Raw genomic sequence first — 42,220 nt, 5'->3', positions numbered from 1 at the left:
GGTATGGTGGGCACAAGTGCAAGAAAGTGGAATTAAGCCATTGAAAGAGTTCGCACGAAAACTGAGGCCTTATCTTCACGGTATTATTGGATCGGCAAGTTATCCGCTCAACACCTGCACATTGGAAGGGATAAACAACAAAATAAAGTTAATCAAGCGAATGGGGTATGGGTATCGAGATACAGACTACTTCTTCTTGAAGATAAAAGCGGCTTTCCCCGGAAAGCCGCGATGAACCTAAAAAAAGCCAGCATTTCGATGCTGGCTTTTTTAATGAAGTTAAGCTGAGAAAGAAACGAGAGGGTTAGTCTGGATTCTGCTCAAGAAACTCTTCGACTTTACGAACCATATTCTTAGAACCAACAAAGAAAGGTACACGTTGGTGTAGCTCAGTTGGTTTGATGTCCATGATACGTTGTACACCATCAGAAGCGATGCCGCCTGCTTGCTCCATGATGAAGGCAATAGGGTTGCACTCATAAAGCAAACGCAGTTTACCTTGAGGGTGGCTCTCTGTACTTGGGTATAAGTAGATGCCGCCTTTTAGTAGATTGCGGTGGAAATCTGATACAAGAGAACCAATGTAGCGTGACGTGTAAGGGCGGTTATCACTTGGCTCGCTCTCTTGACAGTACTTGATGTACTTCTTCACACCTGTTGGGAAGCGAATGTAGTTACCTTCGTTGATCGAGTAGATCTTACCTTCGTTTGGAATCATCATGTTTTCATGAGATAGACAGAAAGTACCCAGAGATGGGTCGTAGGTGAAACCATTTACGCCAGCACCCGTTGTGTAAACCAGCATGGTTGAAGAACCGTAAATCACGTAACCGGCAGCTACCTGTTTGTGACCTGGTTGTAGGAAGTCTTCTTGAGTCGGTGGTGTTCCGATTGGAGACACACGGCGGTAGATAGAGAAAATCGTACCAACCGATACGTTTACATCGATATTTGAAGAGCCATCTAGTGGATCCATCAGTACGACGTATTTTGCGTTTTTGTTGAGCTCTTTATTGAAGGCAACGGCTTCGTCTTCTTCTTCACTTGCTACACCACAAACTTGGTCACGAGCTTCTAGAGCCGCTTTAAATTTGTCGTTCGCATAAAGGTCTAGCTTCTGCTGCTCTTCACCTTGAACGTTGTCTGTACCAACAGCGCCAGTAATGTCGACAAGACCTGCTTTGTTGATTTCACGGTTAACAATTTTTGCAGCAAGACGAATTGATGACAAAAGGGATGATAGATCACCACTTGCATGGGGGAAGTCACTCTGTTTCTCAACAATGAACTCACCAAGGGTGCGCATCTCAGACATGTTATTTCCTTAAACTTCTCTGAATATTAGGGGGGATTTGAGCACCATAGAATTTGCCTCTTAAGTGGGCTTTATTCATCTAGACGCTTACCTAAATTCTAAGGCTTAGATCTTTTTAATGGTAATGAACTAAGCGACACAGATCTCACTTACTATGTCGACTCAATTTGTTTTGCATTGCCGCTCGCTTTTAATCTTCATTTAATGATAATGAGTACAAGCCGTTTTAATTAGGCACTGTTTATATTAGCCAAGCGTTTGGAAGCAATTTATGCATATTCATATCTTAGGAATTTGTGGCACCTTCATGGGCGGTGCTGCGGTATTGGCTCGTCAATTAGGTCACAAGGTTACCGGTAGTGACGCGAATGTTTATCCTCCAATGAGTACTTTGTTGGAGTCGCAAGGGATTGAAATTATTGAAGGGTTCGACCCAAGCCAACTAGAGCCTAGGCCTGACCTGGTGGTTATCGGAAATGCGATGAGCCGCGGTAACCCATGTGTTGAGTATGTCTTGGATAACAACCTTAGATACACATCTGGCCCACAATGGCTGCAAGAGTTCTTGCTGCACGACCGCTGGGTTCTTGCGGTGTCCGGTACTCACGGTAAAACCACGACATCCAGCATGCTAGCTTGGATCTTGGAAGATTGCGGTTATGCTCCCGGCTTTTTAGTTGGTGGGGTATTGGGTAACTTTGGTATATCTGCTCGCTTGGGTGAAAGCATGTTCTTCGTCGTAGAAGCTGACGAATACGACAGTGCTTTTTTCGACAAACGCTCTAAGTTCGTTCATTACCACCCAAGAACCTTGGTAATGAATAACCTTGAGTTCGATCATGCCGACATTTTTGACGATCTTGAAGCGATCAAACGTCAATTCCACTATTTAGTGCGAACTGTGCCAGGCAATGGTCGTATTTTCTCACCTAAGCAAGATACCGCTATTCAAGATGTTCTATCACGTGGCTGCTGGAGTGAGACAGAATCGAGTGGCGAAGCTGGCGATTGGGATGCCAAAAAGCGAGTTAAAGATGGCTCTCAATTTGAAGTTTACTTCCAAGGTGAGTGTGTTGGTACGGTAGATTGGGACCTGGTTGGTGATCACAACGTCAACAATGCTCTTATGGCGATTGCTGCGGCAAGGCATGTGGGTGTGACGCCAGATTTAGCGTGCGAATCGTTAGCGAAATTCATCAATACTAAACGTCGTCTAGAGTTTAAAGGCGAGGTTGCTGGTGTGTCTGTTTATGATGATTTTGCCCATCACCCAACGGCGATTGAACTTACGCTCGGTGGTTTACGTAATAAGGTCGACTCGAAAAAAATCATTGCCGTTTTAGAGCCTCGTTCCGCCACCATGAAGCGTGGTGTGCATAAAGAAACCTTGGCTGATTCGCTCAAACAAGCGGATTCCACCTACTTATTCCAACCGGACAACATTGATTGGTCGGTACAGGATGTCGCAGATGCTTGTCATCAGCCTGCACATGTTAGTGATGATATGGATGTATTTGTTGCTAAAATTGTCTCAGAGGCGCAAGCGGGCGACCAAATTCTGGTAATGAGTAATGGTGGCTTTGGTGGTATTCACCAGAAATTGTTGGATGCGTTAGCCCTTAAAGGTTAATCCAATCCACGACCTTATAATTTGAAGTAACTGAGAACATGACAAAACACGATAAAGCGATAACTCTTGCCTTCACTGGCGCATCTGGTGCGCCTTACGGATTGCGCTTGCTTGAATGCTTGTTGGCAGCAGACTATCAAGTCTGCCTGCTAATTTCGTCGGCAGCACGAGTGGTGTTGGCTACAGAGCATGAGCTCAAGTTACCTGCTGGGCCGGATGCGGCAAAGCAAGCCTTGGTTAAGCACTTGGGCTGCGATCCAGAAAAGCTAGTGGTGTGCGGTAAAGATGACTGGTTCTCTCCAGTTGCATCAGGATCTGCAGCGCCGAAGCAGATGGTGGTTTGCCCATGTTCTGCGGGCAGTTTGGCATCCATTGCTCATGGGTTATCGGACAACCTGATTGAGCGCGCAGCAGATGTGGTGATGAAAGAGCGAGGTCAGCTGTTATTGGTGGTTCGTGAAACGCCATTCTCAACGCTACATCTAGAGAACATGCACAAGCTATCGACGATGGGGGTAACCATCATGCCAGCCGCTCCAGGTTTTTATCACCAACCTAAGTCAATAGAAGACTTGGTCGATTTTATGGTGGCGCGCATTCTGGACCATCTAGGTATTGACCAAGGTTTAGTGCCTAGATGGGGCTACGATCAACGTAATTGATCCAAACTTGATAGCTTATTGTTAAAAATCGAATTACAATTCCGGACACTCATCGGGGAGCAAACCATTCAAATTATGAATGCGAGCTGAGATCAAGCAGGTGCTTGGGACCCGTAAACCTGAACCAGATAATGCTGGCGTAGGAATTGAGTTAGGAACAACCTCTATCGTTCTCCTCCCTCAAACCTGTGCCGCTCAGACCATGGAGAGCGTCCAGTGAAATTCACATTAACTACCCTTGCTGTTACTACAGCTATCTCTTTTTCTGCCTTTGCTGCAGACGATACGTTAACCGTATACACCTATGACTCTTTTGCTGCGGATTGGGGCCCTCGTCCTGCCGTAGAGAAAGCATTTGAAGAAAAGTGTGGCTGTGATGTGAATTTTGTCGCGCTCGAAGATGGCGTATCTATTCTTAACCGTTTACGTCTTGAGGGTGGCAACAGCAAAGCTGACATTGTTCTGGGCTTAGACAACAACCTGATGGCTGAAGCGAAAGCAACAGGCTTACTGGCTGAGCACAATGTTGATACATCATCGGTAACACTGCCAAATGGCTGGGACGATAATACCTTTGTACCTTATGACTTTGGTTACTTCGCTTTTGTCTACAACACAGAGAAGCTAGCAAACCCACCGAAAAGTCTGAAAGAGTTGGTTGAGCAACGTGAAGACCTGAAGGTTATCTACCAAGATCCACGTACATCAACACCTGGCCAAGGCATGATGCTTTGGATGAAATCGGTGTACGGTGATGAAGCGACAGCGGCGTGGAAGAAGCTAGCTCAGAAAACGGTGACGGTAACTAAAGGCTGGTCTGAAGCTTACTCTATGTTCCTAGAGGGTGAATCTGATCTAGTATTGTCTTATACCACTTCTCCGGCTTACCACATCATTGCAGAGAACGATTCTAAGTACGCAGCTGCGAACTTTGAAGAGGGGCATTACACTCAAGTGGAAGTAGCTGCAAAGGTCAAAGGCAGTAAGAATGAAAAGCTTGCTGATGAGTTTATGGCGTTTATCCTAAGTGATGAATTCCAATCGGCGATGCCAACAGGTAACTGGATGTACCCTGTGACAGATGTTGAGCTACCTAAAGGTTTCGAACAACTGACGGTACCTCAGCAAGCGTTAAGCTTTAGCTCTGAAGAGATCGCCGAGAAGCGTAAGCCTTGGATTCGTGAATGGCAGAGTGCACTTACTTTTTAATTTACTTTTAAAAGAATGAACGACCTGTATTTAAAGCCATTCTTTATGTTTGGAATGGACTTTTTACGGTAACAATCAATTTATGATAAAGAAAACGCCTAAGGTCGGTATTTGGGTCGCGATACTCATTACCGCCTTCGTGGTTTCAGCAGTAGGGGCATTGCTTAGCAATGCCCCTTCTCTTGATATCAGCCAAGTATGGTCCGATCCCTACTATTGGCATGTAACGAAGTTCAGTTTTTATCAAGCGACACTCTCAACGGTGCTGAGTGTTGGCTTTGCTATACCTATTGCACACGCTTTGTGCCGCAGACAGTTCTTTGGACGAGCGCTACTGTTAAGGCTCTTTGCGTCGACCTTGGTTCTGCCTGTGTTAGTCGGCGTCTTTGGCTTACTGGCTATTTACGGCAACAGTGGTTGGTTAGCTAAGTTCGTGGCGAACTTCGACATTGAGTTACCATTTTCGATTTATGGCCTGAATGGTATTTTGTTGGCACACGTCTTCTTCAATCTGCCTTATTCCTGTCGCTTACTTCTGCAAGCGTTAGATACCGTGCCTGCTGAGCAGCACAAGTTATGCGCACATTTAGGCATGAGTCATTGGAACAAATTCAGGTGGGTAGAATGGCCTCGCTTAAGGCAACAGTTACCTCATGTATGTGGCTTAGTCTTCATGCTGTGCTTTACCAGTTTTGCTACCGTGATGGCGCTAGGCGGTGGCCCTAAATCAACCACTATCGAGCTCGCAATTTATCAGGCGATTAAGTTCGACTTTGATCTGCAAGCGGGGGCTTTGCTGGCGATATGGCAAATGCTGTTATGTGGCGTGTTAGCGGTGAGTATTCAGCGCCTGTCTAAGCCTATCTCAGTGACCGCGAGTCAGCTGTCGGAAGAAAAGTATTTGGTTAAGGACAGCTGGTGGTCAAAAGCTTGGGATAGCTTTTGGATCATCATGGTCTCAATACTCGTATTACCGCCACTGTTGATGGTGCTTGTTAGTGGTATTAACGCTCAGTCATTGGCTGTACTGAGCAGTGAGCCGTTTTGGGCGGCGTTGATGACTTCGGTGAAAGTCGCTTTATTGGCGAGTGTTATTGCAGTCGGCATAGGTATCGCGATATTGCTTACCAGTCGTGCATGGCGCTTGCAAAACAAGACGATCAGAGCCGATAAAATCGAGCTGATCGGCACTATTATCTTGGTGACGCCGGGGTTAGTGATCAGCACAGGTATCTTCTTACTGCTACGTTCATTTACCGATGTGTTCAGCTTGGCGTTCTTTATTGTTATTGCCGTAAATAGTCTAATGGCGCTGCCTTATGTGATTAAGACACTTGCCCAACCTATGTTGCATCTGTCTCAGCAATATCAATATGTGTGTGCCAGTTTGGGTATGACTGGCTTTACTCGATTTAGGTTAGTGGAGTGGCGTGCATTGCGTCAACCGATGGCGCAGGCTTTCTCTATTAGCATTATGTTGGCGATGGGCGATCTCAGCGCGATTGCCTTGTTTGGTAGCCAAGATTTCAGAACCTTGCCTTTATATCTATTCCAATTGTTAGGTAGCTATCAAATGGAAGCTGCGGCAGTGGTGTCAGTGAGTCTGCTGTTGCTGAGTGTTGGCAGCTTTAGCCTGATTGAATTTTTATTTACTCGAAGCTCAAAGCTAAAGAGTTAAGGGACCGATGATGTTAGTGATGAAAGATGTGGATTACCACTATCACCAAGAGTTGTTTAGTTTTGATTTCCAAGCAGAGCAGGGCGATATTGTTGCCCTGATGGGGCCGAGTGGCGCGGGTAAATCAACCCTGCTTGCTTTAGTTGCGGGCTTTATTGAGCCGACATCCGGAGAGATCTCGGTAGCTGGGCAATCGCTGATTGGTAAAGAAGCACATCAGCGCCCATTGGCAATGCTGTTTCAAGAGCATAACCTGTTTGCTCATCTCACGGTGCGTGAAAACATTGGCTTAGGGTTACACCCAGGCTTAAAGCTTACTGCAACCCAAAAGCAAGCGGTAGAGCAAGCGGCTGCCCAAGTTGGCGTCGCTGAGTATTTGGATAGGTTACCTGAACAGTTATCTGGTGGTCAGCGTCAGCGTGTCGCATTAGCACGTTGTTTCGTTCAACCTCACGATATTTGGTTACTTGATGAGCCTTTTTCGGCGCTGGATCCGTTACTGCGAGAAGAGATGCTTTGCTTAGTGAAGCGGTTAGCAGCAGAGCGCAATATTACTGTTTTGATGGTGACGCACCATTTAGGTGATGCACGTAGTATTGCGAATAAGTTTGTGTTCGTCGCGTTGGGTAAGGTGTTAGTCGAGGACTCGATAGAAATGCTGGCGGTTGACCACCCGCAGTCAGAGTTGAGCTCATTTGTAAGAGCTGGCGAGTAGTACTTAATTACCAGCAGAATCAAAAAAAGACCTAGCGCGTGCTAGGTCTTTTTTTGGTAACTGATAAAGCGATGACGGATTAGTCTTCTTGTTTTAGCTCTTTCAGGATTTGGAAGATCTCACGGAAAGCCTTTGCTGGCTTGTTTGCTTTCTTCTCTTTGTTAGCTTGGCGAGCAAGTTGACGAAGACGTTGACGGTCTGCTTCAGGGTACATATCCATGACTTCTGAAATAGCAGCATCACCTTCTTCAACGATACGGTCACGCAGTTGCTCAAGCTTGTGTAGTTCAGCTGTTGCTTGTGAGTGCTTGTTACGTACCTTGTCCAAAGCAGCTTGAATCGGCTCTGGGTCGATGTTACGCATGATCTTACCAATGTATTGAAGCTGGCGACGTTTTGCTTCGTTCTTAAAGCGTTGTGCGTCTTTGATCGCGAGTGCCAAATCTTCAGACAGAGGGAATTTCTCTAATACTGATGGCTTTAGGGTAACAAGTTCTTCCCCTAGTTTCTGTAGGGCTTCCATGTCCGTTTTCATTTCGGTTTTACTTACCCAGATGATTTCTTCTTCTGGTTCCCATGGAGCTTTTTGGTTTTTGCGAGCCATCTTTTCTGCCTATGTCACTATCTCAAACGAATATATTGCCTATTTTAGCAAGAATCTTGGGGAGAAAGCGAAATTCTTGTTATCCTACGTAATATTGACCTACAAAATTAGAATAGATATGGATGTAAAACAGCAAGTCGCCCAGCAAAGAGTTGATCTAGAAGCCGCAGTTGCAAAAGCGTTGGACATGGCCTCTGTGAGTGCCGACGCCGCTGAGGTCGCTATTACTAAGTCAACGGGTTTGAGTGTTTCAACACGCATGTGTGAAGTGGAAAACGTTGAATTTAATAGTGATGGTGCGCTAGGCATTACTGTTTATCGCGGCCAGAAAAAAGGCAGTGCATCTACATCTGATCTGAGTGAAAAAGCGATTGCTCAAACAGTCGCAGCGGCACTTGATATCGCTCAGTACACTTCAGAAGACCCGTTCGCAGGTCCTGCAGCAAAAGAATACATGGTGAAAGAGATTCCAGATTTGGACCTTTTCCACCCTGATGAACCAAACCCAGACTACGCGGCTGAGATTGCGATTGCAGCTGAGAAACAAGCGCTATCTTACAGCGATAAGATCAAACAAAGCGATGGCGCAAGCTACGACAGCCACTATGGTGTTAAGGTCTATGGTAATAGCCATGGTCTGCTAGCAAGTTATGCATCAAGCCGCCATAGCACGAGCTGTTGTGTGATTGGTCAGGGTGCTAATGGTGAAATGGAACGTGACTACAGCTATACCGTTGCACGTCACCGTGATGAGCTATGGACGCCTGAACGAGTAGGTCAAGAAGCAGCAGAAAAGACCATTAGCCGTTTAGATGCGAAAAAGCTAGCAACAGGTCAATACCCGATCATGTTTGCCAATGATGTAGCGACTGGCCTTATTGGTCACCTCGTGATGGCGATCAGTGGTGGTAACCTATACCGCAAAGCGTCTTTCCTATTGGATCATTTAGGCCAGAAAATCTTGCCGGATTGGTTCAACATCTCTGAGCGTCCTCATATCTTACGCGGTTTGGCGTCGAGCCCATTTGATAGTGAAGGTGTGCTTACTCAAGATCGTGAAATCATCACTGATGGTGTACTTGCAACCTACCTACTAACGAGTTACGCAGCACGTAAAATGGATATGACTCCGACGGGGCATGCTGGTGGTATTCATAACTGGTTCGTTAAATCGACAGGCCAAAACTTTGAGCAGATGCTTAAAGAGTTGGGCACTGGCTTCCTCGTAACTGAAGTGATGGGCCAAGGCGTGAATACCGTAACAGGTGATTACTCTCGTGGCGCGGCAGGTTTCTGGGTTGAGAATGGAGAAATCCAATACCCAGTATCGGAAGTGACCATCGCGGGTAACCTAAAAGATATGTTCAATCAGATCGTTGCTGTGGGTAACGACGTTGAAACGCGCTCGCAAATTCAAACGGGTTCTATCCTGCTTGAGTCTATGAAAGTGGCAGGCGAGTAATTCAGTTAACGCCAGATTGATGAACTAAAAAAGGGAGCCGATGGCTCCCTTTTTGTATGCAGTGTTTTGCTGTTAAAGCGCTTTATGACAACAACTTAGATAAGTATGGTTGCTAGGCCCAAGAACACCGATAGGCCAATAACATCGGTTACTGTGGTGAGTGCCATACCACCGGCTAATGCTGGGTCGATATTCATCTTCTTCAGCATTACAGGAATGGTTACACCGGCGATACCAGCCACTATCAAGTTGGTCATCATTGCGGCTGAGATGATGCCTCCCAGTATCCAGTTGCCTTTCCAAGCTACCACAATACCACCAATGATAACGGCCCATAGAACGCCGTTGAGGAAGCCGATAGCTGCCTCTTTGAATAGTAATTCGCGTTTGTTACTGTCACCGATGTGACCAAGTGCTAAACCACGAATCACTAGAGCAACGGTTTGGTTACCAGCAACACCACCCATCGACGGTACAATCGTCATCAGAACCGCAATCGCAGCCATTTGGTCGAGCGTTGCTTCAAACATGTTGGAAACAGATGCGGCAGCAAGCGCTGCTAGAACGTTAGCACCAAGCCATACGCTACGACGACGAGCAGATTTTACGACCGGTGCGAAGGTATCTTCGTCATCGTCCATACCCGCCATACTCATCATTGAGTGTTCGGCATCTTCACGGATAACATCAACCACGTCATCGATAGTAATACGACCAACGAGATGTTGGTTGCTATCGACAACCGGTGCTGAAACCCAGTTACGACGTTCAAATAGGCTCGCGATATCTGACGCACTGGTTTCTACGGAGATGGCTTCATCTGCATCGTCCATCACTTCTGAAACGGCAATATCAGGCTGAGTCGTAATCAGTGTGGTCAGTGACAAGTTACCAATCAGACGCTCTTCTTCGTCAATGACATACAGAGCATCGGTTGCATCAGGCAGTTCGCCACGCATACGCAAATAACGCAGTACAACATCAACATCGACATCACCACGAATCGTGATTACGTCGGTATTCATGATCGCACCGGCAGAGTCTTCTGGGTACGACAGGGCGGTTTCAACTAGTGCACGATCGGCGGAGTCCATTTGAGAAAGGACTTCGCGAGAAACATCGTCAGGTAGGCTTCGAAGTACGTACGCGACGTCATCCGTTTCCATGCCTTCGGTTGCTTCGGCCAAGGTCTCTGGTGCCATTTTTGACACAAGAGCATCTTTAACGTCTTCGTTTAGTTCATCAAGAATTTCACCGTAGTCTTCTGGATCGGTGAGTTGCCAGAGTACGTCACGACTTTTGCGAGGGGAGGCTTCTAAAAGGTGTGCAATATCCTCAGGCTCCATGTCCTGAAGTTGTCGGCGTACGTGTACAAATCGGCCGTTTTCTAGGGCTTCGCTGACTTCTTGGAGGGTTTGGTGAGCTTGGTCGAATTCTAATTGCTCTGCCATATTTTCCTCCTATCTCATTATTCTTACAATGCTTGGAATAGTAACTTAATTCTAGGGCTTATTTAAATCATAAACTTAGGTAGAACTAAGATTTAATATAGGTTGGTTCACCGTTTGAGTTTGCGGCGTTACGAGTTAAGCGTCTTGGCTACTCACCCTCATCAAATTTATCTTCGATAAGGTGGCAAACGGCATCAAGTGCTTGTTGTGAATCAGTACCCGAAGCTTGAATCGTGATGTGTTGGCCTTGGGCTGACTCCAGCATCAATAGTCCCATCACGCTGTCTGCGGTGGCAGTTTTATCTTCTTCACTATGAATTGTGATAGTGGCATCAAAGCTTTGTGCAAGCTCAACCAACTTTACGGCCGCTCTAGCGTGAAGACCCAAACGGTTTTGGATCAGTACAGTTCGAGTTAATTCCATGGTTAGCCCTGTTGGTGCTTCTCTAGAGAGGCATGTCTGATTTGAACTTGATGACCAAGTTGTTCGAAGTATTCGCCAATTTTCTGCGTTAGATACACCGAGCGGTGCTTACCACCAGTACAACCAATGGCAACCGTTAGGTAACTGCGATTGTTTTTCTCTAACATTGGCAGCCACTGCTCAACAAAGCCTTGAATCTGTTGTTTGAGTTCAATCACTTCTTGATGTTGCTCTAGAAAGGAGTGAATCGGAGCATCAAGGCCTGTCATTGGTCGTAAGTCAGGTTCCCAGTGAGGGTTTGGTAAGAAGCGAACGTCAAACACGTAGTCGGCATCGCTTGGTAGACCAAATTTAAAGCCGAAAGATTGAAAGACGATGATTAACTCTTGCTTCTCTTTGCCTTCGACTTTAAAGCGCACTTTTTCACTCAACTCGTAGAGGTTGCAGTCACTGCTATCAATCACAATGCTGGCTTGTTCTGCTAGAGGGCTGAGAAGCGTCTTTTCTAAATCAATTGCTTGTTCCAGAGAGAGTTTCTCCTGGCCAATTGATAAAGGGTGGATTCTGCGGGTTTCGCTGTAGCGCTTGAGGAGTGTCTGCTTACTGGCATCGAGGAACAATACATCAACGTCGATGTTGGTAGCGGACTCGAGTTGCTCAAGCGTGTCGGTGACTAACTGAGGCTCTTTCGGTAGGTTACGTATATCAATGCTTACCGCAACGTTTTGGTTGCTTTCGCGTACTGATTCGACAAAGTTGTTGAGCAGGTTTACCGGCAGATTATCGACACAGTAATACCCCAAGTCTTCTAGGACTCGTAACGCAACACTTTTACCGGCCCCTGATTGGCCACTAACCACGATTAATCGCATGTTATTGCTCGCAAGTTGGCACTTGAATCATGATGTCGTAAAGCTCTTGATCGCTCTGAGCATTACGCAGCTGTTTAAGAGTCTGCTTGTCGTTTAGTCGTTCTGCCATACAAGAAAGGGTTTTTAGATGCTCTTTACACTGTTCACTAGGAACCAGTAGAGCAAATAGTAGGTCGACAGGACGGTTATCAATCGCATCAAATTCGATCGGATCTTGGCATTGCAGTAATACAGCTATCGCTTTATCACTGACATTCATACGAGCATGGGGAATAGCGATACCATTACCAATACCGGTACTGCCCATCTTCTCGCGGCTCAACATGCATTCGAATAGCTCTGTTGAATCTTGACCACAGCTCTCTGCTGCGATTTGACTGATGAGCTCAAGGGCTCTCTTTTTGCTTGTGCATTGGACTGCACTTTTGGTGCAGTCCAATGAAAGTACTTCGCTTAATTGCATGTTAGTGACTACTTAGCTTTTCTTTGTGCTTGTTGAGTTGGCGAACGAGTTTATCAACCAACGCATCAATCGCAGCATACATGCTTTCATCTGTTGCTGTTGCATGAATCTCACCTTGGTTTACGTGAAGGGTCGCTTCTGCAATTTGATTGATTTTCTCAACTTTTAAAACAACCTGAATACTATTGATATGATCAAAGAAGCGTTCAAGCTTGTCGAATTTGGTGTGAACATAGTCTTGCATTGAATCGGTAAGATCAACGTGATGGCCTTGAATATTGATTTGCATAGACTTTCCTTTTCAGTTGGTGCCCGATAATAGCGATTGAGTTAAGAGTGACTCAATTTGCTTATAGTAGGCGTTTACGCTGACTCGATGGGGCAATGCCCAGAGACTCACGGTATTTCGCTATCGTACGTCTAGCTACCTGAATTCCTTGGTCAGCCAGTAAAGCAGCTATCTTGCTATCACTGAGAGGCTTAGCGGTATTTTCTGCCGCAACAAGCTTCTTAATGAGTGCTCGAATTGCTGTCGATGAACATTCACCGCCATTGTCAGTACTGACATGGCTCGAGAAAAAGTATTTCAGTTCGAAGATGCCACGAGGCGTATGCATGAACTTTTGAGTCGTCACACGAGAGATCGTGGACTCGTGCATATCAACGGCTAAAGCAACATCGTTGAGTACCATCGGCTTCATCGCTTCTTCGCCATGTTCGAAGAAATCGCGCTGATGTTCAACAATGCATCGCGCAACTTTGAGTAGCGTCTCATTTCGGCTTTCTAAGCTTTTGATTAACCACTTCGCCTCTTGCAAGTTCGAGCGAATGTATTGGTTATCGGCGCTGTTACCTTTACTACCTAAGTCTGCGTACTGCTGATTGACTTTCAGCTTTGGCACACTGTCAGGGTTAATGGTTACTAACCATTTGCCTAGGTCTTTAAATACCGATACATCTGGAACCACATATTCGGTTTCGTCTGGCGTAATCTTGCTGCCTGGTCGTGGGTCCAGTTGTTGAATGAGTTGCAGAACCTCACGTAGCTCTGCTTCTTTCAACTTAGTTTCTTTGATCACCAGTTTGTAATCACGGTTACCGAGTTGGTCGATATGGCTAGTAAGTACTAACTTAGCTTCTTCAAGCCAAGGTGTGTCTTGTGGGAAAGTCGCCAGTTGTAGCAGTAAGCAATCTTGAAGATTTAGTGAACCAACACCCAATGGGTCAAACTGTTGGATTCTTTTGCGCACAGCTTCGATTTCATCAAGCTCTACGTCTTCACTGTCGAAGTTTTCAAGGATGTCTTCACAAGATACGGTGAGATAGCCATAGTCATCGATGGCATCAATCAACGCGAATGCAATGCTTCGGTCTGTTTCTGTGAATGGTGTGAGGTCGAGTTGCCAAAGTAGGTAATCGTGCAGGCTTTGGGTGGTTTCACCTTGATATACAGGCATATCGTCATCAATTGCGATACCAGTGTTACCTGTATTTGCGCTGTAGACATCTTCCCAAGTGGTGTCGATCTCGAGTTCGTTACCAATCTCTGATTTTTCGATTAAGTCTGAGCTGTCAGGTAAGTCTTGCTCTGCGGCTTCAACTGTTTCTTTCTCGTCACTGCTAGGCTTTTCTTCCGATGATGGCGTTTCTTCATTGCCTTCTTCCACATCGAGTAATGGGTTAGATTCAAGTGCTTCTTGGATCTCTTGTTGCAAATCTAAAGTAGACAATTGCAGCAAACGGATCGCTTGCTGCAATTGAGGAGTCATTGCTAACTGTTGGCCTAGCTTAAGTTGTAATGAGGGTTTCATTCAGTGTTACTTACCTAGTTATTATTCTTAGAACTCTCGATACTCTCTATATAATCATAGACGGAATTGTTCGCCTAGATAAACTTGTTTAACTTGTTCGTTATTGAGAACATCTTCAGGAGTACCCTCTGCGATCAGGTGCCCTTGGCTCACGATATAGGCCTTTTCACACACGTCTAATGTTTCACGAACGTTGTGGTCGGTAATCAAAACACCCAAACCGCGATCGCGCAGGTGTTCGATGATTTTCTTGATATCGATAACCGAGATCGGGTCAACACCAGCAAACGGTTCGTCTAGTAAGATGAACTGAGGGTTTGCTGCAAGAGCGCGAGCGATTTCAACACGACGACGTTCACCACCCGATAGGGCCATACCATTACTGTGACGGATATGTTGGATGTGGAACTCTTCTAGAAGGTCTTCTAGCTTGTCCTGACGCTGTTCATTGGTCATCTCATCACGAGTCTGTAAAACCGCCATGATGTTGTTCTCAACAGACAGCTTACGGAAGATTGATGCTTCCTGAGGTAGGTAACCGATACCAAGACGCGAACGGCTATGCATTGGCAAGATACTGATATCTCGGTCGTCAATGCTGATGGTACCTTCGTCACGAGCAACTAAGCCTACAATCATGTAGAAGGATGTCGTTTTACCGGCACCATTAGGACCAAGCAAGCCGACAATTTGGCCTGACTCAACCTGTAGGCTTACGTCAGTCACTACTTTACGTTTGCTGTATGTTTTCGCTAGGTTTTGCGCTTTAAGAACGGCCATGGCTACTTATTCACTTCCGTTGGTTGTAAAACCGTTGATACTCGTTTGTTCTCACCACTGTCAGCGACTAGCTTCTGAGAGCCAATCTGGTAAGTGATCTTAGAGCCACGGATGATACTGCCATCTTGAGATAGCATTGCATTCTTGGTCATGATCAGTTTGTCGGCAACAAGCTGGTAATGCAGGTCGTCCGCTTCACCGTAGAGCGTTTTTCCGTCATCAGTCAGCTGAGAGAAGGTCGCCGGTTTACCGAAGCCTTGAATCTCTTCAATTTCACCGTTTACGGCGTTGCGGGTAACAATAACCTTATCTGCATTGATATTGATGCTGCCTTGTTTCAGGTTTACATCACCAATGAAGGTTACTTGGTTACTTTTCATATCCAATTGCTGGCTGTCTGAGTCAATGTAGACAGGTTGCTCGCTATCAGAAGATAGGGCGTAGACATTTGGTGCCGCAAGAGTCAAAGCGAATAAACTAAGGTGTAAGAGTTTCATATCTACCTTGAACAGAATTAAAGAGAGTCGCATTGTTGGTACCGAAGTTACCTTTTATTGCTTGACCCTCATTTTCAAAAAATGTACCGATCATATGGACCGGAGTATCTGAATAAAAATCTCGGCTTTTCAGCTCAACAACCATTTTGTCTGTGGTCATTGTATCGAAGCTTGCCCCTGGCAGTAGATTCTTTGCCACAACGTTGTCATAAAAAGTGACAACTTGATTTTCATCCATAATCGCGCGATCAGCGGTGACTTGCCATTCAATTGTGTGTCCTTCTCGGAAGACCGAAAGAACAGGGTTTTGAAAGTGCGTGTCGCCAACCACTGAGAAGTGTTCTAAATACGTCGATTCAACTTGGTAGCTGCGAATGCCTGACTCATCGTAACTGATGTTGTTTAGGCTGTTGCCGCTAAAAGCAGGTAGCTCCAAATTTGGAGCCACTTGTATCGTCGATGTTTGCTCTTTGTCGAACAAGTAGTAGGTCGACCAAGAGGCAATAAATATTAGTATTAAATAGATAATACGAGTAAAACTCATATGCTTAAACCTTTGTGCACGTCGAGTTCATTTCTTGCTTGTAAAATCAGGTCGCAGACTTCACGAACTGCACCATGACCACCGTTGATGGTTGTCACGTAGTTTGCTCGCTGTGCGAGTAGCGGGTGACCATCTGCCACACAAACCTTTAAGCCAACTTTTTCCATTACCGGCCAGTCGATAAGATCGTCGCCGATATAACCTGTGTTTTCAGGGTTAACTGAAAGCTTATCGCAAATATCCTGGTAAGCCTTAACTTTATCGTCTTGGCCTTGATAAATAAGTTTGATACCGAGAGCCGTCATTCGATTCTCAACAATCTGAGACTTGCGACCTGTGATGATGGCGATTTCAATGCCCGCGTTCATCAGTGATTTGATGCCGTAACCGTCACGAGTGTGAAAGGTTTTCAGCTCTTCACCATTGTTGCCCATGTAGATGCGGCCATCGGAGAACACGCCATCTACATCGCAAATTAGGAGTTTGATGCCTTTTGCTATTGCAAAAACATCTGAGTCAACAGTGCCGTATAGAGTTTCGACTGTCTGTGTCATTACATTACTCCAGCTTTCAATAAATCATGCATGTTTAGAGCACCAACTAGTTTGCCATCTTGGCATAGCATCAAGCCATTGATGCTTTTAGCTTGCATTAAGTTTAAACCCTCTACCGCAAGCATGTTCGGATCGGCAACGGTAGGATTTAGCGTCATCACATCGCCAATTTGAGTGCTATGAATATCAACGCGCTTATCCAAGATACGGCGTAAATCACCATCGGTAAAAATACCGGCCATTTGACCATCTTGATCAATGATGGCTGTCATACCCAAGCCTTTCTGAGATATCTCTAGTAAAGCGTCTCTTACTAATGCATCCGGAGCGACAACAGGGAGTGCATCGCCAGTGTGCATGATGTCGTCTAGTTTCAATAGTAGTTGACGACCTAAAGCGCCACCTGGGTGAGATAGGGCAAAGTCTTGAGCTGTGAAGCCTCGAGCTTGTAAAAGTGCGACGGCTAATGCATCACCCATCACTAAGGTAGCTGTGGTGCTGGTTGTTGGTGCTAAACCTAGTGGGCACGCTTCTTCCGGCACAGAAATCTGTAAATGGATATCAGACAAGGTCGCCATATTTGATGCAGGCTTGCCTGTCATGCTGATGATCTTGATGTTCAAACGCTTCAATACAGGGAACAGACTCAGAATCTCACCTGACTCACCTGAGTTCGATATTGCAATCACAATATCGCCCGGTTCGATCATGCCTAAGTCGCCATGTGCTGCTTCACCCGGGTGTACAAAGAAAGCTGATGTACCAGTACTTGCTAGCGTTGCTGCGATTTTATTGCCGATATGGCCGGATTTACCCATGCCCATCACAACCACTTTACCCTTGTTGTTTAGGATTAGGTCGCAAGCTTTGCAAAAATCATCATTAAAATATTGGTCCAATTGAGTGAGACCTGCAACTTCAGTTTCCAAAACTTGTTTGGCAACACTGCGATAATCAAATGGCTGAGACATCAAATACTCCAAGTACGGAAAGTTAAGTCAACAATTAAGCCGACATGTTCATTAGCAGGTAGCTTTGGTAAGCCACGAACGTCACGATTAACACGCCACCTTCAATACGATTCACACTACGCGATTTACCTAGCGCCATCACAACAAGCAGCAGAGATACACCTAGCATGACCCAGAAGTCACGACCCATCGCAAATTCGCTCAAGATAGAAGGGTTAAGGATGCCAGGAATACCCATAACAGCCAGAATGTTGAATACGTTTGAGCCAATGATGTTACCCACCGCCATATCGTCTTCGCCTTTCATTACACCAGCAAGTGATGCAGCAAGTTCAGGTAGGCTGGTACCAACGGCAATAATGGTTAAACCAATAACAAGGTCGCTCATACCGAAGAACTTAGCGATGATAACGGCATTATCAACCAGCATATCAGCAGCTAAAGGAAGAATGATTAGACCAATTACCACCCACATTGCAGCTTTCGGGTTACTAACACCCTCAGGAATCTCTGATTCTTGTTCATCAAGAAACGCATCGCCGTTCTTTTTCTCACTACGGCTGATTTGCAGCATGGCAAACAAAAACGCACCGAACAGAACAAATAACAATACGCCTTCGTAGAAACCTAAGTGGTTATCCCAAAGCAGTGCACCAGCTAGTAAAGTGACACCAATCATGAGTGGTAGTTCACGGCGAATCACAGCTGAGCTGATTGATAGCGGTTTGATTAGCGCAGTGATACCTAAAATTAGCGCTATGTTGGCGATGTTTGAGCCTAGAACATTACCGACCGCGGTATCTGTTTTGCCATCAAGCGCAGCCGTTGCAGAAACCATCATTTCAGGAGCTGAAGAGCCCATTGCAAGAATCGTCATACCGATAACTAATGGTGAGATACCGAAGTTGCGAGCAAGAGCTGCGGCGCCGTAAACCAGCTTATCTGCACTCCACACCAAAAAACCTAGACCGATAATAAGAAACGCAATCGCTTCAAGCATGATGATTCCTAAAAAATTAATAAAAAACGGAGAATTAACCGCTAATTTTGACCTGTTGGTAGGTAAAAGGGAAGTCACTCGGCAAATTAATTACCAGTTAGTCACCAAGAAAGAGAGCTGAATAGATAATTTTCTAATGCTTTCAAATCCCTGCATACATTCCTGTTTAATATGAATTAATTGAACAGTGCTTTTAATTCTAAAGTAGACTCATTATTATTGCAGCCATAATTGGCGTTTTTTAAAGCAAGGAAACTACAAGAGTATGTCGAATACTGAACTTGTAAAAGTTAAGAACCTTAGCTTCTCACGCGGTGATCGCGTTATTTTTGACGACATCAGTTTAGAGGTGCCTCAAGGCAAAATAACCGCAATCATGGGGCCATCGGGGATCGGTAAAACCACTTTATTGCGTTTGATTGGCGGGCAGTTGCCACCAGATAGCGGTGAAGTCTGGTTTGATGGCGACAACATCCCGACCTTATCTCGTCGAAAGCTGTATCAAGCACGTAAAAAAATGAGCATGCTTTTCCAATCGGGTGCACTTTTTACGGACCTCAATGTGTTTGATAATGTGGCGTTTCCACTGCGTGAGCACACTGAACTTAACGAAAAATTCATTCGTACTATCGTGTTACTTAAGCTTGAGGCGGTAGGGTTACGCGGTGCTGCGCAATTGATGCCAAGTGAGTTGTCTGGCGGAATGGCAAGGCGTGCCGCATTGGCGCGTGCTATTGCACTCGATCCCGAGCTAATCATGTACGATGAACCCTTTGTCGGCCAAGACCCTATAACAATGGGTGTATTGGTCGAGCTCATTCGCAACCTCAATCAAGCCTTGGGCTTAACGTCTATCGTCGTTTCTCACGATGTTCCTGAGGTGATGAGTATCGCTGATTGGGTTTACTTACTCGCAGATGGCAAAATCATTGCGGCAGGGTCACCGGAAGAGTTGTACAACAATGACGATCCGAGAGTGCAGCAATTTTTGCAAGGTGAGGCGGATGGCCCTGTGCCATTTAGGTTCCCTGCGCAAAGTCTTGAAAAGGATTTATTTTAATATGATTGCTAAAACTATTGCAGGTGTCGGCAAACGAACACTTGCGATCTGTGAGTCATTTGGTCGAGCAAGCCTGATGTTATTCGGGGCTTTGTTTGGCATCCCGCGACTAAAAAACTTCCCTTTATTAGTTAAACAACTTTATAGCGTTGGCGTTCAGTCATTGGCTATTATTTTAGTTTCGGGTTTGTTCATTGGCATGGTATTGAGCCTGCAAGGTTATGTTGTGCTAATTGATTACGGCGCTGAGGGCAACCTTGGCCAAATGGTCGCGCTTTCATTGTTACGTGAGCTTGGTCCTGTGGTCACAGCATTGCTATTTGCAGGTCGTGCTGGTTCAGCGCTGACGGCTGAAATCGGTTTGATGAAAGCAACGGAGCAGATTTCCAGTTTAGAAATGATGGCGGTAGACCCTCTAAAACGCATTATCGCACCACGCTTGTGGGCTGGACTTATCTCTATGCCTCTACTAGCGATGATCTTTATGGCGGTCGGTATTTGGGGCGGTCAGTTAGTCGGTGTTGATTGGAAAGGCATTGACCACGGCAGTTTTTGGTCTGCGATGCAGTCTTCTGTTGAGCTAGGTCGAGATATCGGTAACAGCATGATCAAATGCATGGTCTTTGCTATCACCGTAACTTGGATTGCTCTTTTCAATGGTTATGATGCGGTACCGACCTCTGAAGGTATTAGTCAAGCAACCACACGTACAGTAGTACACTCTTCTCTAGCGGTATTAGGGCTAGATTTTGTTCTTACCGCATTGATGTTTGGGAATTAATCATGCAACAAACTCGAAAGTTAGAATTATGGGTCGGCACCTTTGTTATAGCCGGAATTTGCGCAATCTTAATCATGATCTTTCAAGTCGCTGACGTAAAGGGGCTGGGTTCAAACCATACTTACAATCTAAAAGCGACCTTTGACAACATTGGTAGCCTAAAAGTTCGTTCTCCAGTGAAGGTTGGTGGTGTGGTTGTTGGTCGTGTTAAAAGCATTGAACTTGATACCGAGAGCTACCTTCCTGTGGTTGAAATGTCGATTGATGCGAAGTACTCACAGTTTCCTGATACCTCTAGTGCTCAAATCTTAACGTCAGGCTTAATCGGTGAGCAGTACATCAGTTTAGTTCCGGGCTTCATTTTTGACGATGAAGAGATGTTGGTTGATGGTGATTCGATTGAAGACACTATATCGGCATTGGTACTCGAAGATTTGATTGGCCAAGTGCTGTATAGCGTTGGCGGCTCTGATGACAATAAAGCTGAGGAATAAGACGATGTTAAAAATGATGAGTCACTTGAAAATAGGGTTTGTCGCTGTGATGGCCTTGTTGATTTCTACTCAAGCTTTTGCTGATGCGACTATTGATAAAACGCAGCCTTACCAAATGATGACACAAGTCGCTGAGGTAGCATTTGAGCGTTTGAAGAGTGAACAAGACAATATCCACAAAGACCCAGAATTGCTCAAGGTGATCGTGGAAGAAGAGTTGATGCCTTATGTGAATGCTCAATATGCAGCACTTAAGTTGCTGGGGCCAAACTTGAAAGGTGCCGATAGAAAAGATGTGCGTGTATTTATCGATGCATTTCGTAAGTACCTAGTCTCTTCATACGCACAAGTGTTAACTCAATACACGGACCAAACCATCGAGTTTGGCCCGGAACCAAAAATTAAAGCGGATAGCCGTATCACCAGTATCAAGGTTGATATCATTGATACGCCAAGACCTAACATCAAACTTGAATTCAAACTTCGTAAAGACAAAAAGTCTGGCGAGTGGAAAGCATTTGATATGGTTGCGGAAGGGATTAGCCTGCTGTCGAGCAAGCAATCAGAGTGGAATACTAAGATTCGTCAAGACGGTATCTTAGCGGTTGCTGACGAGCTAGAGAAACTAGCTGCGCAGCCGATTCGCTTTGAGAGTAATAAATAATGAGCCAATCTCAATGGCAAGCGCTAAGCTCTAAAGAGTATCAGCTGCTCGGAGATATCGACCGAGACAGCGTTCCTGCAATCTGGCGTATATTGGAAAAGTGGCAAACAACGGAATCGAGCGTTGAAATTGACCTTAGCCATATAAATCGAGTCGATTCAGCAGGAATGGTGATGCTAATTCACTTATTAGAGCATGCAAAAAATCAAAACTGTCATATAATGCTTAGTTTCGTGCCAGAACAATTACGAACGTTGTTCCAATTGAGCAATATCCAGCCAATGATGGCAGAACACATAAAAAATTAGGCAGGAGCTATTTGTGGACAGCACAAAAGTACAAGAATTATTAGCAGAGGCACTGAACCTTCAAGAGATTATCGTGAAAGGTGAAGGCAGTCATTACGAAGTTGTTGCGGTAGATCCATGTTTTGACGGCATGAATCGAGTTAAGAAGCAGCAACTAATTTACGGCCCACTAATGGAATACATTCAACGCAATGACATCCATGCTCTTTCTATCAAGGCATTCACGCCGGAAGAGTGGGAACGTGATAAGAAACTGATGTCACTTTAAGGTTTATGATGGAAAAGTTTCGAGTTATTGGATCAGACAAGCCGCTAAGCGGTGAAGTGACGATCTCTGGCGCAAAAAACGCAGCGCTACCAATCCTATTTGCTTCAATTCTTGCTGAAGAGCCAGTAGAAGTAAGTAACGTTCCTCACCTACGTGACATCGATACTACGATGGAACTGCTAAAGCGTTTAGGCGCGAAAGTATCACGTAACGGTAGCGTTCACGTTGATGGCAGCGAAATTAATGAATTTTGTGCGCCTTACGATTTAGTAAAAACAATGCGTGCTTCTATCTGGGCTTTAGGTCCTCTAGTTGCTCGTTTTGGTGAAGGCCAAGTGTCACTTCCTGGCGGTTGTGCAATTGGTGCTCGCCCTGTTGATCTGCATATCCATGGCCTAGAGCAACTAGGTGCAACCATTACATTGGAAGATGGTTATGTGAAAGCAAGTGTTGATGGCCGTCTGAAAGGCGCGCACATCGTGATGGATAAAGTAAGCGTGGGCGCTACGATTACCATCATGTGTGCTGCAACACTCGCAGAAGGTAAAACAGTATTAGATAACTCAGCGCGTGAGCCTGAGATTGTTGATACCGCTGATTTCCTTAACAAACTGGGTGCGAAGATTTCTGGCGCAGGTACAGATACGATTACTATCGAAGGCGTTGAGCGTCTAGGTGGTGGTCAACACTCTGTGGTTGCAGACCGTATTGAAACGGGCACTTTCCTTGTTGCTGCAGCAGTTTCTGGCGGTAAAGTCGTTTGTCGTAACACTAACGCTCACCTTCTTGAAGCTGCCCTAGCGAAGCTTGAAGAAGCGGGTGCGAAGGTTGAAACGGGCGAAGACTGGATCAGCCTTGATATGACAGGCCGTGAGCTTAAAGCGGTGAAAATCGTAACGGCACCACATCCTGGTTTCCCAACCGACATGCAAGCTCAGTTTACTCTGCTTAACATGATGGCGAAGGGCAGTGGTGTGATCACTGAAACTATCTTCGAAAACCGTTTCATGCATATTCCTGAGCTTCAGCGAATGGGTGCAAAAGCGGAGATTGAAGGTAATACAGCTATCTGTGGTGAAACTGAACAGTTGAGCGGCGCTCAAGTAATGGCAACGGATCTTCGCGCATCTGCGAGCCTTGTTATTGCTGGTTGTATCGCACAAGGCGAAACCATCGTTGATCGTATCTATCACATCGATCGTGGCTACGATAAGATTGAAGATAAGCTTTCAGCGCTAGGCGCAAACATTACCCGATTTCGTGACTCAAACTAACTTAGGTTAGTAAATTCATGAATCAGTAAAATGAAACAGAAAAGTCGGAACCTTGGTTTCGGCTTTTTTATAGTTGTATTTACCGCAAGTGAATCTGTTTGCTTATTTTAAAGTGAATAGGTGGGTGAGCTCTGCGGTTGTGAGGAACAAAATGATAGCAATATTACGTATTTTCGCATTGGCGATCTTTGCGATTCTTATGTTTGTATTCGGCTGTGGCTACTGTTTACTTAGCCCACGTAACCCGAAGCACGTATTTACCTTTGGTCGTTACTTCGGTCGTATGTCGAAAGTATTTGGTATCAAGCTAGAGCTACGTATCCCTGAAGATGCATACTCTCGTGGCCAACATGTTTATGTTGCGAACCATCAGAATAACTGGGACCTGTTCACGGTATCATCGGCTGTGACACCTAAAGTGGTAACAGTTGGTAAGAAAAGCCTAGCGTGGATGCCTCTGTTTGGTCAGCTTTACTGGTTGACGGGTAATATCCTAATTGACCGTGCAAACCGCAGCAAAGCGGTTGGTACGATCGATCAAGTGGTTGATAACCTGAAAGACAGTGATGTTTCGGTATGGATGTTCCCTGAAGGAACGCGTTCACGAGGCCGTGGTCTGTTGCCATTTAAAACTGGTGCTTTCCATGCTGCAATTGGCGCAGGCTTACCAATTATCCCTATCGTGTGTAGTTCTACTGGTGGCGTTAAGCTGAACCGTTGGAACAATGGCCATGTGATTGTGGAAATGCTAGACCCAATTAATACCGAAGGCTACGACAAGTCGAACGTTCGTGAATTAGCAAACCTAACTCGTGAACAGATGGCGGCTAAGTTGGAAGAGCTAGACAAAGAAGTGATTGAGCTTAATAAAAAGTAGCTTAAACACAGAAAACGAATAATAAAAAAGGTTGCCCAATTGGCAACCTTTTTTGTATCTCATCAGGGTTTAGTTCTGCACTAAGCCACCGACTAAATAGAGTGAAACCTATTTGCGAACTGCAATAGCTTCGATCTCGATACCAACATCTTTTGGCAGACGAGCTACTTCAACACATGAACGTGCAGGGTAGTTTGCAACGCCGTGCTCATCAAAGAATTTACCGTAAACTTCGTTTACTGTGCCGAAGTCGTTTAGGTCTTTAACGAATACAGTTAGCTTAACGATGTCTTTTACAGTCAGGCCAGAAGCTTCTACAACCGCTTTTACGTTGTCTAGAGATTGGCGTGCTTGCTCTGCGATATCAGCAGATACTTCACCAGTTGCTGGGTTTACTGGGATTTGACCAGAAGTCAGTACCATGTTGCCAAGGTCAACGCCTTGTACGTATGGGCCGATTGCAGCTGGAGCCGATTCTGTGTGAAGTACTTTTGTCATTGGTTTATTCCATCAGTTATTAGATAAAAATCGCTTTTCAGTGTGCCTACAAACCGTGGATAGGTAAAGCGCAAAATACCCCGCACGGGCGAGGTGTTTCATAGTTTTTGCGTTCAAACGGGTTGCCGTATGACGTTACCTTTCTGTCACGATCTCGCGAGAGAAGACTTTTTCGCAGTACTTACATTTCAGGCGAATGTCTTCATTTTTTTCAAAGATCTTAAAGCTGCTCTCAACCGGCTCGTTGTGAGTTATACAGTTGGTGTTTGGACACTCAAACACATCGTTGATCTGCTCAGGCAGTTCAAGCGCTAGCTTCTTAACCACTTCGTAATCTTCGATTTGGTTTACTGTCGCATGAGGTGCGTACAGTGCTAACTTGTTTGCTTGCTCTTCGGTGATAAACACATTCTCAATTTTAAGTAAGTCTTTACCGCCAAGTGCTGAAGAAGGCAGGTTCAAACCAATAGTGACACGCTGATGAGAGTTGTGCATGTCGAACAGTTTTAGCACCTTGATCCCGATGTTTGCTGGGATGTGGTCGATAACGGTACCGTTCTTGATTGCTTCAACTTTTAATTGAGTCTCTTTAGACATGATATCTCTCCTCTACAGCGTTTCGTTAAGAACAAGGGCTAGTAATGCTTCACGTGCGTAAACACCATTTTCAGCTTGCTGGAAGTAGTAAGCGTAAGGTGTTTTATCGACATCGACAGTGATTTCATCAACGCGAGGAAGTGGGTGCAGTACCTTCAAGTTATCACGTGCATTTTCTAATAGAGCAGCCGTTAGGATGTAGGCTGACTTGATGTGTGCGTATTCCGACTCATCAAAGCGTTCTTTCTGTACGCGAGTCATGTATAGAACATCTAGTTCAGGAATCACATCTTCCATGTCGGTCAGTAGTTGGTATTTGATGCCAGCTTCATCAAGCTCTTCACAGATGTAATCAGGCATAGCCAATGCTTCTGGCGCTACAAAGTAGAAACAGATGTTATCGAACTTAGCCAGTGCTTGAGTGAGAGAGTGAACCGTACGACCGTATTTTAGGTCACCAACGAACGCCACATTGAGGTTGTCTAGGCGGCCTTGTGTTTCTGCGATAGAGAATAGATCAAGCAGGGTCTGTGTTGGGTGTTGGTTAGCACCATCACCAGCGTTGATTACAGGTACACCGTTTGAGAACTCTGATGCTAGGCGCGCTGCACCTTCCTGAGGGTGACGCATTACGTAAGCATCAACGTATGAAGAGATAACCTGTACTGAGTCTGCCAGCGTTTCGCCTTTTTTCGCCAGTGAGGTGTTACCACCGCTGTCGAAACCAATCACATCACCACCGATGCGTTGAATCGCAGTTTCAAAAGAGAGTCGAGTTCGTGTTGAAGGTTCGAAGAAGCAGCTAGCCACAACTTTGTTCTTGATAAGTTCTGGGTTTGGTTCTGCTTTAAGCTGACCAGCCGTTTGAACAATTAATTCTAGCTCTTCACGAGAAAGCTCTGGAATTGAGATGATGTGCTTTTGATAGAGCGAATTCGCCATGATCTTCTTCCCCACAATAATGTATTGGCCACAAAAAAGCCCCCCATAATGGGAGGCTTTAAAAAAGTGCTGAAAAGCAGAATAGACCGCCTGGCAAGCATGCTAGCTTGCGAGCAATATTAGGTGTTTTCACAATCTTATTATGTGTGATCACAATATTGGTTGGCGTCATTTTCACTACTCTCAGACAAATTGCCGAGAATTATACGCTTTCAATTTGTGAGCGCAAGCGATTACATCAAGCTTTTGTTTACTTTCACTATTCTCAATTAACCGAGTGTTGCGACCATAACGGCTTTGATGGTGTGCATGCGATTTTCGGCTTCATCAAACACAATAGAGTAGTCAGATTCAAACACTTCGTCCGTCACTTCCAAACCGTTCATCCCGTATTTATCAGCCACTTGTTGGCCAATAACGGTCTCATTATTGTGGAAAGCGGGTAAGCAGTGCATGAATTTCACTTGAGGGTTGCCCGTCAGTTTAATCACATCCATATTCACTTGATATGGTTTCATTACTGCCACACGTTCATCCCAAGCTTCTGGTGCTTCGCCCATCGATACCCAAACATCGGTGTAGAGGAAGTCACAGCCTTTTACGCCTTCAGTAACGTCTTCAGTCAGCGTGATTTTAGCGCCGGTACTTTGAGCGATAGCTTGGCACTCTTCGACAAGTTGTTCTTCTGGCCAGAAGGCTTTTGGCGCGACAAGACGAATATCCATGCCCATCTTGGCAGCTCCTACTAATAGAGAGTTACCCATATTGTTACGAGCATCCCCTAGGTAAGCAAAGCTGATTTGATGCAGCTGTTTACCGCGACCATGTTCGATCATGGTCAGGAAGTCAGCCAAGATCTGAGTTGGGTGAAATTCATCAGTAAGGCCATTCCAAACTGGAACACCAGCATAAGCGCCAAGGTCTTCGACGATGCTCTGACCAAAGCCACGGTACTCGATACCATCGTACATACGGCCTAATACGCGTGCCGTATCTTTCATTGATTCTTTTTGACCGATCTGAGAGCCCGAAGGACCCAAGTAAGACACTTGAGCGCCTTGATCAAAAGCGGCTACCTCAAAAGCACATCGAGTTCGAGTTGATGCCTTTTCAAAGATCAAAGCGATGTTTTTACCAGTAAGCTTCTTCTGCTCAGTACCTGCATACTTAGCTTTTTTTAGGTCAGCTGACAGGTCAAGCAAAAACTGAATCTCTTTAGGAGTAAAGTCGAGTAGTTTTAGAAAGTTACGATTGCGAAGATTAAAGGCCATCTTTCGCTCCTTGTGTATATAGAATCAATGAAGAACTTAGTTAAACATAAAAATGCTATATTTGTGAATATTTATTTTATTAATTTCATAAAAAAGGCCAGTACGATGGTACTGGCCTAGATGAGTTATTGTATTTTTACTCTATAGAGCTATCCGCTTAGATACCGTCTCTTTCGATAGGGCAGCTCATACAACGAGCGCCACCACGGCCACGCCCCAGTTCATTACCTGGAATCGTTAGAACTTCGATACTTGCCTTGTCGTACTTCTCGTTGGTGTAAACATTACGCTCGTAACCGATAACCGTGCCTGGTTTCACGGTTAGTACGTTGTTGGCGTCATTCCACTGTTCACGTTCAGCTTCGTAGTTGTCGCCACCTGTGGTGATGATCTTAAGCTGATCAAGGCCAAGCGCACCTTCAATCGCTGACAGGTAGTTTTCCGCTTTCTCTACGCGCATCTCACCATTCTCTTTTGGTGTTAGACGCCATGTGTCTAAATCTTTACGAACGATCTCTGGGTAGACAGAGAAGGTATCGATATCCATGTGTGTCATTACGGTATCAAGGTGCATACATGAACGGTGCTTCGGTAGATCGATAGCGATGACTTCGGTTGCTTGCCCTGACTTAAATAGGCTCGCCGCTAAGTTCTCAACACCTTGTGGCTTGGTTCGCTCAGAAATACCGATAAGTACCGCGCCTTTACCAATAACCAGTACATCGCCGCCTTCAATGTTGGCGTTATCGTAATGAAGGTCCTCATCACCAAAGTACTTAATGAAGTCTTGTCCTGCAAACACTGGGTGCCAGCGATAGATAGCACGCAGGTGGTTTGTCTCACGTTGACGTGCTGGCTTCATCATTGGGTTTAGCGATACACCGCCATAAACCCAACACGAAGTATCACGTGTAAATAAGTGGTTCGGAAGTGGCTCGATAACGAAATCTAGTGGGCGATGCATTTTAGGAAGCATCGATGATGATTTGATAGGAAGCTCTGAATAAGCCAAGCCACCTAGTAAGATTGTCGCTAGATGCTCATTATCCATTTGAGCAAGATAGTTTCTTAGGTCACGGGCAAAAGTAGGCCCATAACGGAAATCTGAGATTTGAGTGTTTAGCAGCCATTCGCGAGCTTGAGGTACGGCAAGCGTCTCTACCAATAAATCGTGCAGTAGCAGCACTTCTACGTCTTGATTACGTAGTGTCTCTGCAAAGGCATCGTGTTCTTCACCAGCAGCTTCCACAGCCAACACATCATCAAATAGAAGGTCATGACAGTTAGAAGGGGTGAGGTGGGTGAGTGCTCTTTCAGGTCGATTTAGGAGAACTCGTCTTAATTGACCGACTTCGGAGCCAACGTACAGCTTACTCATTTTGCATCCTTACTTTTAATCCAGCGTCTATTTATGACAAGCTTGATCGTAATATGCAAGTTTTAGAGCTCGTGTAAAAGTGAAGTATTTTCGAAATTATCCGAGCTAAAAACCATTTTTAGTTGAAAAATAGGTGTTAAATTCCAATTGTGTGCGTTTGGCATGGAACAACATTTTTGCGGATCTATGCTCTATCTGCGGTCTGCCTGAAATCTATTTTGCTTATTATTAATGATTTTTTATTCACTATTATGCACTTTTTGAGAGCAACTTGAGGTTTTATGCATCTCAAAACCAGTTCATCGTATGCATTCACCATGACTAAGCACGCAATTTCTATTTAATATGTTCAAAAGTGACAATAGAGACGAAATGCTGAAATAGTCGCTAGTTAATAAAATGTTGAAAATTTGTTTCTGTGATTTTGATTTCACTTTTGAATTGATATTACCTCTGCTATCTAGCGATAAACTTATCTTTCTAGGCCTGATCTGGGTGGCTTTTCTGGACGATCCGTGCCATATTTCGTGGCAATCAAATTTGATCTTTTCATAGTCAACACTCTGGAGCAGACACATGTCTCACGAAGATGAATATCTATCAGTAGCGGAATTAATTGAATTTCAAAAGGAAGAGACTCGCGACATCATTGAAGCACTAATTGAAGATGGTAGCGATCCTGAAGCTCTATACGATATCGAGCATCACCTATTTGCTGAAGATTTCGAAGTGCTTGAGAAAGCCGTTGTTGAAGCATTCAAAATGGGCTTTGAAGTACTTGAAGCTGAAGAGACAGAAGACGAAGATGGCAACAAGCTACTTTGTTGTGATGCGACTATGCAGTCAGCTCTAGACGCAGAAGCGATCGATGCGCAAGTTGAGAAGCTTGTGAATCTTGCAGAGAAATTCGACATTATCTACGACGGTTGGGGCACTTACTACGAAGGTGAAGATGCTATCTACCCTGAAGAAGATGATGAAGGCGAAGAGTAATTTCTTCCCAGTTTGAAAAGTGCCAGCCTTGAGCTGGCATTTTTTTATCCTCAGAAAAATAAATGTCTTTAAATGCATTCATTCATTATAATGCGGTCAAAATTGATCTGGCTCAAGGAATGATATGCGGTTACTTCTCGATGGTCTTTGGCAAATTTCGCCATTGACGGATCTTTCTATTCCACAAGATGACATTACCTTTCCGGCTCCGTTGAGTTCAAAGCTCCCTGATACCTTGAGTGAAGAGCAAATCGTAGAGCAAGAGTGGCATTTAATGCACGACATTGAAGTCGATGATGCGATGCTGGCTTGCCCCTTTGTTGAGCTAGTCGTCGCGGGTGTCGATTACTTTGCTGAAGTACGACTCAATGGTGTGGCAGTCTTTGATTGTGATGGCAGCCAAGAAGAGTACCGTAAAGATATTCGCCCTTATATGCAGCCTGGTCGAAACCGCTTTGAGATCCTGTTTCTTGAAGAAGAGGAAGGGTTGTTGCTCGAAGAAGATATGGATGAGCCATTGTCTTCGTCATCCATTGCTAAATCAGACTCTCGAATGGGTATTTGGCAAGCTCCTTATCTGCAGTTTGTTCGCAATGTGAAGCTGGACCAAATCGTCACTGAGCAGATCTGGCACCACGGCGGTGGTTGTGAGTTTAAAGTGGATGTGATCTACCAGACGCTTAAAGCAGGGCTGGTATCGGCATCAATTAAGTTCGATGGTATGACACTGGTGATGCCGATAGATGTACGTGCAGAACACACTGGCGTTGTATTCCAAGTTGAAGCACCGATTGTCTTTAATGTTGATAAGCCTAACCCTAAGCATTTATATCAATTAGAAGTTGAGCTCGATGGGCAAAAAGAGAGTTCTTTTGTTGCACTTAATCCTGCATCTTGTGTGAGTAATTTTTTACGCTAGAAGCTGCACTATAACGTTTTGGCCATGACCACTTCACAAGCGTCGTGGCCCGTTTCTCCCCAAGCACTCTCTAGGTGCTCAAAGCCTAGCGCTTCATAAAGCTTAATCGCAGCTCCCAAACACTCTGTTGTTTCCAAGTACATCTGTTGATAACCCATTTGCTTGGCAAGCTTTAAACTTAAAGCGACGATGCGTTTTGCCAGCCCTTGTCCGCGAGTCTGTGCTAAGAAATACATCTTTTGTAGCTCACATACCTCTGGTCGACCTGCTAGTGGGGCAAAGCCACCGCCGCCTACAACCTCACCTTGATACTCAATCACCCAGTACATCGCATTTTCTTGGTCATACACAGAGTACATGTCATCAAGTGTTGGGTCAGATACACCATAGCCTTTGTCTGCAGTTAGACCATGTTCGGCAGAGACTTGTCGAATGACATCGGCAACTTGTTCGTTGTCAGCTTGAGTGAGTGGGCGCAATACAAACTCGTCAGCTTGGCAGACTTTAGTTAGCCCTTTGAGGTAAACCTCTAACCCAAGCTTTAACTGTTGCTGCTCATCTTCACTCAGGGCTTCTAGCATATTGTCGAAGAAAGCGTTTTGTTGCTGATCGAGCTTAGACAGCACCTGCTGTCCTTGTTTGGTAAGAGTGACTTTTTGACTGCGTTTGTCATTCGGATTCTCGATACTGTCGGTCAACTCTAACTTGTTTAGCCCTGCGACAGTACGACTGGCATTCGACTTGTCGACATTCAATCGTTGTGCGAGTTGGTTGATCGTCAGCGGTTGGAGTTGAATTTCTCCTAATGCATGAGCTTGGACTGGGGTTAGGGCTATTTCGCCACATTGCTTATCGAGCATACCCAGTAAGCGAACGGCTTGGCGGGAGTAGTGTCTTAGTTGTCGAGCATTCATCATCACTTACCTTGTTTCCTTGCATCTTGAAATAAAGTTGCGCACCGCAATTAATTTAATTGCGGTGCGCAATATTGTCAATGATGAGAACTCGTTAGTTATAAAATAGAGGAGGTGACTCGCTCTATTTTAAGCATGTTGGTGAACGCAAAATTGTGGTGCTTGAGCGCCTGATTTACGTAACCACACTTTTTCATGGAAGTAGTACGCGACTGTATTTAGAGTGGGCTCTAGCATCGCCATCATACCACCAACAAAGGCATCACCAGTTAGCAAGTAGACCACGGTAAAAGCAACACTGAAGTGGATGGTCGCAAAGCTTGCGGTTTTTAATTTGGTCATCCACTGACGAGCTTTAAGCGCTGGAACTTGAGCCCACGCCTTTTCATGAAAATAGAAGGCGACCGTATTTACAGAGGGCTCAATCATGGCAATTAAGCTACCAATTAAGATGTCGCCTGTTAGTACGTAAGCGACACTAAATGCGATAGTAAAATGTAATGCAGCAAAGGTTAGTGTCTTTTTCATGATAATTACTCAATCGTTGTGTTGTTTCGATAGAACCATTATTGAGAATCATTATCATTAAGTGAAGTGGATATTAGAGATTAATTTGATAGGCAAAAACTATCAAAGTGTCGGCAGAGTTTGGAAAGTGCTGATATTCGGTGATAAGTCCAATGGCATAAAAAAAGGCTGACCATAAGGCCAACCTTTTTATCTGTAGTAAGAAGTTTAAAGGCTTCTCATTAAGCGAGGATTAAAGAGCTGCGATAGTCGCTTTTTGCTCTTCAAGCTTAGTTAGTGTCTCTTGGTAACCCACTAGCTTCTCACGCTCTTTTGCGATAACCGCTTCAGGAGCTTTAGCAACGAAACCTTCGTTACCCAGCTTGCCTTCGATACGCTTGATTTCGCCGTGCGTTTTCTTCACTTCTTTATCAAGACGGGCAAGTTCTGCATCTTTGTCGATAAGACCTGCCATTGGGATCATCAGCTCAGATTGACCAACTAGCTTAGTCGCACATGCAGGCGTCTCAGCGTTGTCTGCAAGAACCGTTAGATTATCTAGCTTAGCAAGAGAGTTTAGAACTACCTTGTTTGCTTCGATACGTGCCGAGTCTTTCTCGTTAGCAACCTTGATCATTACTTCTAGACCTTTGCTAGGTGCAATGTCGTACTCTGCACGTAGGTTACGGATAGCAGTGATGAAAGTCTTAACCCATTCGATGTCTTCTACGATCTCAGCGTCGAAGTTCTCTTCGTTAAACTGAGGAAGCGCTTGAGTCATGATAGTGTCGCCTTCAACACCGTCTACTAGCGGCTTAACGCTCTGCCAGATAGATTCAGTGATGTAAGGAAGCACTGGGTGAGCAAGACGTAGTGTCTTCTCTAGAACGGTGATCAGCATGTAGCGAGTCGCTTGTTGCTGAGCTTCTGTACCTTTCCATAGAACTGGCTTAGTTAGCTCTAGGTACCAGTCACAGAATTGGTTCCAGATGAATTCGTAAAGCGTGTTTGCTGCCATGTCTAGACGGTAGTTGTCTAGGTGAGCATTAAACTCTTTCGCTGCTAGTTCAAACTGAGATTCAATCCACTTATCTGCTAGAGAGAATTCCATGTTTGCACGGTTTTCTGCAGATAGTGACATGCCACAATCGTGCTCTTCTGTGTTCATCAGTACGTAACGGCTTGCGTTCCATAGCTTGTTACAGAAGTTACGGTAACCTTCAAGACGCTTCATATCCCAGTTGATGTCACGGCCAGTTGAAGCCATAGCAGCAAGTGTGAAACGTAGCGCGTCAGTACCGTATGGTTCGATACCGTTTTCGAAAGTCTTACGCGTGTTCTTCTCGATCTTCTTCGCTAGCTGAGGCTGCATCATGTTGCCACAACGCTTCTCTACTAGAGACTCAAGGTCGATACCATCGATCATGTCGATAGGGTCAAGAACGTTACCTTTAGACTTAGACATCTTGTCGCCGTTTTCGTCACGGATTAGACCCGTTACGTAAACTGTCTTGAATGGTACTTGCGACTTACCGTTTTCATCTTTGTTGAAGTGCATGGTCATCATGATCATACGCGCAACCCAGAAGAAGATGATGTCGAAGCCTGTTACTAGAACATCTGAAGGGTGGAATGTCTTCAGGTCTTCAGTTTGCTCAGGCCAGCCTTGAGTACCGAAAGTCCAAAGCGCAGAAGAGAACCATGTATCTAGTACGTCGTCGTCTTGGCGAAGAACGACAACAGGTGCAAGGTTGTTGTTTGCACGTACTTCTTCTTCAGTACGGCCTACGTATACGTTGCCATCGTTGTCGTACCATGCCGGGATACGGTGACCCCACCAAAGTTGACGAGAGATACACCAGTCTTGAATGTCACGCATCCAAGAGAAGTACATGTTTTCGTACTGCTTAGGAACGAACTGGATATCACCGTCTTCAACCGCTTTAACAGCAGGCTCAGCAAGAGGTGCAGCACGTACGTACCATTGGTCAGTTAGCATTGGTTCGATAACCACGCCACCACGGTCGCCGTAAGGAACAGTTAGGTCGTGATCTTTGATTTCGTCAAGAAGACCAAGTTCTTCGAATTCAGCAACGATCGCTTTACGAGCAGCAAAACGCTCCATGCCGTGGTACTTAGCAGGAAGTTCTGTAGAGTAAACATCGCTAGCTTCACCGTTAGTGGTGAATACTTCAGCCGCATCACGGATGTCTGCGTTGAACGTTAGAATGTTGATCATTGGTAGGTTGTTGCGCTTACCAACTTCGTAATCGTTAAAGTCGTGAGCAGGAGTGATCTTCACACAACCTGTGCCTTTTTCCATATCCGCGTGCTCATCGCCTACGATAGGGATCAGACGGTTAACGATAGGAAGTAGGATCTCTTTACCGATAAGATCTTTGTAACGTGGATCTTCTGGGTTTACTGCAACACCAGTATCACCAAGCATGGTTTCTGGACGAGTTGTCGCAACAACAATGTAGTCTTTGCCTTCAGCTGTTTTCACGCCGTTTGCTAGCGGGTAGCGGAAGTGCCACATGTGGCCTTTTTTGTCTTTGTTTTCAACTTCAAGATCAGAAATTGCTGTGTGCAGTTTTGGATCCCAGTTTACTAGACGCTTACCACGGTAGATTAGGTCATCTTCGTATAAGCGAACAAACACTTCTTGAACAGCGTTAGACAGGCCATCATCCATAGTGAAACGCTCACGGTCCCAGTCTACCGATGCGCCTAGACGACGAAGTTGCTTAGTGATTGTGCCACCAGATTCGTTTTTCCATTCCCAGATCTTGTCGATGAAAGCGTCACGGCCGTAATCGTGCTTAGTTTTGCCTTCTTCTGCCGCGATCTTACGCTCAACAACCATTTGAGTTGCGATACCAGCGTGGTCAGTACCCACTTGCCAAAGCGTGTTCTTACCTTTCATACGCTCAGCACGGATTAGAGTATCCATGATAGTGTCTTGGAACGCGTGACCCATGTGTAGGCTACCAGTGACGTTCGGTGGCGGGATCATGATGCTGTAAGCTTCTTTTGATGTGTCACCGTGTGGCTTAAAGTAGCCTTTCTCTTCCCAAGTCTGATACAGAGCTTGTTCGATTGATGTTGGGTTGTATGTCTTTTCCATAGTGCTCTTAAACGGATACTGTGAATGGTTAATCGTGGTCAAACTTCATAAGTGAAGCTTCTTGAATCTAAATTCAAAGATAGCTTTATCTATGAGGTTTGACTATGGATGTTGAATCTCGATAGTCTGCAGCTGATATCCAGCCTGACGGTAAATTTTATACCTTTCTCGAGCGAGTTGCTTAGCTTTTTCTTCGCAAGGGACGAAGTCTATCACCTGAGCAAAGGCGTTCGCAAAGGTTGTATGATTATCGGCCAGATTAATTACTAGCTGACGATTCCAATTGTGCTTTACGCCTTGGTAGCCAATCTCAATGTTGGTTGAATACTTCGGGCCTTCGCCAACCAAATTATGCGCAATAAATTCACTGGGTTCGACTTGCCAGAAAACCTCTGCGATACGCTCGGCATGGGCTTTGTCATTACAGTTGAGATAAAGTTTAGCGCCTTGTTTTGCAAAGTGCTGAGCAAGAAACAGCACATAGTTAGCGAAACCTTCTTCACTCGCTTGTGGGCTGTCTGATGACACTATGTAAAACGTAGCTGTCTGCATACTTGATACTCGAACTAAAAATCGTGGCTATTTATCTTACTTGGTCAACAGACCCTAACAAATAGCGCTTATTAAAAAAGGGCCCGTAGGCCCTTTTTATTATTTTGAAGATTGCTCTTCAGTCTCTTGGCCGCTGCGGTTCAATAAGAATTGGACTAGCATTGAGACAGGACGACCTGTCGAGCCTTTTGCTGCGCCAGATTTCCAAGCTGTACCTGCGATATCTAGGTGAGCCCAGTGGTATTTCTTCGTGAACTTAGACAGGAAGCAACCAGCAGTGATAGTACCGCCTGGGCGGCCGCCGATGTTCGCCATATCTGCGAATGGGCTGTTTAGCTGCTCATGGTACTCGTCTGCCATTGGTAGACGCCATGCACGGTCACTTGCTTGCTCAGAAGCATTCACAAGTTCGTGAGATAGCGGGTTGTGGTTTGATAGAACGCCACTGATGTGGTGACCTAGAGCAATAACACACGCGCCAGTTAGTGTTGCAACATCAACCACGCAATCTGGTTCAAAACGCTCAACGTAAGTTAGCGCATCACAAAGAACCAAGCGACCTTCAGCATCAGTGTTTAACACTTCAACTGTTTGGCCTGACATCGTCGTTAGGATGTCACCTGGGCGGTAAGCATTGCTACCTGGCATGTTTTCACAACCAGCAAGAATACCAACAACGTTGATTGGTAGGTTCAGTTTAGCTAGCGCTTTCATCGTACCGAATACAGATGCAGCACCACACATGTCGTACTTCATCTCATCCATACCTTCGCCAGGCTTAAGTGAGATACCGCCTGAATCGAACGTTAGGCCTTTACCAACAAGTACAATCGGTTTTGCATCAGAATCTGGTGCGCCCTTGTACTCCATGATAGACATCATAGATTCGTTCTTTGAACCACGACCAACCGCTAGGTAAGAGGTCATGCCCAGTTTTTCCATCTCTTCTTCACCGATGATCTTAGTCGTTACGGTTTCGAAGTCGTCAGCTAGGCGACGAGCTTGAGATGCAAGGTATGCTGGGTTAGCGATGTTTGGTGGCATGTTGCCAAGGTCTTTAGATGCTTTCACACCTGAAGCAATAGCAAGACCGTGAGCAATCGCTTTTTCACCTAGGCTCAGTTCACGACGTGTTGGTACGTTGAATACCAATTTACGTAGTGGACGACGAGTCTCTGGCTTGTTGCTCTTGAATTGGTCAAATGTGTAAAGACCATCTTTAGTCGCTTCTACCGCTTGACGAACTTTCCAGTAAGTATCGCGGCCTTTAACGTGCAGTTCTGTTAGGAAACATACTGCTTCCATAGAACCTGTTTCGTTTAGTGTGCTGATGGTTTTCTGAATAATTTCTTTGTATTGACGTTCGCCTAGCTCACGCTCTTTACCACAGCCTACAAGTAGAACACGTTCTGAAAGTACACCAGGTACTTGATGCAGCAGTAGCATCTGGCCAGGTTTACCCTCTAGGTCACCGCGACGAAGCAGTGAACTAATGTAGCCATCGCTAATCTTATCTAATTGCTCGGCTACTGGAGAAAGGCGGCGCGGTTCGAACACACCGACAACGATACATGCGCTGCGTTGTTTCTCTGGGCTGCCACTTTTTACACTGAACTCCATGCGTACTCCTACATCCTGAAGACAAATCGAACTAAATGTTAGATAATGAGTTCTTACTTGTTGGATCCTATAATGGAACTAACCTTAAAGAAGAACGCTAACACTTAGCTAAAAATTTAAAAAAATAAAAGGTTCAACGGGAAATTATAGTGATTCAATCAAAAAAACAAGTTTTGTATAGGTAATTTGAGCGTGATTATTGTTAGATATTTGATCCGCGAGACAATCAAGAGCCAATTTGCGATCTTTTTTGTTCTCTTTCTCGTGTTTCTCAGCCAAAAATTCATCAGTGTGTTAGCGGACGCCTCTGATGGTGCTATCCCTGCGAGTCTAATCTTGTCGATCGTCAGCCTTAATATGCCTGCGATGGGCTTATTGATGCTTCCGCTCAGTATCTATATTGGTATTTTGCTTACTTTTGGTCGTCTTTACGCTGAAAGTGAAATAGTGGTCATGAACGCGACCGGTATCGGTAACAAATTCCTGATTCAATCGGCACTGTACTTAGCTTTGATTACCGCATCGGTTGCCGCTTTTAACTCATTCTGGTTGTCCCCTTGGTCGCAAGACAAGGTTGAACAGATGTATGAGGAAGTGGCAGCAGAGAACAGTGTTGATTTGCTACCAAAGGGTAAGTTTGAAGGAACGCCAGATGGTTCGTCTGTGGTGTTCATCGATGATATCGACGGTAATAAGCTAGAAAACGTGTTCGTTGCTCAAATGCGTCCGCGTGATTCAGTGCTTCCAAGTGTTATGTACTCGAAGTCGGGTGATGTAAAAGAGCTCAGTGACGGTCGCCAAGTTATCGTGATGTACGATGGTACTCGTCATGAAGGTGTCCCAACTCGTCTTGATTACATGGTGACACACTTCGAAGAATATGAAGGCTTGATTGGTCAGCGTGAAGTAGAGAAGAAAGGTCGTGACTGGGAAGCGATTCCGACACTTGATCTAGTCGGTAATCCAAACAACAGCGCAAAAGCTGAATTGCAATGGCGAATTTCATTGGTACTCTGTATTCCATTGTTGACCATGCTTGTTGTGCCACTCTCGGCGGTAAACCCAAGACAGGGACGCTTCGCTAAGATTGGTCCTGCAATTTTGATTTACCTGACTTACTTCTTGGCAATCAGTGCAACCAAATCAGCAATCGAAGAGGGCAGTATCCCAGCAGTAGTCGGCATGTGGCCAATCAATGCGTTGTTGTTAATTGTCGCGATTGGTGCAAACTTTATGGATAGCGTGCCAGTAAGGCGTTTGAAAGAAAAATTCAAGAATAAGAGGTTGGCTTAAGCCGTGTTTAAGATTCTCGATTTATATATAGGCAGAACCATCATCGCAACCACGTCATTGGTGTTAGTGACGTTTGTTGGCCTCTCAGGGATTATCAAGTATGTGGAGCAACTGAGAAAGGTGGGGCGTGGTACTTACGATCTGCTCCAAGCTCTGTACTTTGTTTTGTTGAGTATCCCACGTGATATCGAAATGTTCTTTCCAATGGCAGCCTTGCTTGGTGCGTTGATTGGATTGGGTATGCTTGCGGCGAGCTCTGAGCTTGTAGTAATGCAGGCGGCGGGTTTCTCTAAACTTGATATCGGTTTGTCGGTACTTAAGACAGCGATTCCATTAATGATAGTGGTGACGCTATTAGGACAATGGGGTGCACCTCAAGCGCAAAAGATGGCTCGTGACTTAAGAACCATATCGATAGCAGGGGGTAATATTATCTCCACGCAAAGCGGTGTCTGGGCTCGTGATGCCAATGATTTCATCTTTATTGTTAAAATCGACGATGACAAGCTATATGGCATGAACATGTGGCGCTTTGATGAAAATAAGGCTTTGAAAACCGCTATCTATTCTAAAGAGGTTGATTACGTTGGAGACAACGTTTGGACGATGAAAGATGTTGTCGTCACTTCGTTTGAAAATGAACTGCAGATAACGAAAGAGAATTTGCCAACATACACTTGGAAAACATCACTCGCACCAGACAAGCTTGCGATCGTGACGGTTAAACCAGAAGAGCTGTCATTAAGTGGTTTGTATGATTACGTATCTTATCTGAAAGCGTCAGAACAAGACGCGGCTCGTTATGAACTGGCATTGTGGAGAAAGATAACTCAGCCTATCTCTATCGCGGTGATGATGTTGATGGCGTTGTCGTTTATCTTTGGTCCATTGCGTAGCGTGACCATGGGAGCAAGAATCCTATCTGGTGTTATCGCAGGCTTTACCTTCTATATATCCAGTGAGTTCTTTGGCCCTGTGAGCTTGGTGTACCAGATACCACCGGCCTTTGGTGCTATAGCCCCAAGTGTGGTATTTCTCGGAATAGCCGTGATGCTCTTGAGGCGGAAATTATAAATAAAAAAGGAAGGCATAACGCCTTCCTTTTTTGATCTTGATTGAAGCTGTTTAGAAATACTATCGCGCTTGAGGTAATACAACCACTTCGGTCTTCGCCCAGATATCGTGAAAGCCACGCTTTTGAGGATCTAAGGGAACGCATAGATTAGCTAAACCAAAACCAGAAGTTCCTAAGCGAATAAGCGCTTGAGTGACAGTAATTGCAGAGCCATCTTTGTTCTGGACGCGAAGCTTCCACGCCCTCATTCCCAGAGTTTGACCAGCTCGAGTCCAGAAGAACACAAAGAAGTAAACCCAAACCGCCACTAGATAAAATGTGTAAACCGGGCTCCAAATAGGGTGGTTGGTTAGGAAGTCACTGACATCGGCATAACCACTATGGTCAAAAATGCCAAGAGCCATAAGCGCATGCAGTAAAGCGATAATGACGCCAGCCGCCATCATTTCAATAGCGATTACGATAAGGGCGTCATAGAACAAAGCACCGAATCGGCGCATCATTCCTGCTGGTGGCAATGTGTTGGTAGATGTCATGGTGTTATTACTTCTTCAAAAATTTAGGCGTCAGAATATAGTTTAAGGCTGGGCGTGAAAAGAGACATGACGCACAGCTTATGACTTAGTGGCGAAATTATCGGCAAACACACGTGAATTCAAGTTTTTAGACTTGCCACATCAGCTTGCATACGTATAATGTCAAACATCGACAGGGCAATGCCCACGATAATGCCGGTATGGTGAAATTGGTATACACGACGGATTCAAAATCCGTTGCCTTCGGGCGTGGCGGTTCAAGTCCGCCTACCGGTACCATATTTTAAGACAGAGCCTCAACGAAAGTTGGGGCTTTGTTGTATCTGGAGATCGGAAAGCGTTGCCTTCGTGGTAGTTGCAGGAATGCCTGTCCAATCAGTCCGCCTAAACCGGCATCATATAAAGAAAGGTCGCTTTTATAGCGACCTTTCATCGTTTTGGGCGTTTGTGAATTTGAAATCCAGCGTGTCGGCTTGGATGCAAGCTACGAATCAGTTAAATCTTGATGTTTCACTCGTAAATCTCATTGATTCCCATCGTGTTAATAACCTTCAATAAATTAATCATCTTAAATCAGCCTGTTACCTGTAATTCTCACTTCTATTGTCTATGTTTAAAGTAGCAATAGAGGAGAAAGATATGCTGACAGTAACCCCTTACTTATTTTTCGATGGTCGTTGTGGCGAGGCGTTGGATTTTTATCATAAATGCTTTGGTGGAGTGGTCTTATCGAAACAACTTTTTAGTGATGCTCCACAAGTAATAGAAGGAGCGCAGCCAGATTGGGTCATGCACGCTGAATTCGAGGCATTTGGTATGAAGCTGATGATGTCTGATGGGGTTAAAGCTAAAGAACTTGAAGGGAACAACCTTGCACTTTCTCTTGTTACAGATAATACCGCGACCCAAGAACAGATCTTTGAAAAACTAACTCAGGGCGGGCGAATTATGACGCCACTTGCAGACACGTTTTGGGGGGCTAGGTTTGGCAAAGTTGAAGATAAGTTCGGTATAAGATGGATGGTGCATTGCGATTCTTTAAACTGAACCTGTGAAATAGGATAGTGAAATTGCTGCTTGGTTTTATTAGAATTATAAATAGAGGTTATTAATCAACGTTATATATAAAAATGGGCAGCATAAAAATTACCGTAGATCGCATTCAGCCCGGTCTACATATACGACTTCCCGTCAAGTGGAATGAACACCCGTTTCTATTCAATAGCTTTAAAATAAAAGACGATGCTCAGGTTAAGATCATTCGACATCTTGGTATCAAACACGTCTATATAAACCTTAATCAAAGTGATACTTCACCTTTGCCAGTTAACCATGTGGTTGAGTTGGAATCAGGTGATGACAATCAGGTTAGTCTTGAAGCGGCTTTGTTGCGTAATTCAATGGAACTAAATCCAGAACCTACGATCTGATCAGCTACCTCCACTCTCTCTCGTAGTCCTATGCCTAAGCCTCGTTACAAAACAACCAACTGGAAGCAATACAACCAATCACTCATTAACCGTGGTTCTCTGACCTTTTGGATTGATGAAGAAGCAATAAGCGGGTGGGCGCAAAGCAAACAGAATAAGCGTGGGAGGCCGCGTCGGTTCAGTGATTTAGCTATCACGAC

The 42,220-nt window shown here is 45.0% G+C and carries 46 protein-coding genes, 1 tRNA gene, 1 pseudogene and 1 riboswitch; of the genes and pseudogenes, 23 read left to right on the top strand and 25 right to left on the bottom strand.

The window, feature by feature from the left end; translation table 11 throughout:
* On the top strand, positions 1 to 235 hold a 235-nt coding region (locus L1D55_RS20620), incomplete at its 5' end, for a transposase (RefSeq protein ID WP_239917017.1).
* Positions 236 to 304: 69 nt separating this feature from the next.
* Here the strand turns inward: L1D55_RS20620 and fbp are convergent.
* Entirely contained in the window at positions 305 to 1,315 is a 1,011-nt protein-coding gene (gene fbp, locus L1D55_RS20615) for a class 1 fructose-bisphosphatase (RefSeq protein WP_239918656.1), read from the bottom strand.
* A gap of 271 nt (positions 1,316 to 1,586) precedes the next feature.
* Between fbp and mpl the strand changes: the two genes are divergently transcribed.
* The 5 genes from mpl to thiQ all read left to right on the top strand — a co-directional run bounded on the left by mpl (position 1,587) and on the right by thiQ (position 7,209).
* Positions 1,587 to 2,945 (top strand): UDP-N-acetylmuramate:L-alanyl-gamma-D-glutamyl-meso-diaminopimelate ligase, encoded by a 1,359-nt coding sequence (gene mpl / locus L1D55_RS20610; RefSeq protein ID WP_239918655.1) that lies wholly within the window; start codon positions 1,587 to 1,589, stop codon positions 2,943 to 2,945.
* A 38-nt stretch (positions 2,946 to 2,983) separates the two neighbouring features.
* Positions 2,984 to 3,607 (top strand): flavin prenyltransferase UbiX, encoded by a 624-nt coding sequence (locus L1D55_RS20605; RefSeq protein ID WP_239918654.1) that lies wholly within the window; start codon positions 2,984 to 2,986, stop codon positions 3,605 to 3,607.
* A 43-nt stretch (positions 3,608 to 3,650) separates the two neighbouring features.
* Positions 3,651 to 3,770, top strand: a riboswitch (TPP riboswitch).
* A gap of 53 nt (positions 3,771 to 3,823) precedes the next feature.
* Complete coding sequence (gene thiB / locus L1D55_RS20600) at positions 3,824 to 4,816, top strand: thiamine ABC transporter substrate binding subunit (RefSeq protein ID WP_063522568.1); 993 nt, start codon at positions 3,824 to 3,826, stop codon at positions 4,814 to 4,816.
* A gap of 82 nt (positions 4,817 to 4,898) precedes the next feature.
* Complete coding sequence (thiP, locus tag L1D55_RS20595) at positions 4,899 to 6,494, top strand: thiamine/thiamine pyrophosphate ABC transporter permease ThiP (RefSeq protein WP_239918653.1); 1,596 nt, start codon at positions 4,899 to 4,901, stop codon at positions 6,492 to 6,494.
* Between the two features lie 10 nt (positions 6,495 to 6,504).
* A complete protein-coding gene (gene thiQ, locus L1D55_RS20590) occupies positions 6,505 to 7,209 on the top strand; it encodes a thiamine ABC transporter ATP-binding protein (protein WP_239918652.1) in 705 nt (234 codons plus the stop codon).
* 79 nt (positions 7,210 to 7,288) lie between these two features.
* Here the strand turns inward: thiQ and yjgA are convergent, their stop codons facing one another.
* Positions 7,289 to 7,813 (bottom strand): ribosome biogenesis factor YjgA, encoded by a 525-nt coding sequence (yjgA, locus tag L1D55_RS20585; protein ID WP_239918651.1) that lies wholly within the window; start codon positions 7,811 to 7,813, stop codon positions 7,289 to 7,291.
* A 118-nt stretch (positions 7,814 to 7,931) separates the two neighbouring features.
* On the opposite strand from yjgA, the gene pmbA reads away from it, so the two are divergent.
* A complete protein-coding gene (pmbA, locus tag L1D55_RS20580; protein WP_239918650.1) occupies positions 7,932 to 9,275 on the top strand; it encodes a metalloprotease PmbA in 1,344 nt (447 codons plus the stop codon).
* Positions 9,276 to 9,370: 95 nt separating this feature from the next.
* Here pmbA and mgtE read toward each other — a convergent pair whose 3' ends face one another.
* The 12 genes from mgtE to L1D55_RS20520 all read right to left on the bottom strand — a co-directional run bounded on the left by mgtE (position 9,371) and on the right by L1D55_RS20520 (position 18,642).
* Positions 9,371 to 10,726: a magnesium transporter gene (gene mgtE, locus L1D55_RS20575; RefSeq protein ID WP_004738711.1), complete on the bottom strand. Its 1,356-nt coding sequence runs from the start codon at positions 10,724 to 10,726 to the stop codon at positions 9,371 to 9,373.
* Positions 10,727 to 10,874: 148 nt separating this feature from the next.
* Positions 10,875 to 11,150, bottom strand: coding sequence for an HPr family phosphocarrier protein (locus L1D55_RS20570; RefSeq protein ID WP_004738710.1), 276 nt, complete (start codon positions 11,148 to 11,150; stop codon positions 10,875 to 10,877).
* A 2-nt stretch (positions 11,151 to 11,152) separates the two neighbouring features.
* Positions 11,153 to 12,022, bottom strand: coding sequence for an RNase adapter RapZ (gene rapZ / locus L1D55_RS20565; RefSeq protein ID WP_008220437.1), 870 nt, complete (start codon positions 12,020 to 12,022; stop codon positions 11,153 to 11,155).
* A gap of 1 nt (position 12,023) precedes the next feature.
* Complete coding sequence (gene ptsN / locus L1D55_RS20560) at positions 12,024 to 12,485, bottom strand: PTS IIA-like nitrogen regulatory protein PtsN (RefSeq protein WP_004738707.1); 462 nt, start codon at positions 12,483 to 12,485, stop codon at positions 12,024 to 12,026.
* A gap of 1 nt (position 12,486) precedes the next feature.
* Complete coding sequence (gene hpf, locus L1D55_RS20555) at positions 12,487 to 12,774, bottom strand: ribosome hibernation promoting factor (RefSeq protein ID WP_239918649.1); 288 nt, start codon at positions 12,772 to 12,774, stop codon at positions 12,487 to 12,489.
* A 61-nt stretch (positions 12,775 to 12,835) separates the two neighbouring features.
* Complete coding sequence (locus L1D55_RS20550) at positions 12,836 to 14,296, bottom strand: RNA polymerase factor sigma-54 (RefSeq protein ID WP_105025877.1); 1,461 nt, start codon at positions 14,294 to 14,296, stop codon at positions 12,836 to 12,838.
* Positions 14,297 to 14,350: 54 nt separating this feature from the next.
* On the bottom strand, positions 14,351 to 15,076 hold the full coding sequence (lptB, locus tag L1D55_RS20545; protein ID WP_004738702.1) for an LPS export ABC transporter ATP-binding protein: 726 nt from the start codon (positions 15,074 to 15,076) through the stop codon (positions 14,351 to 14,353).
* 2 nt (positions 15,077 to 15,078) lie between these two features.
* Entirely contained in the window at positions 15,079 to 15,573 is a 495-nt protein-coding gene (gene lptA / locus L1D55_RS20540; RefSeq protein ID WP_004738701.1) for a lipopolysaccharide transport periplasmic protein LptA, read from the bottom strand.
* Positions 15,554 to 16,117 carry an LPS export ABC transporter periplasmic protein LptC gene (lptC, locus tag L1D55_RS20535; protein WP_004738700.1) on the bottom strand — a complete coding sequence of 188 codons (564 nt, stop codon included), beginning with the start codon at positions 16,115 to 16,117 and terminating at the stop codon, positions 15,554 to 15,556. The genes lptA and lptC overlap by 20 nt, the downstream gene beginning before the upstream one ends.
* Positions 16,114 to 16,671 (bottom strand): 3-deoxy-manno-octulosonate-8-phosphatase KdsC, encoded by a 558-nt coding sequence (kdsC, locus tag L1D55_RS20530; protein WP_004738699.1) that lies wholly within the window; start codon positions 16,669 to 16,671, stop codon positions 16,114 to 16,116. Before kdsC ends, lptC begins: the two co-directional genes overlap by 4 nt.
* Positions 16,671 to 17,642, bottom strand: a complete 972-nt coding sequence (gene kdsD, locus L1D55_RS20525; protein ID WP_004738698.1) for an arabinose-5-phosphate isomerase KdsD — start codon at positions 17,640 to 17,642, stop codon at positions 16,671 to 16,673. The genes kdsC and kdsD overlap by 1 nt, the downstream gene beginning before the upstream one ends.
* 34 nt (positions 17,643 to 17,676) lie before the next feature.
* On the bottom strand, positions 17,677 to 18,642 hold the full coding sequence (locus L1D55_RS20520) for a calcium/sodium antiporter (protein WP_008220425.1): 966 nt from the start codon (positions 18,640 to 18,642) through the stop codon (positions 17,677 to 17,679).
* Between the two features lie 265 nt (positions 18,643 to 18,907).
* Between L1D55_RS20520 and mlaF the strand changes: the two genes are divergently transcribed.
* The 8 genes from mlaF to L1D55_RS20480 all read left to right on the top strand — a co-directional run bounded on the left by mlaF (position 18,908) and on the right by L1D55_RS20480 (position 24,368).
* Entirely contained in the window at positions 18,908 to 19,702 is a 795-nt protein-coding gene (mlaF, locus tag L1D55_RS20515; RefSeq protein WP_128159331.1) for a phospholipid ABC transporter ATP-binding protein MlaF, read from the top strand.
* A 1-nt stretch (position 19,703) separates the two neighbouring features.
* A complete protein-coding gene (mlaE, locus tag L1D55_RS20510; protein ID WP_008220420.1) occupies positions 19,704 to 20,483 on the top strand; it encodes a lipid asymmetry maintenance ABC transporter permease subunit MlaE in 780 nt (259 codons plus the stop codon).
* Positions 20,484 to 20,485: 2 nt separating this feature from the next.
* The gene (mlaD, locus tag L1D55_RS20505) at positions 20,486 to 20,977 is read left to right on the top strand and encodes an outer membrane lipid asymmetry maintenance protein MlaD (RefSeq protein WP_239918648.1); all 492 of its coding nucleotides are present in this window, start codon (positions 20,486 to 20,488) and stop codon (positions 20,975 to 20,977) included.
* A 13-nt stretch (positions 20,978 to 20,990) separates the two neighbouring features.
* On the top strand, positions 20,991 to 21,641 hold the full coding sequence (locus tag L1D55_RS20500) for a phospholipid-binding protein MlaC (RefSeq protein WP_171368791.1): 651 nt from the start codon (positions 20,991 to 20,993) through the stop codon (positions 21,639 to 21,641).
* On the top strand, positions 21,641 to 21,949 hold the full coding sequence (locus tag L1D55_RS20495; protein WP_102361390.1) for a lipid asymmetry maintenance protein MlaB: 309 nt from the start codon (positions 21,641 to 21,643) through the stop codon (positions 21,947 to 21,949). Before L1D55_RS20500 ends, L1D55_RS20495 begins: the two co-directional genes overlap by 1 nt.
* A 13-nt stretch (positions 21,950 to 21,962) precedes the next feature.
* Complete coding sequence (gene ibaG / locus L1D55_RS20490; RefSeq protein WP_004738686.1) at positions 21,963 to 22,217, top strand: BolA family iron metabolism protein IbaG; 255 nt, start codon at positions 21,963 to 21,965, stop codon at positions 22,215 to 22,217.
* A gap of 8 nt (positions 22,218 to 22,225) precedes the next feature.
* Positions 22,226 to 23,491, top strand: coding sequence for a UDP-N-acetylglucosamine 1-carboxyvinyltransferase (gene murA / locus L1D55_RS20485; RefSeq protein ID WP_008220410.1), 1,266 nt, complete (start codon positions 22,226 to 22,228; stop codon positions 23,489 to 23,491).
* A 151-nt stretch (positions 23,492 to 23,642) separates the two neighbouring features.
* Entirely contained in the window at positions 23,643 to 24,368 is a 726-nt protein-coding gene (locus L1D55_RS20480; protein WP_063522555.1) for a 1-acylglycerol-3-phosphate O-acyltransferase, read from the top strand.
* A 108-nt stretch (positions 24,369 to 24,476) separates the two neighbouring features.
* Here the strand turns inward: L1D55_RS20480 and L1D55_RS20475 are convergent, their stop codons facing one another.
* From L1D55_RS20475 to arcA, 5 genes are all read right to left on the bottom strand, one after another.
* Complete coding sequence (locus L1D55_RS20475) at positions 24,477 to 24,866, bottom strand: RidA family protein (RefSeq protein WP_004738682.1); 390 nt, start codon at positions 24,864 to 24,866, stop codon at positions 24,477 to 24,479.
* Positions 24,867 to 25,001: 135 nt separating this feature from the next.
* On the bottom strand, positions 25,002 to 25,463 hold the full coding sequence (gene pyrI, locus L1D55_RS20470; protein ID WP_004738681.1) for an aspartate carbamoyltransferase regulatory subunit: 462 nt from the start codon (positions 25,461 to 25,463) through the stop codon (positions 25,002 to 25,004).
* Between the two features lie 12 nt (positions 25,464 to 25,475).
* On the bottom strand, positions 25,476 to 26,405 hold the full coding sequence (pyrB, locus tag L1D55_RS20465; RefSeq protein ID WP_004738679.1) for an aspartate carbamoyltransferase: 930 nt from the start codon (positions 26,403 to 26,405) through the stop codon (positions 25,476 to 25,478).
* Between the two features lie 269 nt (positions 26,406 to 26,674).
* On the bottom strand, positions 26,675 to 27,676 hold the full coding sequence (locus L1D55_RS20460) for an ornithine carbamoyltransferase (protein ID WP_239918647.1): 1,002 nt from the start codon (positions 27,674 to 27,676) through the stop codon (positions 26,675 to 26,677).
* A gap of 157 nt (positions 27,677 to 27,833) precedes the next feature.
* Complete coding sequence (gene arcA / locus L1D55_RS20455; RefSeq protein ID WP_239918646.1) at positions 27,834 to 29,054, bottom strand: arginine deiminase; 1,221 nt, start codon at positions 29,052 to 29,054, stop codon at positions 27,834 to 27,836.
* 576 nt (positions 29,055 to 29,630) lie between these two features.
* Between arcA and rraB the strand changes: the two genes are divergently transcribed.
* Together rraB and L1D55_RS20445 are read left to right on the top strand one after the other, a co-directional pair.
* Positions 29,631 to 30,047 (top strand): ribonuclease E inhibitor RraB, encoded by a 417-nt coding sequence (gene rraB, locus L1D55_RS20450; protein ID WP_004738675.1) that lies wholly within the window; start codon positions 29,631 to 29,633, stop codon positions 30,045 to 30,047.
* A gap of 124 nt (positions 30,048 to 30,171) precedes the next feature.
* Positions 30,172 to 30,966, top strand: a complete 795-nt coding sequence (locus L1D55_RS20445) for a hypothetical protein (protein WP_239918645.1) — start codon at positions 30,172 to 30,174, stop codon at positions 30,964 to 30,966.
* Positions 30,967 to 30,974: 8 nt separating this feature from the next.
* On the opposite strand, the gene L1D55_RS20440 is transcribed toward L1D55_RS20445, so the two are convergent.
* From L1D55_RS20440 to pepA, 5 genes are all read right to left on the bottom strand, one after another.
* Positions 30,975 to 31,880 (bottom strand): bifunctional helix-turn-helix transcriptional regulator/GNAT family N-acetyltransferase, encoded by a 906-nt coding sequence (locus L1D55_RS20440; RefSeq protein WP_239918657.1) that lies wholly within the window; start codon positions 31,878 to 31,880, stop codon positions 30,975 to 30,977.
* A 129-nt stretch (positions 31,881 to 32,009) separates the two neighbouring features.
* Positions 32,010 to 32,408, bottom strand: a complete 399-nt coding sequence (locus L1D55_RS20435) for a DUF2061 domain-containing protein (protein ID WP_239918644.1) — start codon at positions 32,406 to 32,408, stop codon at positions 32,010 to 32,012.
* Positions 32,409 to 32,640: 232 nt separating this feature from the next.
* Positions 32,641 to 35,514, bottom strand: a complete 2,874-nt coding sequence (locus L1D55_RS20430; RefSeq protein ID WP_239918643.1) for a valine--tRNA ligase — start codon at positions 35,512 to 35,514, stop codon at positions 32,641 to 32,643.
* Positions 35,515 to 35,616: 102 nt separating this feature from the next.
* Positions 35,617 to 36,066, bottom strand: a complete 450-nt coding sequence (locus L1D55_RS20425) for a DNA polymerase III subunit chi (protein WP_004738668.1) — start codon at positions 36,064 to 36,066, stop codon at positions 35,617 to 35,619.
* A gap of 99 nt (positions 36,067 to 36,165) precedes the next feature.
* On the bottom strand, positions 36,166 to 37,686 hold the full coding sequence (gene pepA, locus L1D55_RS20420) for a leucyl aminopeptidase (protein WP_004738667.1): 1,521 nt from the start codon (positions 37,684 to 37,686) through the stop codon (positions 36,166 to 36,168).
* A 192-nt stretch (positions 37,687 to 37,878) separates the two neighbouring features.
* Between pepA and lptF the strand changes: the two genes are divergently transcribed.
* The gene (gene lptF / locus L1D55_RS20415) at positions 37,879 to 38,979 is read left to right on the top strand and encodes an LPS export ABC transporter permease LptF (protein WP_032498526.1); all 1,101 of its coding nucleotides are present in this window, start codon (positions 37,879 to 37,881) and stop codon (positions 38,977 to 38,979) included.
* A 3-nt stretch (positions 38,980 to 38,982) separates the two neighbouring features.
* Positions 38,983 to 40,053: an LPS export ABC transporter permease LptG gene (lptG, locus tag L1D55_RS20410; RefSeq protein ID WP_105025884.1), complete on the top strand. Its 1,071-nt coding sequence runs from the start codon at positions 38,983 to 38,985 to the stop codon at positions 40,051 to 40,053.
* A 60-nt stretch (positions 40,054 to 40,113) separates the two neighbouring features.
* On the opposite strand, the gene L1D55_RS20405 is transcribed toward lptG, so the two are convergent.
* Positions 40,114 to 40,590 carry an RDD family protein gene (locus tag L1D55_RS20405; RefSeq protein ID WP_004738663.1) on the bottom strand — a complete coding sequence of 159 codons (477 nt, stop codon included), beginning with the start codon at positions 40,588 to 40,590 and terminating at the stop codon, positions 40,114 to 40,116.
* A 194-nt stretch (positions 40,591 to 40,784) separates the two neighbouring features.
* On the opposite strand from L1D55_RS20405, the gene L1D55_RS20400 reads away from it, so the two are divergent.
* From L1D55_RS20400 to L1D55_RS20385, 4 genes and pseudogenes are all read left to right on the top strand, one after another.
* Positions 40,785 to 40,869: transfer RNA gene (locus L1D55_RS20400), tRNA-Leu, on the top strand.
* 360 nt (positions 40,870 to 41,229) lie between these two features.
* Positions 41,230 to 41,637, top strand: a complete 408-nt coding sequence (locus tag L1D55_RS20395) for a VOC family protein (RefSeq protein WP_239918642.1) — start codon at positions 41,230 to 41,232, stop codon at positions 41,635 to 41,637.
* A gap of 83 nt (positions 41,638 to 41,720) precedes the next feature.
* Positions 41,721 to 41,969 (top strand): annotated as a pseudogene (locus L1D55_RS20390) (DUF3391 domain-containing protein); the annotation flags it as partial.
* An 81-nt stretch (positions 41,970 to 42,050) separates the two neighbouring features.
* Positions 42,051 to 42,220: transposase (locus tag L1D55_RS20385; RefSeq protein ID WP_239917014.1), on the top strand; the 170-nt coding region annotated here is incomplete at its 3' end.

It is taken from the genome of Vibrio sp. Isolate22 (assembly GCF_022398115.1).
Lineage (GTDB): Bacteria > Pseudomonadota > Gammaproteobacteria > Enterobacterales > Vibrionaceae > Vibrio.
This window is presented reverse-complemented; position numbering and strand designations above follow the sequence as displayed.

Bases quoted from the DNA above. Each gene is read 5' to 3' on its own strand.
- fbp (WP_239918656.1), bottom strand. From the start codon at position 1,315: ATGTCTGAGATGCGCACCCTTGGTGAGTTCATTGTTGAGAAACAGAGT.
- mpl (WP_239918655.1), top strand. From the start codon at position 1,587: ATGCATATTCATATCTTAGGAATTTGTGGCACCTTCATGGGCGGTGCT.
- L1D55_RS20605 (WP_239918654.1), top strand. From the start codon at position 2,984: ATGACAAAACACGATAAAGCGATAACTCTTGCCTTCACTGGCGCATCT.
- thiP (WP_239918653.1), top strand. From the start codon at position 4,899: ATGATAAAGAAAACGCCTAAGGTCGGTATTTGGGTCGCGATACTCATT.
- thiQ (WP_239918652.1), top strand. From the start codon at position 6,505: ATGTTAGTGATGAAAGATGTGGATTACCACTATCACCAAGAGTTGTTT.
- yjgA (WP_239918651.1), bottom strand. From the start codon at position 7,813: ATGGCTCGCAAAAACCAAAAAGCTCCATGGGAACCAGAAGAAGAAATC.
- pmbA (WP_239918650.1), top strand. From the start codon at position 7,932: ATGGATGTAAAACAGCAAGTCGCCCAGCAAAGAGTTGATCTAGAAGCC.
- mgtE (WP_004738711.1), bottom strand. From the start codon at position 10,726: ATGGCAGAGCAATTAGAATTCGACCAAGCTCACCAAACCCTCCAAGAA.
- L1D55_RS20570 (WP_004738710.1), bottom strand. From the start codon at position 11,150: ATGGAATTAACTCGAACTGTACTGATCCAAAACCGTTTGGGTCTTCAC.
- rapZ (WP_008220437.1), bottom strand. From the start codon at position 12,022: ATGCGATTAATCGTGGTTAGTGGCCAATCAGGGGCCGGTAAAAGTGTT.
- ptsN (WP_004738707.1), bottom strand. From the start codon at position 12,485: ATGCAATTAAGCGAAGTACTTTCATTGGACTGCACCAAAAGTGCAGTC.
- hpf (WP_239918649.1), bottom strand. From the start codon at position 12,774: ATGCAAATCAATATTCAAGGCCATCACGTTGATCTTACCGATTCAATG.
- L1D55_RS20550 (WP_105025877.1), bottom strand. From the start codon at position 14,296: ATGAAACCCTCATTACAACTTAAGCTAGGCCAACAGTTAGCAATGACT.
- lptB (WP_004738702.1), bottom strand. From the start codon at position 15,076: ATGGCCGTTCTTAAAGCGCAAAACCTAGCGAAAACATACAGCAAACGT.
- lptA (WP_004738701.1), bottom strand. From the start codon at position 15,573: ATGAAACTCTTACACCTTAGTTTATTCGCTTTGACTCTTGCGGCACCA.
- lptC (WP_004738700.1), bottom strand. From the start codon at position 16,117: ATGAGTTTTACTCGTATTATCTATTTAATACTAATATTTATTGCCTCT.
- kdsC (WP_004738699.1), bottom strand. From the start codon at position 16,671: ATGACACAGACAGTCGAAACTCTATACGGCACTGTTGACTCAGATGTT.
- kdsD (WP_004738698.1), bottom strand. From the start codon at position 17,642: ATGTCTCAGCCATTTGATTATCGCAGTGTTGCCAAACAAGTTTTGGAA.
- L1D55_RS20520 (WP_008220425.1), bottom strand. From the start codon at position 18,642: ATGCTTGAAGCGATTGCGTTTCTTATTATCGGTCTAGGTTTTTTGGTG.
- mlaF (WP_128159331.1), top strand. From the start codon at position 18,908: ATGTCGAATACTGAACTTGTAAAAGTTAAGAACCTTAGCTTCTCACGC.
- mlaE (WP_008220420.1), top strand. From the start codon at position 19,704: ATGATTGCTAAAACTATTGCAGGTGTCGGCAAACGAACACTTGCGATC.
- mlaD (WP_239918648.1), top strand. From the start codon at position 20,486: ATGCAACAAACTCGAAAGTTAGAATTATGGGTCGGCACCTTTGTTATA.
- L1D55_RS20500 (WP_171368791.1), top strand. From the start codon at position 20,991: ATGATGAGTCACTTGAAAATAGGGTTTGTCGCTGTGATGGCCTTGTTG.
- L1D55_RS20495 (WP_102361390.1), top strand. From the start codon at position 21,641: ATGAGCCAATCTCAATGGCAAGCGCTAAGCTCTAAAGAGTATCAGCTG.
- murA (WP_008220410.1), top strand. From the start codon at position 22,226: ATGGAAAAGTTTCGAGTTATTGGATCAGACAAGCCGCTAAGCGGTGAA.
- L1D55_RS20480 (WP_063522555.1), top strand. From the start codon at position 23,643: ATGATAGCAATATTACGTATTTTCGCATTGGCGATCTTTGCGATTCTT.
- L1D55_RS20475 (WP_004738682.1), bottom strand. From the start codon at position 24,866: ATGACAAAAGTACTTCACACAGAATCGGCTCCAGCTGCAATCGGCCCA.
- pyrI (WP_004738681.1), bottom strand. From the start codon at position 25,463: ATGTCTAAAGAGACTCAATTAAAAGTTGAAGCAATCAAGAACGGTACC.
- pyrB (WP_004738679.1), bottom strand. From the start codon at position 26,405: ATGGCGAATTCGCTCTATCAAAAGCACATCATCTCAATTCCAGAGCTT.
- L1D55_RS20460 (WP_239918647.1), bottom strand. From the start codon at position 27,676: ATGGCCTTTAATCTTCGCAATCGTAACTTTCTAAAACTACTCGACTTT.
- arcA (WP_239918646.1), bottom strand. From the start codon at position 29,054: ATGAGTAAGCTGTACGTTGGCTCCGAAGTCGGTCAATTAAGACGAGTT.
- rraB (WP_004738675.1), top strand. From the start codon at position 29,631: ATGTCTCACGAAGATGAATATCTATCAGTAGCGGAATTAATTGAATTT.
- L1D55_RS20445 (WP_239918645.1), top strand. From the start codon at position 30,172: ATGCGGTTACTTCTCGATGGTCTTTGGCAAATTTCGCCATTGACGGAT.
- L1D55_RS20440 (WP_239918657.1), bottom strand. From the start codon at position 31,880: ATGAATGCTCGACAACTAAGACACTACTCCCGCCAAGCCGTTCGCTTA.
- L1D55_RS20435 (WP_239918644.1), bottom strand. From the start codon at position 32,408: ATGAAAAAGACACTAACCTTTGCTGCATTACATTTTACTATCGCATTT.
- L1D55_RS20430 (WP_239918643.1), bottom strand. From the start codon at position 35,514: ATGGAAAAGACATACAACCCAACATCAATCGAACAAGCTCTGTATCAG.
- L1D55_RS20425 (WP_004738668.1), bottom strand. From the start codon at position 36,066: ATGCAGACAGCTACGTTTTACATAGTGTCATCAGACAGCCCACAAGCG.
- pepA (WP_004738667.1), bottom strand. From the start codon at position 37,686: ATGGAGTTCAGTGTAAAAAGTGGCAGCCCAGAGAAACAACGCAGCGCA.
- L1D55_RS20405 (WP_004738663.1), bottom strand. From the start codon at position 40,590: ATGACATCTACCAACACATTGCCACCAGCAGGAATGATGCGCCGATTC.
- L1D55_RS20395 (WP_239918642.1), top strand. From the start codon at position 41,230: ATGCTGACAGTAACCCCTTACTTATTTTTCGATGGTCGTTGTGGCGAG.